Here is a 57,671-nt window from a genome sequence, read left to right as displayed (position 1 = left end):
TCTATTTGCAATTTACGTCGTGTCATAAAGTAAATAGGATAACCCAAGGCGATGACCGCCGTTTCCCAAGAGAAAGCGCCAGTAATGTAGATTTCTAGAATAACCCCAATACCGGCGAGAACAACGGCAATTTTTTGAAAAATACTCAGTCTTTCTTTATAAAAAATTTGCCCAAAGACCACCATACTTAATGGTAATAAAAAATAGCCAAGTGAAGCCGACAATCCATGACCATTTATTGGTGCCCAAATAAAAATAAGCATTTGAATAGTCAGTAGGAAAGAAGAAAACAATAACCCAACTAAAAGAAATGGCTGATGTTTAATTCGAATAAAGAGGGCAGATATAGATGACCATTGCTTTTCAATCAGAATTAAGACAATAATAGCCGGAAAAGATGTTAATAATCGCCAGCAAAAAATATCTACTACAGATAAAGGTTGCAATAATACTGGATAGTAATACAACAAACCAAAAAGACATGATGCTAGGATTGATAATGCAACACCTTTTATCATCTTATTTACCTTAATTAATAAAAAAATAGCGCTAATGAATAGCGCTACAATGAATATATTAAATTATAAAACTAACCAATAACTTCAAGGCCATTCATATATGGCACTAATACTGATGGTACTTTAATTGTTCCGTCTGCTTGTTGATAATTTTCCATTATAGCAACCAACGTACGTCCAACAGCTAAACCTGAACCATTTAGTGTATGTACTAAATAGGTTTTATTATCAGCTTTATTGCGGTAACGAGCTTGCATACGACGTGCTTGGAAATCCCACATATTTGAACATGAAGATATCTCACGATAAGTATTTTGTGCTGGTACCCAAACTTCTAAATCATAAGTTTTGCAAGAACCGAAGCCCATATCTCCAGTACAAAGTACAATTTTACGATATGGCAATTCTAATAATTGTAAAACTTTTTCAGCATGTGCAGTTAATTCTTCTAATGCTTGCATTGATTCTTCTGGTTTAACAATTTGTACAAGTTCGACTTTATCAAATTGGTGCATACGAATTAAGCCACGGGTATCTTTACCATAAGATCCAGCCTCAGAACGGAAACAAGGTGTATGAGCTGTCATTTTTAATGGTAATACGCTTTCATCAAGAATCTCATCACGCACTAAATTAGTAACTGGTACTTCAGCAGTTGGAATTAGTGCATAATTACTGCTTTCTGACTCTTCATCAAGAGGTTTAGTATGGAATAGATCTCCTGCGAATTTAGGTAATTGACCTGTTCCAAAAAGCGTAGCTTGATTCACTAGATATGGTACGTAAATTTCAGCATAGCCATGTTGTTCGGTATGTAGATCTAGCATAAATTGCGTAATTGCACGATGTAAACGTGCTATTTGTGATTTCATTACCACAAAACGTGCGCCAGTTAATTTTACACCAGCAGCAAAATCAAGACCACCAAAACGTTCACCTAATGCAACATGATCTTGAATAGGAAAATCGAAGGTTCGTGGGGTACCAAAACGAGAAACTTCAACATTATCATTCTCATCTTTACCATCTGGCACTGAATCATTAGGAATATTAGGAATGTTGGCAGAAATATCTTTAATTTGATTAAGAAGTTTATCAAGCTCTGTTTTTGCGCTATTAAGCTTCTCGCCAAGTTTGTTTACTTCTTCGCGCAGTGTTGAAATATCTTCGCCACGTGCTTTGGCTTCACCAATTGCTTTCGAGCGTGCATTGCGCTGTGCTTGTAAGTTTTCTGTTTCAACCTGTAGTGTTTTACGTTTTTCTTCAAGTTGTCGAATTGTCTCAACATCTAATTTAAATCCACGACGTGCTAATTTGCTAGCAACGAGATCTAATTCATTTCGAAGTAAATTTGGGTCCAACATAAAAAGAGTCCATTATTGTTTATTAATGTTATTTATTTAATTTCTTATTTTAGTACAGCTAACAAAACATATAAATAAAAAAGTATGATTAATAACACATATGAAATTCGTGAGTTAAGTATACTAGAATTGTTTTGGGATTCAACCGAAGTGGCAGGCCCGAACAACGCTAAATGATATTCATAAATTTATTTAATTGGATAAGAAAATAATCATTCGTTATATGTCAAAATACTATACATATAAAATTTATTATTTTTTGTGTTTGTTACTGTTGTGTATCTTGCTTAATATTTTCAGGTGACTATTATTAATAAAAGCAAATACAAATACAAGTTATTAACAGTCATTTTTTAGTAAAATATATAATATTAAAAACGTTGTTCCGTCTATAAAATTTATTATTCTTTTTTTCAAAAGTAATAAACCAAATTTTAAATCGTTTATTTACTACTGAAACTATATTTTTCTAATATAGATATTATTAGAATTTTTAGTTGTTTCGTTCGGATTACTATTGTTATCGACAATTTTCTATCCATCAAAGTCTTATCTGAAAGTTAAAATAATCAATGAAAAAGGTTTAAACACTTTTTAGCTTTCTTTTTCATCAACTATCCCTTATAAGTTTTTTTGAGGGATTCAGTGAACTATTTGATAATTGGTGATAGTTCGCATTGAATGGATCTTATATTGATTTGCAAAAACGATAATATTATACTTAATTGCTATTTATTTATTTTAACTTTTCAAAATTTTTACAGGATAGAAGGTAAATGGAACAACAACAGAATAAACCAACAAGTGGTTTTGCTATAGCAGGAATGATTTGTGGGATTGTATCATTAATTCCTATGGGACTTTTAAGTATTGCTGTGGCTATTGTTGCTATAGTGTTAAGCGCTATTGCTAAGGGTGATATAAGAAATAATAATAAAAATGGTGCTGGTTTTGCTACAGCCGGGATGGTTTGCGGAATTATTGCTATTGCACTATGGGTTTTATTGATAGTTGTGATTGGTGGCGCATTATTATCATTTGCCTAATTATATAACTAAAATATAAAATTATTATTAATTGAAGCTGACAAAGTCAGCTTTTTTTGATCTAAAAGTAAAATATAATAAATTTGTTATTTTTCTATCTTTGCAAATCTATATTTTCATTTATGTCGTATTCTTTTTAAATATAGAATCATTTCTTTTTAATCCATAAAACGTTTCTTCTAGATTTTTTCTGCATGTTTAACTATTGCCTTTTGAGTTTTTTATTCATCTCGCGATATTCGAATTTTACAGCAATGATTGGATTGGATAAGGTATAACGAGTACAGCCATAGATTATATGCTTTTTAAAAGGCTATAAATGAGCGTTATTAGCCGTTTTTGAGTCAGGTAAGGGGGTAGGTAGGGTAGTTAATCAAGTTTATTATATTTTGTGTTTTATTAGATTTATATTTAAAAGATTATTCTTATATATTTATCATTTCAATCTATAAACAGGGTTGATGATTATTAACAAAGTAATTGTCTTATTCTTGTCCCTTGTTTTTATCAAAATATGTAAAGAGAAATATCTAATGGAGATCAAGGCATGGCTATCAGTTCAGCTGAAGTTTATATAAATTATAATTTTTTTGAGTGTAAGAAATCGAAATGCTTTTGGATGCTTAATGGCGCACCCGAAGGGATTCGAACCCCTGACCGCTCGGTTCGAAGCCGAGTGCTCTATCCAGCTGAGCTACGGATGCGTGTAAGTTCGTAAAAAAATGGTGCATCCGAAGGGATTCGAACCCCTGACCGCCCGGTTCGTAGCCGGGTACTCTATCCAGCTGAGCTACGGATGCGTATTGAATATTTTAAAATGGTGCATCCGAAGGGATTCGAACCCCTGACCGCCCGGTTCGTAGCCGGGTACTCTATCCAGCTGAGCTACGGATGCATATTTTAATTTATAAATGGCGGTGAGAGAGGGATTCGAACCCTCGATGCAGCTTTTGACCGCATACTCCCTTAGCAGGGGAGCGCCTTCAGCCTCTCGGCCATCTCACCAAAACATTATGACTTTGCTTCAACAACAAAATCATAATGTGTGGCGCACATATTACGTTCTAGAAAAAATAAGTCAAACATTTTTTTAAGAACACGTGCTAGTTGTTTATTTCGTACCCAATATTACTCTTTGGGCTGAACTAATTCATCACTTTTATCTTGCGATTGATGAATTCTGTTGTATATTTCTTCTCTATGAATAGAAACTTCTTTAGGTGCATTAATACCGACTCTGACCTGATTACCTTTCACGCCCAAAACGGTAATAACAACATCGTCACCAATTATAAGTGTTTCACCTACTCTCCGAGTTAAAATTAACATTAGATCTCCTAATATCAGTTAAGTATATATCCAAACAATTTAAGATATAGCTTCGTCAGCCCCCCATCAATAAGATAGAAAGACGGAATTTACAGAAATACACTAATGCTTAATTAACAAACAAACACTGGTGCATATCTGGCTAACTTGCTTGTAATTTATTACTGATTTCCTTTTTCACAGAAGATAACGCTTCTGGTAACGCTGAAAGATCCATTCCACCTGCTTGGGCGAAATCAGGCCGCCCACCACCTTTACCACCTACTTTTAATGCTAATTGAGATACTAATTCACCAGCTTTAACAATGCTTAATAAATCATTAGTTACACCGGCAGCTAAATTGATTTTGTCACCATTAACAGCTGCTAAAATAATTACGCCGGTTTTTAATTGATTTTTCAAATCATCAATCATAGTGCGTAACATTTTTGCTTCGACGTTATCAAGTTTAGCAATTAGCAAGTTCTTATTATTTATTTTTTCGCATTGATCAAGCAATTGCCCACTTTGTTGGCTAGCTTGTTGGGCTTTTAGCTGCTCCATTGCTTTCTCTAATGCTTTAGTTTGATCGAGCAATTGCTCAATTCGTGATAACACCGCTGATTTATCACTTTTGACCAATTGTCCAATTTGATTTAATAAATTGGATTCATGGTGTATATATTCCATCGCATTTTGTCCTGATGTGGCTTCGATGCGACGTACTCCTGAGGCAATACTTGATTCAGAAGTGATTTTAAATAGGCCTATATCTCCAGTTCTATCAACATGTGTGCCACCACAAAGTTCAATAGAGAAATCGCCCATGGTTAATACTCTAACAATATCTTCGTACTTCTCTCCAAATAATGCCATAGCACCTTTATTTTTAGCCTGATCAATAGGCATCAGTTCTATGTCGACTGGCAAGTTACGACGTATCTGTTGATTAACTAGATTTTCAATTTCAACAATTTGTTCTTGCGTAATAGCTTGATTATGCGAGAAATCAAATCGAAGGTAACTGTCATTAACTAGTGATCCTTTTTGATGTACATGATTTCCTAAAATACGTTGTAGAGCAGCTTGCAATAAATGTGTTGCTGAATGGTTACGACGGATACGTTCCCGTAGTTCTACATCTATTGCAGCGGTTACAATATCACCAACTTTTAATGTTCCTTCGGTGACTTTACCAATATGACCGATACTTTTGCCATATTTTTGGCTATCAGTCACATCGAATAATAGATTTGCTGAGCTTAATACACCTTTATCACCAACTTGTCCGCCTGATTCACCATAAAATGGTGTTTTGTCTAAGATGACAACTGCGGTATCACCGGCATTGATAGCTTCAACTTTATTTCCATCTTGAAAAATTGCAATGACCTTTCCTGATGATTCGGTAAATTTATAACCTAAAAATTCAGTTTTATCATCAAGTTTAATCATATTGCTATAATCAACACTAAATGAACTGGATTCACGAGCTCGTTTTCGTTGTTCTTCCATGCATTGATTAAAGCCGTCTTCATCAATAGTGATATTTTTTTCACGACATACATCAGCAGTAAGATCTAATGGGAAACCGTAAGTATCATACAGTTTAAACGCAACATCTCCAGGTAGTATTGCATTAGTAATCTTACCTAACTCTTGATCAAGTAAAAATAAGCCTCGTTCTAATGTTTTTAAAAACTGTTCTTCTTCTATTTTTAAAGTTTCTTCAACCAATTTTTGGTTATTTGCTAATTCATTAGCGGCGCTTCCCATTACATCAATTAAAGGCTTAACTAACTTATAAAAGAATATATCTTTAGCGCCTAGCATATGTCCATGACGTACAGCTCGGCGAATAATCCGACGTAATACATAGCCTCTTCCTTCATTGGAAGGTAAAACTCCATCAGAAACTAAAAAAGCACAAGAGCGTATATGGTCAGCAATAACTCGTAATGATTTACTTTCTAAATCTTTAGTTTTGATGATTTGCGCAGCATCTTTTATTAATTTTTTAAACAGATCAATATCATAATTTGAATTGACATGTTGTAATACTGCCGCGATTCGTTCAAGCCCCATCCCTGTATCAACGGAAGGTTTAGGTAATGGTTCCATTGTTCCATCAGCATGGCGATTAAATTGCATGAAAACGATGTTCCAAATTTCAATAAAACGATCACCATCTTCTTCAGGACTTCCTGGAGGACCTCCCCAAATATGATCACCATGATCATAAAAAATTTCAGTACAAGGTCCACAAGGCCCGGTATCGCCCATCTGCCAAAAGTTATCAGATGCATATGGTGCACCTTTATTATCACCTATGCGAATAATACGCTCTTTTGGAATACCAATTTCATTTTCCCAGATTGCATAAGCTTCATCGTCGGTTTCATACACGGTTACTGTCAAACGATCTTTTGGTAGGTTAAACCATTTTTCACTGGTAAGTAATTCCCATGCAAAATGAATCGCGTCATGTTTGAAATAATCGCCAAAACTAAAGTTTCCTAACATTTCAAAAAAAGTATGATGCCGAGCAGTATAACCTACATTGTCAAGGTCATTATGTTTGCCTCCAGCTCGCACACAACGTTGTGATGTCGTTGCTCTGGTATAAGATCGTTTATCAATACCAAGAAAAACATCTTTAAATTGATTCATTCCCGCATTTGTGAATAAAAGTGTTGGGTCATTGTGTGGAACAAGGGAACTACTCGCAACAATTTCGTGTCCTTTGCTATGGAAAAAGTCAAGAAAATTTTGACGAATTTCTGCAGTGCTTTTCATTTATGCTTCCATATTAAACGATAAATTTTTAGACATAGTAATATACCCGTTACAACTTAAGTTGAAAAGTAAATATTCTTAATACAGCGATTGAACTAATTACTATTAGTAAGGAATAAAATTAAAAGATCTTGAGAGCTTTTTTACGCAATGGGCATTCATTCTGTTTAGTATTGTAGGGACTATAATAGTTTAAGTCAACAAACTATACACAGTTTTTATATCACTTGGTGTAAAACCTCTAGAGGTTAAATACTGTGCTACTTTTTGTTTTTGTTGATTATTTTTAGGATCAATAAGTTTGAACTTTTTCAACAATTGTTGATAAGCTATCTCAGACCAATTAATATCAGCTAAATTTAATAGCTTTTTATTAAGATCGGATGATAATCCTCGTTGCTTTAATTCCAAACTAATTTTATATTTTCCATAACCTTTATTCGCACGCATAAATATATATTTTTCAATATATTGCTCATCATCCATCCAATGTTGATGAGTACAATGTTTAATAACATGTTCTATTTGTATCTTTAATTGGCTTAATTCTTCTGGATAATCATCTTCTATACATTTTATTTTTTTACTAAAAAATAAAGTTAATTTTCTGGTAAGTTCATATGAAGAGTGATCACGCTGTGCAAGTAATTGCACAGCTTTAGCTAAAATTAATTTATTAAGATTGTGTGACATTATTCGAAATTTTCATCTTCTGTTGTAGATTCTTCATCTTCAGCAGAGAAAACAGCTGGACTATTTAATAATAAATCACGCAATTTGGTTTCAAGTTCGGTAGCGATTTCAGGATGTTCTTGTAAAAACTTAATTGAATTAGCTTTACCTTGTCCAACTTTTTCACCATTATAGCTATACCATGCACCGGCTTTATCAACTAATTTATGTTTAACACCTAAATCAATCAATTCGCCTTCTTTTGATATACCACATCCATAAAGAATTTGGAACTCAGCTTGTCTAAATGGTGCAGCGACTTTGTTTTTAACCACTTTTACACGAGTATCACTACCGATAACATCTTCGCCTTCTTTTACTGCACCAGTACGACGGATATCTAAACGCACTGAAGCATAGAATTTTAATGCGTTACCGCCAGTAGTTGTTTCAGGATTACCAAACATAACACCAATTTTCATACGAATTTGGTTGATGAAAACGACAAGGCAATTAGCATTTTTGATGTTAGCGGTTAATTTACGTAATGCTTGAGACATTAAACGTGCTTGTAATCCCATATGCGAGTCACCCATTTCACCTTCAATTTCCGCTTTCGGTGTTAATGCTGCGACTGAGTCGACAATAATGACATCTACTGCGCCAGAGCGAACCAATGCATCACAAATCTCAAGCGCTTGTTCACCTGTATCTGGTTGTGAAACTAATAAATCATCAACTTGAACCCCTAATTTTGCAGCATATATTGGATCTAAAGCATGTTCAGCATCAATAAATGCACAGGTTTTACCTTCTTTTTGTGCTTGTGCAATAACTGATAATGTTAACGTTGTTTTACCTGATGACTCAGGTCCAAAGATCTCAACAATTCTGCCCATTGGTAAGCCACCAATACCCAATGCTATATCTAATCCCAAAGAACCAGTTGAAACGGCGTCCACATCTAAGGTTTGTGTGTCGCCTAAACGCATTATTGAACCTTTACCAAATTGTTTTTCGATTTGACTTAATGCTGCTGAAAGTGCTCGTTGTTTGTTTTCATTCATATAATTAAATTCCAATAAGTAAGGATATGAAACACATTATACTGTATTGTTATACAGTATCAAGTTTTTTTTATAAACAGCCTTAAATTGATTAATTATGTGAAATTACTCACAAATTTTCTTAATATTTATTAATAAATCCCGCTATTCAATTAATTAAACGTTATCTTAAGCGTTATTTAGAATAACGATCTTCATATTGTCATTTGGAAAAATGATAATAATCAAATTATGCTAATTTAATTAGGTTATACTTTCATAAAAAAGAAGCATTTGGTATGATTAACCTCAAAAGCTGTTGGCCATTATTGATGTATTAAATTAATTATCCCATAACATAATCGTTTAACAAATATTGGCAATTTTTTATACCTAAACGTTATGCTAATCAAAAACATCTTTACTAATTAATACACTATCAAATAAAGGAAAATGATGACTGTTGATAATCAAGATTATGTATTGTGTTCCCATTGTGATTTGGTTATCGAATTAACAGATGTTGCAATTGGTCATAAAGCAACTTGTCCTCGCTGTGGTACGACATTGTTTAAAAATCAGAACAATATGAAGTTTCGTGCGGCAATGTATGCATTTTGTTCATTAATTATGCTTGTTGTCGCTTGTGGTTTTGTATTTATTGATATTAATTTAGTTGGTAATATTAATGGTGTAAGTGTTTTGGATATACCTAAAACACTTTTTTTTGATAGATATAGCTATATTTCCGCACTATTTGTTCTATTTGTGCTCGTTTTTCCATTACTCAATTTATCTATTATTGTATTGCTTTGTTCCAAAATAAAACTGACTAAATATCGAAAAAGGGATCTCTTGATCGTGTATGAAAAATTTCAGCATTGGTGTATGCCTGAAATATTTTTGACAGGAATTTTAGTTAGTTTTGTTAAATTAATGAGTTATGGCAGCCTTGGTGTTACAGGAACATTTTGGGCTTTTTGTTTGTTTGTTTTCTTTTATATCAAAGCATTAGTTATTTTTACACCAGGAAAAATATGGAATGAAATCCATCGTAATAATTTTACCTTAAAACCGTTACAAGTGGGTAAAACAGGAATTTATCAAAATATAAAATTGTGTAGTTGTTGTCATGCAATGGTTCCTACTGAGTATGCTAAATGCCCAAGATGTAAACAAAAAAGCCAACTTAGAGGAAGGGATAAAATACAGTGGACGATTGCACTATTAGTCACTTCACTGATTATTTATATACCCGCTAATTTATTTGGCATCATGATTACTGAAGTATTTGGGTCACCTTCAAGTTCGACGATTATGGATGGCGTTATTTATATGTGGCAAGCTGGTGATGTACCGGTAGCGTTAATTATTTTTGCTGCTAGCGTGGTTATCCCCATTTTAAAAATTATTTCACTTAGTTTGCTCTGTTATTTTGCTTTGGCAGTTAAGCATAAGAAAAAACGTAATTGTCTAAAAATGAAGAAATTATATAATGCTGTTGAATTTATTGGTAAATGGTCAATGATTGATATCTTTGTGGTTTCGGTCGTGTGTTCTTTAGTAAGAAATCAACAGATGATGGGTGTATATCCTGATATAGGGGTAAGCTTTTTCGCTACAGTTGTTATCATTACAATGATTGCATCCCAAAAATTTGATCCACGTTTGCTATGGGATCGAATACCAACTAGAAAATAAAATAATAGGAATAATATGGCAAGCTCAAGTAAGTTAGCAAAAATAATTAAAATTAGAGCAATTTCAGCAATATGGATTATTCCCATAGTTACCGCAATTGTTGGTTTATGGATTATCTATGCTCATTTTGCTGATCGAGGTACTTCTTTTACCTTATTAGCTAAAGATGCAAGTGGTATTGTGGCCGGTAAAACAGTTATAAAAAATCGTAGTGTTGATGTTGGTATTGTTGATGAAGTGACATTATCTGATGATTACAAACAAGTCGTAATTAAAGGTAGAATTTATAACGATATGAATCCGCTATTGAAAAATGATTCGATATTTTGGGTAGTTAAACCTGAAATTGGTCGTGATGGTGTAACAGGGCTAGGTACTATTTTATCCGGTGTTTATATTGAGCTTGTTTCCGGTAATGATACTCATAGCTTTAAAAACAATCCATTTGTGCTGTCTGATACACCTCCATTATCCGATCCAAGCATAAAAGGAATTCGTTTAAATTTAGATAGCGATCAAAGCGGTGTTGTGCCCCGTGGCGCTAAAGTAATGTTTCGCGGCTATCATGTCGGTAATGTTGAGACGTCCGAGTTTGATGTTGAAGCACGAAAAATGAAGTATCAAATTTTCATTACCAAGCCTTATGATGCATTAGTAACTGAAAATGTACGGTTTTGGAAAGAAGGCGGGATAAATTTAACGCTATCCTCTCGTGGTGCCAGCTTAGATGTGCCTTCTTTAGATGTTCTAATGTCAGGCGGTATCAGCTTTGATTTACCTGATGGCGCTAAATTGGGACAACCTGCTAAACAACATGATGTATATAAGTTATATGAAGATAGAAAATCAATTCAAGATTCCCAATATACCGATTATAAGGAATTTATTATCATGCTTAATGATTCAATCTCTGGCTTAACCGAAGGTGCGCCAGTTGAATATCATGGCATAAGACTCGGTACAGTAAGTAAAGTGCCGTTTTATACCACAGAAATGTTGCAAGAAAGATCAATCCTTAATCAAAGAGTACCGATACTAATCAAAATCGAACCTGACAGATTAGCTGAATTGGTAGAAGATAAGATAGATATTGCTAATTTAATTATAAATGAGCAAAAAAATGGTTTGCGAGCATCATTAAAGACTTCAAATATGTTTACGGGGGCGCTCTATATTGATTTAGATTTTTATCCAGAGTTAAAAGACAAATATGATACTAAATTGGCTAAACAATATGGGTACGATACGATTGAATCTACATCAACTGGATTTGCGCAAATTCAAGCAAAAATACTGCAATTATTAGATAATTTTAATAATTTACCAGTCACCAATACTATGGAACAATTTAATAAATCTTTACAATCCAGTGAACGCTTAATGAATACCATCAATCAAATTATGGCAAGCAAAGAGATGCAAAATATGCCGAAAGATTTACAAAAAGCTATGCGTTCGTTAAATGAAGCGATGAAAGGAATACAACCAGGTTCACAACTTAATACACAAATGAATGAAAGCTTACAAAAAATTCAGCAAATGATGGATGAATTAACACCTTTACTCCATACGCTAAACAATAAAAGTAACTCATTGATCTTTTCTGCACCAAACAAAACAGATCAAGAACCAAAAGCTAGAGGAAACAAATAATGTTAAAATTGATTCGAAGCTTTAAAATTACACTATTGATAGCATTATTAACGGTAATGGTAGGCTGTTCGTCGAATACTCCAGAAAAAAATTATTTTCAATTAACAAGTAATTTAGTTAATGCTGATTCAATGACGACTCGCTCGACCAATAAGTTTATTTGGATTGAATCTATTGAAGTTGCTAGTTTTTTAAATAAATCAGGTATTGTTTTACAAACACAAGATATAAAATATGTCACAGCAACCAATAATTTATGGGCATCGACACTGTCTCAACAATTTGCAGATCGATTATCGCAGGATCTAACCCAACTTTTACCTAATTATTTAGTTTCAACCAAATCTATTACTACACCGACCTTAACAATTAAGCTTTTTATTGATGGTTTCCATGGTAGTTATAATGGTGATGCAGTGATAAAAGGACGCTGGGTAGTGACAGATAATAAAGGACAAATTAGGTCTAAATTTATTGATCGTCATGTGCCATTGGCAAAAAATGGTTATGACGCACTGGTAAAAGCCTTATCGCAAGGTTGGCAAGATGAAGAGTTTGAATTTGCAAATTCAATCAAATATTAGTTATTGTTTAACATTCCGCCGATATAATGGCGGAATGTTATCAGTATTTGATTTCAAATTATCATAACTGTTTTTTCAATTCACTAAATACCTGCTCATCAATCTCAATCCAACCACGAACACTATTAATAAATGCTATTTTATCGGCCAGTAAAATATCTTTTTTGTTAATCGTTTTCTCAATTAATTTATGCTGATTTAAATAATGTTGTCGCATTGTCCCAGCTAGTAATCCTGATGTAATGGCAGGCGTTATCCACTCATCATTAATTAATAAAGCGATATTACCATTAATAAACTCGGTTATTTCATCATGTTGATTATAATTGATAAATTCTTTACCAACTGTCAATTGAGGAAAATGTTGCCGATTGGTTGTTTTATGATAGAGAAAAACATTGTGTTTATCGACACATTTAGGCGCAAAAGCTATATTATCAATCACCATTGAGGTGGTAAGCAAATCTATACTTATTTCTGATTGTCCAGATTTTGATTGCAAAAGTCTGACTTTATATTTTCCTAATGGATAATTTTTTGCTAGCTTGGTTAATGTCTGTTTGATTGTTTTAATATCACATGTAAAATCAAAATATTGCGTTGAGTTGTTCAATCTCTCCAAATGTGCATTAAGTAACAAAAACTCTCCATTTTCTAGCAATAAAGTTTCAATAATATATTCAGGCATAGATAAAGTTCTATGCAAAATAGCTGTTTTCGCTAAGACTTCATTATATTCATCATCGGCGCTTGAATCCCAGGTAATACCTCCGCCAACACCATAATTTAACTGTTGATTATTAATGGTTAAGGTACGTATTGGAATATTAAATATCGCCTTTTTCATAAAAGGTTCAATATAACCAATTGAACCACAATATACGCCACGAGCTGAATTCTCAATATTACTAATAATTTGCATGGTACTTGCTTTAGGCGCTCCAGTGATTGAGCCACATGGGAACAGTGCTTGCAGTAGTTGATACAAGTTAATATTATCTTTTACTACTCCTTGAATAGTTGAGGTGAGTTGCCATACCGTTGGATATTTTTCTGCGGTAAATAAGTGTGGAACGGTGACCGAACCAGGTTCTGAAATTTTGCTTAAATCATTACGCAGTAAATCAACAATCATCATATTCTCTGCAAGATTTTTTTCTGATTTCAACAACTCTACTTGTTGTTTATCTTGTTGTGTCGTCAATCCTCGTGCGGTAGTACCTTTCATTGGTTTTGTTGTAATAGTTTTATCTTCTAATTTAAAAAATAGCTCAGGAGAGATAGATAAGATATGATAATTTTCAAATTCTATATAGGCACAATAATTGGCAAGATTATTTTTTTGTAGAAAGTGATAATAATCTAAAGGATCGTCATTAAATGGTGCACTAAATTGGATGGTATAATTGGTTTGGTAAGTATTACCTAATTCAATTTGTGTGCGAATATAGTCAATTTTTTGCTGATATTCGTTAATATCAGTATCGCAAGATAGCTTTAAAGATAGTGGTGAAAAGTGATCTGAATCTGGAATCGGCTCACTCGTATAATTATCAAAAATACCAAATAAAAGTAATGGTAAATCATGATTTGAACTTTTTATAATTTTGGTTTTATTGCTTTCACTAAATCCCATAGCACTTTCATAAGCAAGATAGCCACAGGCGTAATAACCTTTATTCGTGAAGTTTTCTATCTCATCAATGAGCTGTTTAATAGATCTATAATCGTTTGATTTTATAATTTTGATTGGATCACAAAAACATTTACGTTCACCTTCAAAATCGATATAAATTTTCATTTTAATTACCATTAACAAAGTTGCTAATTATTTTTAAACCAAATTCTGTCTTAATTGCTTCAGGGTGAAATTGTACCGATTCAATTGGCAGTGTTTTATGGCGTAATCCCATAATTAATCCTTGCCTATTTTTAGCGGTGACTATTAAAGGTAATTCATTTGATGGCAAATTAGTTTGGGCAATTAGAGAATGATACCTTACAACAGATAGTGGATTTTTAATCCCGACAAACAAGCCTTGCTCATCATGAGTAATTTCATCAATTTTACCATGCATTGGTACTGGGGCTTTAACAATGCTATAACCAAAATATTGGGCAATCGCTTGATGACCTAAACAAATGCCAAGGATTGGGCAGTGATTAGCAAAACAATTGATCGCCGATAATGATATCCCGGCATTATCGGGTATTCCCGGCCCCGGAGAAATGACCATTTTGGAAAACGATAATTGCTTTAATTCATCAATAGACTTTTCATCATTTTTGATGACCATAACTTCGGCTCCTGCACGGCAAAGGTAATCATAGATATTAAAAGTAAAAGAATCGTAATTATCAATTAGAAGAATCAAAGTAGTACCCAATGCTTAATAATTATAAAAAAGGAGGTTTTAACGAGTGACTGGTGATTCTATTATAAAAAGCGATGCTATATAAAGTAATTAATTACTTATTAAAAAACTATTTAAAACTATATTAGACATTTAAAAACCCTGTTCCTCAAAAATTTTCAAAAAAATTGAGGAGTGGGGTTTTTTATTACTTATTTCTCATAAAGTTAATATTAATGTGATCCATATCACATTAATAATCTAATCTACTTGTATGGTAGTATTATTCGAATTAAAGTTTATTCGTTAACCATTTTTCAGAGGTATTAAATGAAAATCGTAAAAGCGGAAGTTTTTGTGTGTAGTCCAGGAAGGAACTTTGTCACATTAAAAATCACTACAGATTCAGGCGTATATGGAGTTGGTGATGCGACACTCAACGGACGAGAGCTATCTGTCGCATCATATCTTAAAGATCATCTTTGCCCACAGTTAATTGGGCGAGATGCTAGTCAAATTGAAGATATATTTCAATATTTCTATAAAGGTGCTTATTGGCGTCGTGGGCCAGTGACCATGTCAGCAATATCAGCAATTGATATGGCGTTATGGGATATCAAAGGTAAAGTAGCCAATATGCCACTTTATCAGTTATTAGGTGGCGCTTCACGTACTGGTGTTATGGTTTATTGCCATACCACAGGTAAAGATATTGAAGAAGCGCTAGATGATTATGCAAAACATAAAGAGATGGGCTTCAAAGCCATTCGCGTTCAATGTGGTATTCCGGGAATGAAGACCACATACGGTCAAAGTAAAGGTAAAAACTTAGCTTACGAACCGGCTACTCGAGGTAACTATCCAGAAGAGCAATTTTGGGCAACCGATAAATATCTTGATTTCACACCAAAATTATTTGAAGCAGTAAGAAATAAATTTGGTTTTAATGAACATCTATTGCATGACATGCACCACCGTTTAACGCCAATTGAAGCTGCGCGTTTTGGTAAAAGTATCGAAGATTATCGCCTATTTTGGATGGAAGATCCGACACCTGCAGAAAATCAAGAGTGCTTCCGTTTAATTCGTCAACATACCGTAACACCAATTGCTGTCGGTGAAGTATTCAATAGCATTTGGGATTGTAAACAGTTAATTGAAGAACAACTGATTGATTATATTCGAACCACCATAACTCATGCTGGTGGTATTACACATATGCGCCGGATTGCTGATTTTGCGGCACTTTATCAAGTTAGAACTGGTTCGCATGGTCCATCTGATTTATCGCCAATTTGTCATGCAGCTGCTTTGCATTTTGATATGTGGGTGCCTAATTTTGGTGTACAAGAATTTATGGGTTATTCCGAACAGATGTTAGAAGTTTTCTCGCCTAATTGGACCTTTAATGATGGTTATATGCATCCAAGTGACAAACCTGGATTAGGAATCGATTTTGATGAAAAACTTGCTGCAAAATATCCATACAATCCTGCTTATTTGCCAATTGCTCGTCTAGAAGATGGCACATTGTGGAATTGGTAACTAGAAAAAATTAAGGAAATTAATATGTCAACTTTAGAAACAATAGAAGAAAAAGAAAAACGAAATATCATAAGACGTGTAGCTGTTGCATCATCAATTGGAACCGCTGCAGAATATTATGATTTTTTTGCATATGGGACTGCAGCGGTACTCTTTTTTGGTCAACTGTTCTTTCCTAGTAATGATCCTTTTATTAGTACGCTTGCTGCATTTGCTACTTATGCCGTAGGTTTTTTTGCAAGACCTATTGGTGGTATTGTTTTTGGTCATATGGGCGATAAAGTAGGAAGAAAAAAAGCGTTAGTCATTACTATTTTAATTGTTGGATTAGGAACATTCGTTATTGGTTTATTACCTACTTATGCATCAATTGGTTGGTGGGCACCTGTAATTCTAATTTTAATTAGAGTATTACAAGGATTTGGTGTCGGTGGTGAACAAGCTGGTGCTGTGTTGATGACAGCGGAATATTCTCCACCTAAAAAGCGCGGATTTTTCTCTAGTTGGGTACAAATAGGCGCACCACTTGGTTTTTTGTTACCTTCAGCACTTTTTGCTTTATTAACATCATTACTTTCAGAAGAACAAATGCTTGATTTTGGTTGGAGAATACCATTTTTATTAAGTTTACTTTTGGTAATATTGGGATTATTTATCCGATTACGTATTGACGAATCACCAGTTTTTGAAAAAATTAGACAAACTAAAGCTGTTGAATCTTCAATGCCACTGAAAGATGTTATGAAAAATTATCCGGGGATTGTTGCTAAAGGGGTTGGCGCAAAACTAATTGAAGCATGTTCATTTGCTATGTTTACAGTGATTGTTTTGGCCTATGTAAATGTAAATCAATTTAATAAAAGTTATGTATTAGATGCAATAATTGTTGCTGTAGTCATCGAGATTTTTACTATCCCATTAATGGGCGCTTTATCGGATAAATGGGGAAGAAAAAGAGTCTATATACTTGGCGCTCTTCTGCAAGTAATTTTTATTGTTCCATTTTTCTTAATGATTAATACACAGAATTATATTTTAATTCAGTTGGCAATGATAATCGTTTTACCTATTGGGCATGCTATGTGTTATGCGCCACAAGCATCATTCTTCCCTGAATTATTTCCAACCGCAATTCGTTGTAGTGGTATTGCGTTGATATGGCAGGTTGGCTCATTAATTGGCAGTGGAATTTTAGGGCTTTGTGCGGTTAAGATTTTACAAATGTGTAGTGGACATTATTCTGGTTTAGCCTTATATGTTGGTACATTAGGTATTTTATCAGTTATTGGTATTGCGTTATTGCCAGAAACAGCACCTAATAAAATTAATAAAGAATACCAACAATGGGTAGGAAAATAAAACGACAAAATAATGATTATTTCAATTAATTATTAATCAGAGATTTTTATGAGATTATCAAATCAAACTTTATCACAACTACCTAAGGAGGTAGTTGTTCCAACTTATGATAGAAGCAAAATTAAAACCAAAATTGTTCATCTTGGTTTTGGCGCTTTTCATCGTGCTCATCAAGCAGTTTATACGGATATACTAGCTGCACAGCATGATAGCGATTGGGGATACTGTGAAGTTAACTTGATTGGTGGTGAAGCTCAAATTCAAGATTTAAAACAACAAGATTGCTTATTTAGTGTATGTGAAATGTCCTATGATAACTGGAATACTCGTGTTGTAGGCGTTGCAAAAGAAGCATTACATGCAGATATTGATGGAATACAAAAAGTCTTAGATGTGATGACCCGTCCAGAAATTGCGATTGTGTCAATAACGGTAACCGAAAAAGGTTATTGTTATCTGCCATCGACAGCATCAATTGATACCAATAATCCATTAATTAGTCATGATATTGCCAATCCTCATGCACCTAAATCCGTTCCGGGTGTCATTGTTGAAGCGTTACGTTTACGTAAAGAGCAGGGATTAAAACCTTTCACGCTTATGTCTTGTGACAATATGCCTGAAAATGGTCATGTTACACGTAATGTTGTTTTAGCATTGGCTAAACAACGAGATTCTGATTTAGCCCAATGGATTGATGATAATGTTACGTTTCCATCTACCATGGTTGACCGAATCGTACCAGCGGCAACGCCAGAAACTATGGTAAAAATAAACAAACAACTAGGTGGTATTGATGATCCTGCCGGTATTGCCGGTGAACCATTTAGACAATGGGTTATTGAGGATAATTTTGTGGCAGGTCGCCCTCAATGGCAAAAAGCGGGTGCAGAATTAGTTAATGATGTATTGCCATATGAAGAAATGAAGTTACGCATGTTAAATGGTAGCCATTCATTTTTTGCATATTTAGGCTATCTAGCTGGTTATTTACATATTGATGAATGTATGCAGGATGCTAATTATGTTAAAGCTGCTAGGTATTTAATGCTAAATGAACAAGCAACGACGTTGCGAGTTAAAGATGTTGATCTACCTGCTTATGCTGATTCTCTACTTGATCGTTATCGAAATACTGGTTTAAAACATCGGACATGGCAAATTGCAATGGATGGGACATTGAAGTTACCCCAACGAATGCTTGATTCAATTCGTTATCACTTAGCTGATAATACTGCATTTGATTGTCTTGCTTTAGGGGTAGCAGCTTGGATGCGCTACGTTAGTGGGGTTGATGATGCGGGTAAAGCTATTGAAGTGAGTGATCCGTCAATTATGCAAATAACCGATCTTGTCGCAAATAGTGCCGATGATGAAAATAGAGTAAAAGCGTTATTGTCTTTAACTCATGTGTTTGGTAGTGACTTGCCACATAATCAACTTTTTGTCGATAAGGTAACAAATGCCTATCTGTCATTACGAGATTTAGGTGCTAAACAGACAGTTAAAAATTTAACTGAACTTTTTTAGCACTATAAATGAAACTAACAATAATTGATAATAACTAAGGTGTAATAGCTTATTTAAGTCATTACACCTTCTATAATCATCATTCTAGTTATTTAATATATATAGTATTTTTTAAAAAAACTTTTCTTATATTTAAAAATCACCTACTATTTATTGTAATTAATTGATTACATAAAAATGGTATATGTTTAAACTTATTGAATTAAATATTTCTGAACCGGTTAATCAGCAGGTTTATCGCGCATTAAGAAGGGCGATTATTACATGTCAGGTGTTACCGGGAGTTCTACTTTCTGAAAAAGAGATCTCAAGTCAATTCAATGTATCACGCCAACCAGTCCGTGAAGCATTTATCAAATTAGCCGAAGCAGGATTAGTTAAAATTCTGCCACAGCGAGGCACATTTGTAACAAAAATCTCGATTAAAAAAGTGATTGATGGGCAATTTATTCGTGAAGCTGTTGAGTGTGCCATTATCAAACGGGTTGCGCAAGAAATAACCAGTGCTGATCTGGTATTATTGGATAAAAATCTTGCCGAACAGGTAGATGCCAATAACCGTAGAGATATTCGCGCTTTTTTGGAAAAAGATGACGAATTTCACCAAATTATAATGAATGTTATCGATTGTCCAATGGCTTGGGAAACTGTCGAAAATATCAAGGCAATGATGGACAGAGTTCGATATCTCACCTTAGAAGATATATCTCCACCAGAGGATTTAGTCAAGCAGCATGAAAAAATCGTTATTGCACTAAAAAAACATGATCCGGAAATGGCGGCATTGGCGCTGCATGAACATCTATCTACTATTTTACACACAATAAAAATAGTGTCACAACAACGGAATGATTGGTTTGTTGATTAGCTTATTAGTAAATAATAAGATTAAGTTATAAAAAATATTTTTATAATGAGATTAATCACTATAAATAATAATTGAGACTTTCTATTATGATACGACAAGTTAAAATTCGAGTGTGTGGTCGTGTACAGGGCGTTGGTTTTCGTTTCTTTACCTATCAACAAGCGACCAAACTAGGTTTAGTTGGTTATGTTAAAAATTTAGATAATGGTGATGTAGAAATAGTCATACAAGGGGATAACATATCAATCGCTAAATTAATACAATGGCTTGAACAGGGCGGGCCAGTTTCAGCCCGTATAACTGCAGTGAATGTTATGGAATTAATTCCTGAAAGCCAGTTAGTCGGTTTTCATATCAAATATTAACTTTATAAATTATATGTTTTATTGCAATAATAATTAGTTGGCTAATCAACGCTATGATATATATGGCTAATATTTATAAAGCATTATTTAATTAATATTTAACGTTTACGCAAATAGCCGAAAACACGATAACCTTCGATTTTCCATAATCCATCTTTATAAATTAACGGGAAAGTTACTCTGCTACTTGCGTTAGGGCCAGGATTTTGCTGAACAATTTCAATTTCATTGTCGCTAACTTTACTGATAATAGCAACATGACCATATTGAGACCATCCCAGTACGATAATATCTTCTACTTTGGGTTTGGTCGTTGATCCATTATGGAACTGAAGTAAATTACGTCTGGTATTTATTTTACCGTCAGGAATGGAATCATCGAAAAAATCTTTTGCATGGCCATAACTATCTGGCATTTTATGATTGAAACGTTCGTAATAGTAGCGTTTAATGAATTCAACACATTGATATTTAAGACCTAAATTATAACCATCTTTAGCTACATTGCGACTACTAACATGATTGATATTGCCATTATAGTAGACTTTAATACCATTAAACTCGTCGATGACCGTGCCAATTTTACTCTCATTAACATTTAAATCAGCATAAGCATAATGATAAAAACTACCTACTTCCAGCATGAATAAAACAATTAATAAATAGAGACTGTTTTTTAATCTAAATAACATATTGATTTCCTATTGATATTTTTTTTATCCTTATTAGGTGATTATGTCTAAATTTTAGCCTTAAAAATTAATTATAATAGTTATTTATTACTAAAAAATGTATATATTAATTGCTATATCTGAGCAATTAATTTTTCAATTAAAAAATAATATTTTATTTAAATTAAAAGAAAAGCTCATTGTTATGTATTCATTATTAAACACTGTAAAACGTATCTATTAAGATGCTTTGAGACCGTTATCTTATTAATACTAATGTTTATCAATCATTATCAGAATGTCATTTAACTTCTTGCAATGTCAGATATTAATTTAATAAAAAATAAAGTAAAATGAGCTAATATTTAGATGATTTGTCATAATAGTGTGCCTGCGTTATTGATTAATCTTATAAAGGTAATTAACGTAAAGTATGAATAAAAAAAATTTAATCTGTTTCTTACTTCTTATTTTGATAATTGGTGTTTATTATAGTTATCAAAAAGATGATGAGGTGTCGAGCACGCCATCAAACGCAAGTCTGCCCGAAACACCAATTTATCAAAGTGATGATATGATAACCAATATCTATGATTTATCAGGTAATATGGTATATAAAATTGAATCTGGCAAAGTAAAGCATTTTGATAATAATGAAAATACTGATTTTGATTTACCTAATGTGACACTTTACGATCAGGATCATGCGGCTACTTGGCATATTAAAGCAAAACGCGCAACTTTGACTAATGATAAATTGATCTACCTTTATCAAGATGTCGTGTTAACAAATTTAACCCCAGAATCGCAATTACAACAAGTGTTAACTGATAATGCTGTAGTTGATTTAAAAACACAACTGGTAACGTCTGATGATCCAGTAAAAATTAAGGGAGTTGGTTTTTTCTCAACTGGTTTGGGTTTAATCGGTAATTTACGAGAAAAAACGGCAAATATACTTGAGAATATAAAAACCTTTTATAATAGTGAGGCTCAATAAAAAATGAGATCCAAAAAACAGAAATTTTTTCCGTTATTTTTTATGCTATGTGCATCATTTGCTTGTTTTGCTGATGAGCCTAATGAAGCCGCTTCATCTGCCTCAAAAGATCAAAAGATGTTTGTCGATAATAAACCTATTACAGTTGATGCAGATAATCAGCAAATAGATATTGAAAAAAATATTATTACTTTTAATGGGAATGTCCAGATTATCCAAGAAGGTTTGACCATATGGGCAGATAAAGTGGTAATTACTGATATGCAAGACACCAGTAAACAAAAAATAACTGCATATGGTAAACCGGTAAAATATAAACAAATTCTTCCACAAAATAATAAAATTGTGACCGGTCATTCACAACAGGTTATCTATAATGTTAAGGAAAATAACATAGTATTACAAGGTAATGCAGAACTATTTCAACAAGATAATCATATCAGTAGCTCAATCATTACTTATGATGTGAAAAAACAGCAAATTGTTGCACAACCAGGCAAAAAAGGTCGGGTAAAAAGCACTATTATTCCAAGTCAAGTAAAAGAGATGAATAAATAAATGGCAATTTTAAAAGCGGAAAATCTTGCTAAAGTTTATAAAAAACGACGAGTTGTTGAAGATGTTAGTTTAACAGTAAACTCAGGTGAAATTGTTGGTTTACTTGGCCCTAACGGTGCAGGTAAAACTACCACTTTTTATATGGTGGTTGGCATTGTGACTTTAAATGCTGGTAAAATCTACCTTGATGAGCATGATATCAGTATTTTGCCATTACATGAGCGAGCGCAAAAAGGAATAGGTTATTTGCCTCAAGAAGCGTCAATATTTAGAAAACTTTCAGTTATTGATAATATTATGGCAATTTTAGAAACTCGTGATGATATTGATAAAAATGAAAAGATAAATCGAGCCGAAGAGCTACTTGAAGAGTTTCATATTACCCATATCCGAGACAATGTTGGTCAATCATTATCTGGTGGCGAACGACGACGAGTTGAGATCGCTAGAGCATTGGCAGCAAACCCTAAATTTATCTTACTTGATGAACCATTTGCTGGTGTAGATCCCATTTCGGTTATTGATATTAAAAATATTATTAAACATCTACGTGATCGTGGTTTAGGGGTACTGATTACTGATCATAATGTTCGTGAAACACTTGATGTTTGTGAACGTGCCTATATAGTGAATAAAGGACATTTAATTGCTGAAGGTACACCAGACAGTATATTAAATAATGACTATGTTAAACGTGTTTATTTAGGACATGAATTTAGATTATAGATTATGATAAAACAAGGCTTACAACTGAAGGTTTCACAACAGTTGTCAATGACGCCACAATTACAATTAGCTATTCGATTGTTGCAATTGTCGACTTTAGAATTACGTCAAGAAATTCAAACTGTACTTGAAAACAATCCATTATTAGAGATTGCCGATCAGTATGATGAGGTTAATGTTGAACAAGATGAACTAAACGAAAATATTGATACCCGTGAAGCATTGGATAGCCAAGAAATCCCCGAGGATATTCCGTTAGATGCCTCATTAGATGATATTTATACTGCAGGTACACCCTCTGGAACTCACTCTGATTATCGTAATGATGAATTACCAATCTATCAAGGGGAAACACATGAAACCTTGCATGATTATTTAAAATGGCAATTAGATTTAACACCATTTAGTGACATTGATCGTGCAATTGCTGTTTCGATTATTGAAGCTATTGATGACAGAGGTTATCTAACCGTTTCAACTGAAGAAATTCTAGAAGAACAAGGTAATAGTCAAATTGAACTTGATGAGGTTGAGGCTGTTTTAAAGCGAATTTGGCATTTTGATCCAATCGGAGTTGGAGCCAGATCGTTACAAGAATGTTTATCTATTCAAACTCAGCATTTATCTCCGCCGGTATTAGTTAAACAGATTATTGATAACTATTTAGATTTATTAGCAAATCATGATTATCGAACATTGAAAAAACGCTTAAATGCTACGGATGAACAGTTAAAAGAAGCCATTAATTTTATCCAGCATTTACAACCTTATCCTGGTGATTCGGTCAATACTTTACCTCCGGATTATGTTATTCCTGATCTTGTGGTAAAAAAGATTGATGGCAAATGGATTGCTGAATTAAATAACGATACTGTTCCGACTCTGCGTATTAATCAACAATATGCGGCAATGGAAAAAATTAGTAATGAAAGCGATAGCCAATATATTCGCGCACATTTGCAAGATGCAAATTGGTTTATTAAAAGCGTCGAAAATCGTAATGAGACACTATTAAAAGTGAGTCAATTCATTGTTGAGCATCAACAAGCTTTTTTTGAAAATGGCGCTGAATATATGAAACCAATGATTTTGTCTGATGTTGCCGAGGCAATTGATATGCATGAATCGACAATATCACGAGTAACAACACAAAAGTATTTACAATGCCCAACTGGCATCTTTGAGTTAAAATTCTTTTTCTCAAGCCATGTTAATACTGAATCTGGTGGCGAAGCATCATCGACAGCCATTCGGGCATTAATTAAAAAATATATTTCCGAGGAAGATGCAAAAAAACCTTTGAGTGATAGCAAATTAGTTTCAATCCTTGAAAATCAAGGGATTATTATTGCTCGGCGAACGGTAGCAAAATATCGTGAGGCATTGTCAATACCACCTTCAAATCAACGCAAACAGCTTTAATATTAATAAGCTATTTTATTAATTAGATTAAATATTTCTATTACCTTTGAATGCGATTGTGTTAATAACTGATTGATTTTGACGATTTAAATATATTATCAATAATTGAATTAAAGGCGCTTGCGCGCCTTAATAAATTAATTTAAGAATGTAGGAATTTTATGCTCAAAAGAGCTGATAGCATCTTCATGTTGCAGGGTTAAACCTATATTGTCTAAACCATTTAATAAACAGTGGCGTTTGAAGGCATCAATTTTAAATGAATATTGTTTATCACCCGCGATGACGACTTCATTTACTAAGTCGATAGTGAATTCAATTCCCTCATTGGCTTCAACCAATTTAAACAACTCATCAACTTCTTCTTCAGACAAGTTAACTAATAATAGTTGATTATTGAATGAGTTATTATAAAAGATATCAGCGAAGCTCGAGCCAATAATAGTTTTAAATCCATAGTCGGTTAATGCCCATGGTGCATGTTCACGCGATGATCCACAACCAAAGTTTTCACGAGCTAATAAAATACTCGCGCCTGCATATCGAGGTTTATTTAATACAAATTCTGGATTAGGTTGTTTGCCAGCATCATCTAAAAATCGCCATTCATGAAATGCATGTTGCCCAAATCCGGTACGAGTAACTTTCTGTAAAAATTGTTTAGGAATAATCGCATCGGTATCGACGTTCGCGGCATCTAAAGGCACGACTAATCCAGTATGTGTAGTAAATTTTGCCATGACAAGTCTCCTTAAAATGGTTTGCGAATATCAGTAAAATGACCAGTAATGGCCGCCGCAGCTGCCATTGCCGGGCTAACTAAATGTGTTCTTGCATCACGACCTTGGCGTCCTTCAAAATTACGATTACTGGTAGATGCACAGCGATCACCCGGTGCTAATTTATCATCATTCATCGCTAAACACATTGAGCATCCTGGTAAACGCCACTCAAAACCGGCATCGATAAAAATCTTATCTAATCCTTCCGCTTCAGCTTGTTCTCGTACAGGACCTGAGCCCGGTACGACAAGGGCTTGAACGCCATCGGCAACTTTACGACCTTTGGCAACTTCAGCAGCGGCACGCAGATCTTCAATACGGGAATTAGTACAAGATCCAATAAACACTTTGTTGATCTTAATATCAGACATTTTAGTTCCCGCGGTTAACCCCATATAGGCTAATGCGCGTTCAGCTGAATGTTTTTCAATTGGATCGGAAAAATCTTGAGGATTCGGTACTTGAGAATCAATAGCGGTTACTTGGCCTGGGTTAGTACCCCAAGTTACTTGTGGCGCAATATCTTTACCTTCCAAAGTAACAATGGTATCAAAGTGTGCACCTTCATCGGTTTTTAAGGTTTTCCAGTAAGCAACAGCTTGCTCAAAATCTTCACCTTTAGGTGAAAATTGACGACCTTTTAAATATTCAAATGTGGTTTCATCTGGTGCAACTAATCCAGCTTTGGCACCCATTTCAATGGCCATATTACATAATGTCATTCGGCCTTCCATTGACAAAGAAGTAATTGCTTCGCCACAAAATTCTACGACATGACCTGTACCACCAGCACTGGTTGTTTTACCAATGATCGCTAGAATAATATCTTTGGCGGTAATGCCATCAGCGACTTTACCTTTGACCTCGATTTTCATCGTTTTAGCGCGACCTTGTTTCAATGTTTGGGTAGCTAAAACGTGTTCAACTTCCGATGTCCCAATCCCAAAAGCTAATGCACCAAAAGCGCCATGTGTTGCGGTGTGTGAGTCACCACAAACTATCGTCATACCGGGTAATGTCATCCCTTGTTCAGGACCAACAACATGCACAATTCCTCGTAATGGACTTTGTAAACCGTATAAAGAGACGCCAAACTCTTCTGCATTTTTAGCTAATTCGGTTAGCTGAATTCGTGCCATCTCACTACAAGCGCTTAAATCATTACTTTTCGTTGAGGTGTTGTGATCCATTGTGGCGAAGGTTTTATGCGGTTGTCGGACTTTACGATTCATTGCTCGTAAACCATCAAAGGCTTGAGGAGAGGTGACTTCATGAACCAAATGGCGGTCGATATACAAAATAGGGGTTTCATTAGGTGCTTCATAGACAACATGTGCATCATATAATTTTTGATACAATGTTTTTGGTTTTGTAGACATTGCTTATATTCCTTTAATATTCTTGCAAAAGGGTTAATATGATCGATTAACCCTTACTTTAAAAATTAAATTAAACGACAAATGGTATCGCCCATTTCATCGGTAGAAACATAACTACCACCACGAGCAAGATCAATAGTGCGAGTACCTTGTTCTAAAGCTTTGTTAACTGCATTTTCAATAGCTTTAGCAATATCATCACGTTTTAAACTATAACGAACTAACAGTGCTAATGATAAAATTTGTGCAGCAGGATTAGCAATATTTTTACCTGCAATGTCAGGCGCACTACCACCTGCAGGTTCGTATAAACCAAAGCCATCTTCATTTAAACTGGCAGAAGGTAACATTCCCATTGATCCAGTAATCATGGCACATTCATCAGATAGGATATCACCAAATAAGTTAGAACAAAGTAATACATCAAATTGCGCAGGATCTTTCACTAATTGCATAGTGGCATTATCAATATACATATGCTCTAATGTGACATCTGGGTATTGTTTAGCTACTTCACTGACAACTTCACGCCACAAAATGGAGGTTTGTAATACATTGGCTTTATCTACTGACGTTACTTTTTTACGACGGATTTTCGCTGCTTCAAATGCCATACGGGCAATTCGTTCAATTTCAAAGCGGTGATAAACCTCAGTATCAAAAGCACGCTCTTGAGGGCCAGTTCCTTCACGCCCCTTAGGTAAACCGAAATAGATACCACCAGTTAACTCACGCATACATAAAATATCAAAGCCACGTTTAGCGATATCTTCACGTAACGGACATAACTCTTCTAAACCTTGGTATAAACTAGCAGGGCGCATGTTGGCAAATAATTTAAAATGTTTGCGTAATGGTAATAGAGCACCGCGTTCAGGTTGTTGGTCAGGTGGTAAATTGGTCCATTTTGGACCGCCAACCGAGCCAAATAAGATAGCATCAGCTTTTTCACATCCTTCTAACGTCTCTTTTGGTAATGGGCAACCGTGAATATCAATTGCTGCACCACCCACATCATATTCACTAGTTGTAATGGCTAGGTTATATTTTTGACGAATAACCTCTAACACTTTATAGGCTTGTTTCATCACTTCTGGGCCTATACCGTCACCAGGTAGTACTGCAATATGGTAATTTTGTGACATATCTATTCCTTAACAATCTAATTATATTTTAAATATTTCGTCATTAAGTAACGAAACAATATTTACTTTTTAGTATTGGTGCAATTTTTGTTTTTGTTCTGCAACCTGATTTGCTCTATAAACATTATTTAACACATTAATTAATGCTAATGCTGATGAATGAACAATGTCGGTAGCAAGCCCAACTCCATGGAATTTACGTCCTTTATATTCGGCAACGATATCGACTTGACCCAAGGCATTTTCACCCTGTCCTTTAGATGCTAATTGATATTTCACAATTGAAATAGGTTCGCCAGTAATACGATTTATCGCTTGATAAACAGCATCAACAGGGCCATTACCTGTTGCTGCATCTGAATATTTTTGATCGCCAATAATTAAACTAACTGAAGCGGTTGAAACGACAGTAGAGCCAGATTGTACATTAAAATAATCCAATACATAATGCTCTTCATCATCTTTAATTTGATTAATAAAAATTAATGCTTCTAAATCATAATCAAAAACCTGGCCTTTTTTATCGGCAAGTTCTAAAAAGGCTTGGTAAACTTGATCTAAATTATAATCATTATCCTGATAACCTAATTCAGCTAAACGATGTTTTACTGCAGCTCGGCCTGAACGGGAAGTTAAATTTAATTGGATTTGATTTAAACCGATCGACTCAGGGGTCATGATTTCGTAAGTTTCGCGATTTTTTAACACGCCATCTTGATGGATGCCGGATGAGTGCGCAAAGGCATTACTACCAATAACCGCCTTGTTAGACGGTATCGGTGTATTGGTAATTTGGCTGACGATTTGACTGGTACGATAGATCTCTTGATGATTAATATTGGTGTGAACGTTTAAGATATTTTGGCGGACTTTAATCGCCATAATAACCTCTTCTAAAGCTGTATTACCAGCGCGCTCACCTAAACCATTCATCGCCCCTTCAATCTGCCTAGCACCTTCTTGAATCGCGCTAATCGAGTTAGCCACCGACATGCCCAAGTCATCATGACAATGAACAGAGATAATCGCTTTATCAATGTTCGGGACACGTTCAAATAAGGTATGAATAATGCCACCAAATTGATAAGGGACAGTATAACCGACAGTATCCGGTATATTGATCGTGGTTGCCCCTGCTTGAATTGCTGCTTCAACAATCCGACATAAGTTATCAATTGGGGTACGGCCTGCATCTTCACAAGAAAACTCCACATCATCTGTATAATTACGTGCACGTTTAACACAGTGCACAGCCTGTTCAACGACATCTTCAAATGTCATTTTTAATTTATCTTTAACATGTAAGGTCGATGTCGCCATAAAAGTGTGGATACGAAATTGATCGGCTACTTTTAGCGCTTCGGCGGCAACATCAATATCCTTATCTATACAACGAGACAACGCACATACACGACTATTTTTAATGGTTTTAGCAATAGTTTGTACTGATTCAAAATCACCTGGAGATGAGATAGGAAAACCAACTTCCATCACATCCACTCGCATTCTTTCTAATGCTAAAGCTATTTGTAATTTTTCTTTAACACTTAAACTTGCTTGTAACGCTTGTTCACCATCACGTAATGTTGTGTCAAAAATAATAATTTGATCGCTCATTGTTATTTCCTTTATATTTTAGCGCTATCTCGGTATTTCAAGTTAAGAAAACAAAAAACCCGCACTTTAGCGCGGGTTCTTGTTAATTTGTCGAGTTAATTATTAAATCACTTTTACTCCACACACAAGCTATCCGCGCACACTGATGCGAGGAGGAGGCTGAGTAGGAGGTTTGTAAATTTAATCATTAACTTCTCAATATTATTTATTGAAATATTTGTACAATTTTTATCAAAAATTTTTACCTATGTCAAGGAAGATATTCTAATTATGAATTTTTGCATGGCTAAATTTAGTTAAGATCTGATTAGATATGATGCATTTAGCATATTTTATTAATAATCAATGAAAAGAATGCTAAGAAATAAATTGAAAAATAGTCCAATAGTATGCAGAATGGTTGGAGTTTAGGGTATAAGCGCCTGATAAGTAGTTTTCAATAGATTCAAAATAATCATTTCAATAACAAGAATGCTCATTATTTATGTATCCATTTCTGCTCTAAAAATAGATTTACCCAAGTAACGCTATTTCAACATTAATTATCATTTATTGGAGCCATTATGAATATCGTCGAAATTTCTCAAAAACGTTATACCACCAAACATTATGATAAAAGTAAAAAAATTCCCAAAGAAAAAATAGAACAATTACTTACAGTTTTAAGAAACAGTCCATCTTCAGTTAATTCACAACCTTGGCATTTTTATATTATTGATAATGATGCAGCTAAAGATAAAATTTTACCTGCTATAGCTGAATTTAATCAGCCACGAGTAACCGATTCATCTCATACTATTTTATTTTGTATTAAATCACCTTTAGAAGATGCCCATTTAGTTAATTTGCTTAACCAAGAAGAGAAAGATGGCAGATTACCATCATCCGAACTAAAACAAACTCAGGATGAGTCAAGACGTTTCTTTGTCACTAAAAATAGTAAGACAATTGAGTCACAACAGAGTTGGGAAGGTAAACAAACTTATTTAGCATTAGGACAATTACTTTTTGCCGCTGCTGCTATTGGTGTTGATTCTACCGCCGTGGAAGGCTTTGATTGTGAAAAAGTGGATGAAATTTTAAACTTAAAACAAAAGGGGCTAAAAAGCCTAGTTATTGCAACATTAGGTTATCGTTCTGAAAATGATGGTAATGCCCATCGTCCAAAATCACGTTTACCAGAAGAACAAATTTTCACTTTTTTATAACAAAATACCGCTATAACTTATCCCACCAGATGAACAAGTGGGGTAAGTTTACGAGTGTTATTTTAAATAAAAATTATTATATTGCATTAGTTTATCTTCAAGAACTTGTCGTTGTTGGGATGTAAAATCATCATTATAAAAGAGATAACCACTATTACAATTTATAATAAACAGATAACCTTTTTTTATTTTTCTTATTTTGTGTAATTGATCATACTTTATAACTGTGGTGCTTAATTGGGTTTTACTTGTCATTGTAAATCTATCTTCATAAAAAATGACCTTTGAATAAATAAAAATTTTATTACTTGTCTTACACCAATTTTCAGCTGAACATTTTAAACCAGGTTTGATACTGAAGTAGATTGCAATTGAATATATAATTGTAATACAAACGAAAAATAATGCATGGCTAGAATCTTTTATTAAAAGATAGCATGGTAAAAACATTATGAGTATATAAATAGGGGTCATTATAGATTTTTTAAATAGTAAATAATAAAAACAATAATAGATTCTATTAATATCCATTTTATAAGTGTCTATCTCTGCTATTTGTGTTTCTAAATTTTTTCCTAAATAATCACATAAAAAATCATGAATAATTTCTAGTTCATCTGATTTGAAAGACTGTTGACTAACAAAATAAAAATCTTGATTATTGATAAAAAATAAATAGCCGTCTTTAGTTTTATTAATGCAATATAAATCTTGATAGTAGAAAGTGTTGATTTCATTTTTATCTTTATTAAAAATGACCAATTTTTCATTATTAAACGACATAGTAAAGTATCGCATATTATCTGGTGTTGAATCATTCAATTTTTGCGCGAACTCATGATCTAATACGCCATATTTTGCATAATAAGCATCTAACCAATACTGGGTATTAACATAATATTCAATAACTACAGTTTGTTTTTCCATTTTATTCCTTATAAATTATTTAGTATGCTTATACAGATTATTCAGTAAACAATCATAAATTAATTGAATATTGAATTATATGTTAGTTGATAGTTTTTCTACATTTATAACATAATTCATAAATAACCCTAGACCATACAGCTAGAATCATTACAATATAGGCCATCAATCACATAGCATTACTTTTTGCTAGTTTTAATTAATTAAACGGATAATGTTTTATGGCGCAATATGTCTATACCATGAACCGCGTGGGGAAGATTGTTCCTCCTAAACGCTATATTTTAAAAGATATTTCTTTAAGTTTTTTTCCGGGAGCTAAAATTGGTGTTCTTGGTTTAAATGGAGCAGGGAAGTCTACATTACTACGAATTATGGCTGGAGTAGATACCGAGATTGAAGGTGAAGCTCGTCCTCAACCAGGCATTAAAATCGGTTATTTACCTCAAGAACCTAAACTTGACCCTAAACAAACTGTACGTGAAGCAATTGAACAGGCTGTTGGTGATGCTAAAAACGCATTAGCTCGCTTAGATGAAGTCTATGCCGCTTATGCCGATCCTGATGCCGATTTTGATAAATTAGCGAAAGAACAAGCCGAGCTTGAAGCAATAATTCAATCGCAAGATGCCCACAATCTTGATAACCAATTAGAGCGTGCAGCTGATGCCTTACGCCTACCAGATTGGGATGCTAAGATTGAGAACTTATCCGGTGGAGAACGACGTCGTGTTGCAATTTGTCAATTATTACTTGAGAAACCTGACATGTTATTAATTGATGAACCAACCAACCATTTGGATGCTGAATCTGTTGCTTGGTTAGAACGCTTTTTACATGATTATGAAGGAACTGTAGTTGCAGTTACCCATGACCGTTATTTCTTAGACAATGTTGCCGGTTGGATTTTAGAGTTAGACCGTGGTGAAGGCATTCCATGGGAAGGTAACTACTCATCTTGGCTTGAACAAAAAGATCAGCGATTAGCTCAAGAAGCGGCAACGGAATCGGCTCGTCGTAAATCAATTGAAAAAGAATTGGAGTGGGTACGCCAAAATCCAAAAGGTCGTCAAGCAAAAAGTAAAGCTCGTTTGGCACGTTTTGAAGAATTAAATAGCAATGATTACCAAAAACGTAATGAAACTAATGAACTCTTTATCCCACCTGGGCAACGTTTAGGTGATAAAGTCATTGAGGTGGCTAATTTAACTAAATCATATGGCGATCGCGTATTAATTGATAATCTTTCTTTTAGCATACCGAAAGGAGCCATTGTGGGTATTATTGGGCCTAATGGTGCTGGTAAATCGACGCTATTTAGAATGTTATCAGGTAAAGAGCAACCGGACTCCGGTACGATCACTTTAGGTGACACAGTACAACTAGCCTCTGTTGATCAGTTCCGTGACAGCATGGATGATAAAAAAACCGTTTGGGATGAAATTTCCAATGGCCAAGATATTATGCGTATTGGTAATTTTGAGATCCCAAGTCGTGCCTATGTTGGACGCTTTAATTTCAAAGGCGTTGATCAGCAAAAACGTGTTGGTGAGCTGTCTGGTGGTGAACGCGGGCGTGTACATTTAGCTAAATTATTACAAGTTGGTGGTAATGTACTATTACTTGATGAACCGACTAATGATCTTGATGTCGAAACCTTGCGTGCGCTTGAAAATGCGTTATTAGAGTTTCCGGGCTGTGCATTAGTCATCTCGCATGACCGCTGGTTCCTTGACCGTATTGCTACTCATATTTTAGATTATCAAGACGAAGGGCATGTTGAGTTCTTCGAAGGTAACTTTACTGAATATGAAGAGTGGAAAAAACGTACCTTAGGGGCAGAGGCGCTTGAACCTAAACGAGCTAAATATAAACGAATTAGCAAGTAGCTTTTAAGTTCTATTTTATCTACCGCCGATGTTATCGGCGGATTGTCTTATCATAGCCATATAATCAACTTTTAAAGCAATGATTTTGATGTTTTAACTAACTTAGCGAAGGTATCGGTTAATAATCTAGGAATGGCTGTAATACCACGAGCTTTTGCATCATCACAAACGGCAATCGCTAAATCTGGTTTAGAACTTTTGTGGATCGCTTTTTGAATAATTTTTGGTACCGACATATCAATATGAGCAACGGTATTATAAGCAGCTAATTTATATACGTGACTAAAACCATGTTTAAATAGAAAATTTTCAATGTCACGGGCTGGTAATACGGTGATATAGTCATTTAAATTTTCGCCGGTTGCACATTGTGATTGTACCGTCTCAGCATATTTTTTCCCTGCCATATCACCATCAGTAATGACATACCAGCGGATCCCCATTTTGTTGGCATAGTGAATTAATGGTTTTAAACCGCATTGTGCAAATTCTAACAATTGGATCCCCTCTGAACTTAGATGATAGCCACTTTGTTCGGCAAGCTCTCTGAGTAACCATACTTCAGTCTCACCTTCAACCAGCAACCAACAACGGGCAAATAGCGCAGTAGGGCGTCGATAAAGAACATGGAACAAAATACGTCGGCTATCGCCAACACTTAATGAATGAGGAGCAATGTACTTACTCACAATTTGATCGGGTTGGCGGATCAATCGGTTAATACTCTCTAATGGAAACAGAGAAACTAAATCACTTGAGTTAGAGGTAATGATTTTTTGGGTAGGTAAATTTTTTAACAGTCGGAAGCCAACCGATAAAATAATTGGATGTAACTGACTTTCTGGTTCTTCTAAAACTAAAATTGGCACTGAACTATGAGAGAGAGGATTATCCCCTTTAGCATTAACAATCGAACCAAATATACCTAAAAGTGCGGTACGAAGATAATCATTATCTAAATCATCTAATACATTATTGATTCGTTCGAGCGAATTCCAATCTTCGGTTTTGGGATTACTTTTTTGTACTAATTGTTTATAGTTAAATCGTTTTTGAGAATCAACAAAATAGTATTCTAATAACGAACGAGCAGCTTGTAAGCCACGATTAAGCTCATCTTGACTTAATTGTGCCGAGTGTGCTTTTAATTGATCAGATAGTTGTTCAATAAAGTATTGTGATAAAGGTTCATTTGTGACAGGTAAATCCTTAGCATTCACTGAATTTTTTAGCGGCATGACCGGATTTAAGTTAATCAAAATAGCGATTAATAATTTTGGATTATCCAGATTTAACGTTTCGCCATGTTCATTCAGCAAATTATGTTCAGTTATAATAGTATCACCATTTTTTTGGGCATTAATCTGGTACGTAATTCGATATAGATTATCTGCTGGTGAGCGATAACTAACTGCTGTCAAAGGTTGATAAGCTTGTTCAGTTAATTGAGTTGCATAAGATTCACAATAAACAACATTTATTGAGATGTGATTACCATCATCTTTATCATAATAGAAATCTGAATTAACAAATTGATAAAATTTATTATCAAGAGTTAGCAATTTTAATGCACTGATTAAACTCGATTTACCCCATTGGTTTTCACCAATAAGTACACTAGATTTAGCATTAAGCCTTAATGAAAGTTGCTTAATCCCCCTAAACCCTTTGATATCAATTTGTTCAATAAACATGTCATTTCCTTATGATTAAAGATGATATTTTTCAGTTCTTTTAGCGATGTGCTCAGCTTTTCGCTTAGCACTATCAATTAATTTATGTTCATCGCGCAAAATGGTTTTAATTGGTTTATTAAAATAGTTTCTTAAAAAACGCCAAATATCACGTTGGTTAAGTCCAATATTGGTTGATGAAAAATAGAGCCCAATTAAATCTTTATCACGCCAACGAGTTGGAACTTTTTTACGTGTTTGTGCACGATGAAGATCAATCACAGAAAGTTTTATTTGCTGATTATTTTCAAACAAAGGTAAATCCAATAAAAAATGACATAAATAACAATCACGATGATTTACGCCAGCACCATGCATTTTAGCGGTCATATTTGCTAAATAAATAGTTAATGAACGTTTTAAATGATAGCTAGGTGGGTTGGTTAGCCATGGTTTTGTGAAATCTTCTAAACTAATAGTCGGATTAAGGTCTTTGGTAATAATAAATGAATGCCGAGTAAGTGGATTTAATCCTTTCCGTCCAAAAGCTCGCCCATCCATGGTGTTGACACCAACTTGTTCTAAACGATGAATTGCATCCCACTCTTGTTTAGCATCTAAAACCGGTAAACGTAGCGAAATAAGGTTTTTTACAATCTCTTTTACCGTTGTACCACGATGAATTTTAATGAAATATGATTGATCTTCTAATTGGAAATTAAGGGTTTTACGTTGTTTGACTGCACGGTAAACTTTACCTGAAATTAATTCCACTTCATTAAATGGATCTTTACCTTGCCATAATTGTTGAAAGGGGGATTTAAGTTTAATCTCATTCATAATGACATCCTAAAATAATGTCTGCTGCTCGTTGGGCTAAATGATATAAATCTTCATTATTACTATAAGTAATGGCATTGTTATGCCAATTAAGCCATTGCTCTTTATCTCTAATTGATTGTTCTAGCGCTTGATCTAAAATGTTTTGCTTATAAGGTTCTGATAATACAATACCAGCATTAGCTTGGCTAATGTGATAAGCATATCCGGAAATACCTGATACGATCACTGGAACCCCTGCCGCTAATGCTTCAATCAAAACCATACCGGCTGCTTCTTGCCTTGCAGGATGTAGTAATAAATCAGCTGAAAATAAGAAATCAGGGATATCATTGCGACCAGAGAAGAATCTCACCTGTTTAGCAATACCTAATTCATCTGCTAACTTTTGATATACCTCTGATTTATCTTGTCCAACCACCAAATAAGTAACTTTTTGTTTTAGTTCATTAGGTAAGGTTGCGATTGCTTTCAAAGAGCGATCAACGCCTTTACGTTTAAAATCAGAGCCAATTTGCAAAATCACAAAACTATCTTGGTCAATTTGATTCGATTGTCGGAATTGTTCACGTTTTTGAGGGGCATCAACGTTATATTTACGATCTAAAGCAATGCCGGGTGGTAATAAAAAGAATCGTTCATCTTGAGTATGATAGTGGTTTTTAAAATCTTGAATTTGTTGTTTGGTTAACACCATAATCTTAGTTTGTGAGCTAGGGGAAAATACCGCCTGCTCAAAAGCTAAATAATGTTTGCAACGTTTCGACAATTTATAGAAAAAGCCTTTGTGTGCGGCTTTTTCAGCAAAACATGTATCGCCAGCAAAATAGACATCCAATCCAGGCATTTTGTTAAAGCCTACCACACAATCTACAGGATTGCTTTGTAAGTGAGCCTTTACCCAATGGTAATAAGCTTGATTACGGCTATGGTTAGATAATCCTTTTTTAGGAACGATGATGATATCAAAACCAGCTGGTTTAGCGCCTTGCCAATCCAATACATACACACGGATTTGATGACCTCGAGCTTGGCAAGCAGTAGCAATTTGCAAAAAATCGCGTTGCAAACCGCCAAAAGGGAAAAATTTATAAATACAAAAAGCTAGTTGCATGCAGATTATCTCAAATGATAAAACATCATTATATACTTGTTGTTAACAAAGGTACAAAAATACGCGCATGTTAATAATTATTTCAAACATATTTCTATGTAGCAATATACAATAAACCTATTGTTTTAACAGCAACGAAACGAAAAAACACTAGATTAAATAGCCGATTATTCCTAATATATAGTTATATTTTAAATTATTATTTTTGATTAGCATCTTTGCTATCTAATAGTAATCGATAAAAATTAAAGCTTTTATTTTGAACGGATGTTATTAGTAGTAGGTAGGTTAAAGTTAGCCATAATAGTAAAAGTAAATTGACTATAGTATTTTGCTGATTTTATTTTCAAAACGTATTCTGATGAATTTATAAGTTCAATATTTAACGAGTAAATATGTCGGCTAAAAAATTTGAGGAAAGGGGTTTTTGAAGCGGAAATTTATATAATTTAGTTAACAAATGTAATTGTTATCGCAATTATAAGGACTAAAAATAGGCTTTCCTCAAAATTTTTGTCATGTTGATGGTATTTTATTGTTTGAAAGAGTAAATATCACCAATAGCACTACCTTGTGCACCAAACTGTCGTAAATTATGATCAACTGCATTCATTGATTGCCAATGGTTTTCACACCAATCAGGGGCCAGTAAGGTTGGTTTTCTGGCATTGGCTGAAATCCGATGATATAAAATATTGGCTGGTGTTTGTCGAATAATATCACCGGCAATATCGACATAATCTTCAAGAGATAACACATTGATCCGCCCAGCTCGCCATGCTTTGGCCATAATACTGCCTTCAACAATATGTAAAGGATGAATTTTTAAACCATCCACTCCACTGTCTAATACTTTGTTTAAAGTGATGAGATTGTCGGGTTTATTCTCTTTGGGTAAACCAATAATAAGGTGAGTACACACTTTTATGCCTAATTGTCGTGCTTTTTGTACCGTTTGGTGATAATCCGCAAAGGTATGACCACGATTAATATGATGTAATGTATTGTCATGTGCGGTCTGTAATCCGAGTTCTAACCAAACTTCATAACCGCTGGATTGGTAATGTGCCAGCAAATCAAGAGCTTCATCGGGGACACAATCTGGTCGTGTGCCGACGCAAAGCCCGACAATATCAGCACTATTCAGCGCTTCTTCATACATATTTTTAAGAATTTCAACTTCAGCATAGGTACTAGTATAAGCCTGAAAATAAGCAAGGTACCGTTTAGATTTTTTCATCTGTTGCGCTTGCGACATAAGCTGCTGCGAAATTGATTTAACCTGTATAGACTCATCAATGATTGACGCTACATTGCAAAAAGTACACCCACCCTGACCAATGGTACCATCACGATTGGGACAGCTAAAACCACCGTGTAAAGTGAGCTTATAGATTTTTTCGCCATAGCGACGTTGTAGATCGGAACCAAATGTATTAACGACTAAATGAAGTTGCATGTTATACCAAATAAAATTTTTGCTTATTCTACCAAGATATTCCAGATACTCAATTGCAATTGAGCTAGAGATAATGATTAATAAGATTATTATTCTCTAATAGATTGTTTGCATTATCAAACTAGATAATTTATCAATGATAATGGTTTTAAAAATTTTGAGGAAAGGGGTTTTTAGTAGGCTAAATGATATTGTGCTGTAAAGCATTTTAATTATTATTCTAACTATCTATAAATATTATTTATAACTTCAAAAAAAGATTGAAATTAAAGGTCGATTAAGTAAGGATAGTAACCCATGATGTTTTTTTGTGCTAATTAAATACAGTAACAAATCGTTACGTTGATGTAATTGCCTACAAGGAGCCAATATGTTTACTAAACAAATGACAATTGCCGATTATGATCAAGAGCTATGGGATGCCATTAAAGGCGAAGAACAACGCCAAGAAGATCACTTAGAACTTATTGCATCGGAAAACTATACAAGTCCAAGAGTGATGCAGGCACAAGGTACTCAACTAACCAATAAATATGCTGAAGGCTATCCTGGTAGGCGCTACTATGGCGGTTGTGAATATGTTGATATTGTTGAGCAGTTAGCTATTGATCGTGCTAAAGAACTATTTGGTGCTGATTATGCTAACGTTCAACCGCATTCTGGCTCACAAGCCAATTTTGCTGTTTATATGGCATTGTTAAAACCGGGTGATACGGTGCTAGGCATGAACTTGTCACAAGGAGGGCATTTAACGCATGGTTCACCAGTCAGTTTTTCAGGTAAGTTGTATAACGTGGTTGCTTATGGCGTAGACGAAACGGGACATATTGATTATGAGCAATTAGCGAAAATTGCTTTAGAGTCAAAACCAAAAATGATTATAGGTGGTTTTTCTGCTTATTCTGGTGTAGTTGATTGGCAGCGCATGCGTGAGATTGCTGATAGTGTAGGAGCCTTCTTATTTGTTGATATGGCTCATGTGGCTGGTTTGGTGGCTGCTGGTGTCTATCCAAATCCAGTGCCTTTTGCTCATGTTGTGACGACAACGACGCACAAAACCCTCGGCGGACCGCGTGGTGGACTTATTTTAGCTAAAGGTGGTAGTGAAGAACTTTACAAAAAATTGAATTCTTCTGTATTTCCAGGTGCACAAGGTGGCCCATTAATGCATGTGATAGCGGCAAAAGCAGTTGCTTTAAAAGAGGCGATGGAGCCAGCTTATAAAGAATATCAACAACAAGTTGTGAAAAATGCCCAAGCGATGGTTGATGTGATCATCAAACGTGGTTATAAAGTCGTATCTGGTGAAACAAAAAATCACTTATTTTTAATAGATTTAGTTGATAAAAATATCACCGGTAAAGAAGCTGATGCTGCTTTAGGTAGTGCTAATATTACCGTGAATAAAAATAGTGTGCCAAATGATCCGCAAAGTCCATTTGTAACATCTGGTGTGCGGATTGGTACACCTGCAGTGACTCGTCGTGGTTTCAACGAAGAAGAGTCTCGTGAATTAGCTAATTGGATTTGTGACGTATTAGATAACATTGATGACGAACAAGCTATTCAAGCGGTTAAACAAAAAGTGTTGGCGATTTGCCGACGATTACCTGTTTATCAACATTAATCATAAAATATTCGCCGACTTAATGTCGGCGAAAAATTATTAAGTATAATTCAATAGTTGCTATTGCTTTTCAGTAGTATTATTTTGTTGCTGACTTAACAGCTGTTGCTGCTGTTTAAAATAATTGGCAATATCATTTTTAAACCAAAAAGCCGTACCGACGATTACTACGCCTAGTAAAATTGCTGACCAAAATAGTATTCGCGCTTTTTTATTACGTTTTTTTAAAGGGTCAGTTAAATTACGTCTTGCGTTGGTAGGTAATTCGGCTTTACTGGTCAGCAGACCACCAAGCAGTAAATTGATTTTAACTTGTCCATTTATCGCCCAACCCGAAGCTTCAAGTAGTGGCCCAAGTGTTCTTCTTCTTAATTTTAACCAAGCCAATATTACTGATGGTCCAGATATAATCAAGAACAAACCTAAAATTACTAATGGGAATTGCCACCATGTAAGCGAAAAGATAGCTTGAAAAATAGTCGCTAAAGCGGTACCAATGGCGCCAATAGCTAAACCGATAGCTGCAAAGATACCAACACTTTTACCAATATCAAATTTGCTTTCTGGATTTTGTACCGCTTGTGTACTGGTTTTCTCTATGTCAGTATCTTTATTGCTTGCCCATTTATTAATTTGTTCAGTGATTAAACGGCCTATACGTTGATAAGGTGCCCAAATAGCTTGTTGGATACTAATTGGTTTAGTAATCATCTTAACAACACTTGCATCCCAATCATTACCTTCATTATCAATAAAAACGCCATTGCGGCCTTCCATTAATAAATCACCTTGTCCAGCGGTAATTGCTGCAGCAATTGTCTGCTTTTTACCATGCCTTGTACATTCACAATATAATAAACATAGTTCAGAATAATTAGCCATAGTTGAATGTTTAGCTATATTATCTACGGCAACACAGAGGGTAGCACAACGACCGTCAATATAAAGTTTACCTAATTGAAATGCCGCATAATGGTCAAGTGAAAAGAATTCAGCAAACGAAGCAAAGTTAATCAATAAACGATAGAGATGTTTTTGAAATAAGACTAGCTTTTCTAATACAAAAACATCTGAGGCTGAAATTGGTGTTTGGTTATCCTGTTCAACCATGCTTTCAAATTTGTTTAGTAAATTATCATCAACTAAATTAGCAATTTGATTGCCAGTAAGATCCTCAATGCTAGCGGTTGGTTTAGTTGTTACACTTAATTGTTGCATCTCAGGTTTAGAACTGATTAGTGTTGTGTAAGCATTAAGATCTGCCTGAATATCTTGCCATTCTTGTGCAGTTAGTTGTTTGGGATCGGCTAAGTGTGAAGCGATTAAATCTCTAAATCGAATGATTTTAGTTTTCCACAGTGGATTAAGGCCATTAACCAGATCTAATGTGTTATTGGTATCTATTTTAGATAGAGGTAGCTCAGATAAAGCTTCATCAGAAAGTAATCCGTTTTGGGATGGGACAATATATTTCTCGTCAACATTTAACGCCGTTTGTGCTTGAGGTGCATATTGTGCTAATTCAACACGCAAAAAGTAGTCATCAATTTTTGGCTTTAATTCTTGAACTAATTTCCATATTTCTGAGCGGTTTTCGCCAAAAGGTGTTTGGGTATTACTGATATCGTTTTGCCATTTTTGCCAACTTTTTAAGTTTTTAACAAAAGTTTGCGCAATCTCTAGATTAATTCCATCCTGACCACTCATATCTTTTTCCGCACCAGTTGTTTTTATTGCTGCTTGAATAAAATTTTGCAGCTCTGGCGATAATTCGGCTGAAGGAGGAAAAATTAAATCACCATTGTAGAGTTTGCTGGCATTAATTTTAAGTGATTGTTGCACATCATCTTGCGTTAAATAATCAGCTTGGTTTTTATTTAAGTTCGCTAAAATGCTATGGGCGGTAATTAATAATTTTTTACCTTGTTCGTTTGAATCATCAATTTGCGATAATGATAAAGTTTGTGATGATTGAACAATATTATCAAAAGAAACTATTTTATCTTTAAGCCAATTAATTGCCTCTAAAATATCGGGAATACGAATGCGACCATCGTTATCTGAATCTAATAATTGTAATGTTCTTTGATCAAAATCTAGCCCTGTGGTTGGGCAACTGAGTGCAACCCATAATTTAGGATCTAAATTGGGTAAATTGATAATGTCATCGGCATTTTTTAATACGACTTGATCTAATCCACCAACACGTTGAAATGTCCAAGTATGACTCATAATCACCTCCATACCGAAATATTATTAATATATTCAATTATTAATAATTATAACAGTATTCATTTTTTTAGAAGAGAATTGGAATGCTCACGTTTTAAGAGCTGTTAATTGTATCTTTGATAATTGATTTTGGTTGCCTACCGCAACTTTATGATAGAATACCGCCTTATTATTTAATATCCAAATAAAAACCACAAATATGTCATTAATTAATCTTACCAATGCCTATTTATCATTTAGTGATGCTCCACTTCTTGATCATATTGATATGTCGATAGAAACTAACGAGCGTGTCTGTCTTGTTGGTCGTAACGGTGCCGGTAAATCAACTTTGCTAAAAGTGCTGAATAAAGAAGTACCGCTCGATGAAGGACAAATTGTTTATGAAAACAACGTTATTGTCTCTCGATTGCAGCAAGATCCCCCTCGAGATATTCAAGGAAATGTTTTTGATTTTGTTGCGGAAGGTTTAAAAGAACAAGCGCAATTATTAAAAGATTACTATGCATTGTCACACTTGGTTGAAACTGATCCAAGTGAGGGTAATCTATCTAAATTAGCTAAAATGCAAGAACAGCTTGATCACCAAAATGGTTGGCAATTGGATAATCGTATTCGTAATGTCATTTCCTCATTATCGTTAGATGGTGAGGCATTATTGTCTTCGTTATCGGGTGGTTGGTTGCGTAAAGCGGCATTAGCAAAGGCGCTAGTTTGCCAACCATCAGTATTATTATTGGATGAACCAACTAACCATTTAGATATCGATACCATTAGATGGCTGGAAGAGTTTTTAAAAAGCTTTAATGGCAGTATTGTTTTTATATCGCATGACCGATCCTTTATTCGGCAAATGGCGACTCGGATTATTGATTTAGACCGTGGTAAGGTTGCTTCTTGGGGCGGTGATTATGACAGTTATTTGCTAGGTAAAGAAGAAGCGCTGCGTGTTGAAGAGTTACAAAATGCCGAATTTGATAAGAAGTTAGCACAAGAAGAAGTCTGGATCCGTCAAGGTATTAAAGCTCGTCGAACTCGTAATGAGGGTAGAGTGAGAGCATTAAAAGCGATGAGACAAGAATATTCACAGCGTCGTCAAGTCATGGGCAATGCGAAAATGCAGATCGAGGAAGCACTGCGTTCAGGTAAAATTGTCTTTGAGCTAGATAATGTCAGTTATCAAATCGATGATAAAGTGTTAGTTAAGGACTTCACGGTACAAGTGTTACGTGGTGATAAAATTGCTCTAATAGGCCCCAATGGTATTGGTAAAACCACATTATTAAAACTGATGCTAGGTAGTTTAGCACCGACCTCAGGAAGTGTTCATTGCGGAACCAAACTTGAAGTGGCTTATTTTGATCAGTATCGATTAGAGCTTGATCCAGAAAAAACCGTTATGGATAACCTTGCAGAAGGTAAGCAAGAGGTGATGGTAAATGGTCGCTCAAGACATGTGCTTGGCTATTTACAAGATTTCCTATTTCCACCAAAACGAGCTCGAACACCGGTTAGAGCACTCTCGGGTGGTGAACGAAATCGTTTACTATTAGCAAAATTATTTTTAAAACCAAGTAATTTATTGGTGCTTGATGAACCAACTAATGACCTTGATATTGAAACTTTAGAACTATTAGAAGAACTTGTCAATGATTATCAAGGAACGGTTTTATTAGTTAGCCATGATAGACAATTTGTCGATAACGTGGTTACTCAGTGTTGGTTTTTTGAAGAACAAGGACGAATTGGTATTTATGCTGGTGGTTATACAGATGCATTACAGCAACAACAGCAAGCTAAACCAGTGAGTGCTCAAGTCACCAGTAGTAAGAGCAATGAATCAGCTAAAAGTGACACCAACAAAACCAATAGCTCAGACCTAACGCCAGAGCAAGCGACTAAAAAGAAGGTTAAATTAAGCTATAACGAACAACGAGAACTCGCCCAGTTACCTAATAAAATCGAGGAATTAGAAACAGCTATTGCGGATCTTCAAGCACAAATTGGTCATAGTGACTTTTTCAATCAACCTCATGAAGTAACGAGCCCAATATTGCAATCTTTAGCCGATAAAGAAGCCGAGCTTGAAGTAGTCTTTGAACGTTGGGAACAGTTAGAAGCATTAACTCAATAAGCGCTCAATGTGAGCGCTTATGCATGACTACCAAGTTTTTTTGGATAAAAAGTAAAAGAGTATTAGCGCTATAATCACAAAAATAGCGCCAACAAAGCCAATATAATGGGTGGATAAGTAAACCAATACTTGGCTGCCGACAAAGGCGCCACCACCGATACCGATATTATAAATACCCGAATAAACCGAGGTCGCAATATCAGCTGCATCAGGTGCAGCATCAATAACTTTACTCTGCATCACCATACCAATAATGGTAATCGCAAGTCCCCAAACCATACCTTGTACTATTGCGGTTATGAGACTAAAAGAACAAACATAAAGCGATAATAAACAAATAATTAATAATATCACCGGCATAACTAAGATGGCGGTTGGATGTGGTTCGGCATATTTGGCAAAAATTAAACTACCAATCATGCCTGAAAAACCGACAGCTAATAATAAGCTCACGACAATTTGTTCACTAAAGCCACCAACATTAAGCATAAATGGCGTTATATAAGTATAAGCGGTAAAATGGCCGGTAATAATAATAGCAGTTAATAAATAAATATTTAGTAATACAGGTCGTTTAAGTACTTCAGGAATGGCTTTTAGTGAAATTGTGTTCATACTAGGAACAGCCGGTAACAAATAAATTAATGAAGCCATTACACAAAATGCGATAACCCCGATACATAAAAATGTGACTCGCCAGCCAACTAATTGGCCGATCATTGTTCCAATAGGAATCCCTAATACTGTTGCCATTGAGGTGCCAACCACAATAAAGCCCATCGCTTTAGCTTTTTTACCATTGGGTGCTAATCGAACCGCTAAAGGCGTGGTAATGGCCCAAAATACCGCATGGGCGCAAGCAATACCGATTCTAGCAACCATTAAACTATAAAAACTCCAAGCAAAGCCAGCCAAGATGTGACTAGCAATAAATAAACAAAATAGAAATATAAGTAGTTTACGGCGTTCCATTTTTGCGGTTAATACCGTTAAAGGTAAAGATAATAACGATACCGCCCAAGCATAAATAGTTAATAATAGCCCGGCATGCGCAACATCCATCGAAAAACTTTCAGCAATATTCGGCAGTAATCCAACTGGTACAAACTCTGTGGTATTGAATATAAACGCAGCAAGGGCAAGGCAGAGAATCGACGACCAGATTCGAGACCGTTTATTAGCATTATTCATGATTAATGATATAGAAGGGATTGAGATTCAATAAGCTGATTATAGCTGAATATTAGCGACTATTAAACAATCATCGCCATAAATTATGCGGTTATCAAAAATCTTCAGCAATCAATAGTAATGTGCTGTTCTTCATAAAAAAATTTTGCTAACTAGTGTTTACTGTTTTATTATCAAACTGTACTGTATTTATAATAATTATTGCTAATCCCATTATATATAAAACTTGTTGTTTCTTTATTGGTTCTATTAAGTTACGTTGTTATCATTAATTAAAATAGTACTTAGGAGATATCTATGCGTAAAAAGTTTTTATATTCATTAGTAGTATCTATTTTATTTTGTTTTAGTGTCCATGCCATTGAGGTTAAAGATGTAACCACAAATCCGAATGATTTTTATCTTACCCAAGAACAAGCACCAGATAGTTTACATTTATTACCGCCACCACCAGCCTTTAATAGCGTTGATTTTTTAAGAGATAAAGCCATGTATGATTGGGGAAAATCCATGCGAAATACTGAGCGAGGTAAACAAGCTTATCTTGATGCTGATTCGAGTAAAGATAATGTTACTAAACAGTTTTCAACCGCTTTTGGATATGATATTTCAATTGATAGCTCGCCTGAAATTTATAAACTTATTACCACAATGAAAGAAGATGCTGGCGATCTAGCAACTCGATCTGCAAAGCAGCATTATAATCGAATCAGACCGTTTTCATTTTTTAATGAACCGACATGTCGCCCTGAAGACGAAAAAACGTTATCGACCAATGGTTCATATCCCTCTGGTCATACCACAATGGGATTTGCTATAGCATTGGTCTTAGCTGAAATTAATCCTGCACGGCAAAATGAAATTTTAAAACGAGGTTACGAAGTTGGTGAAAGCCGAGTTATTTGTGGTTATCATTGGCAAAGTGACATTGATGCAGCAAGAGTCATGGCGGCGGCAGTAGTTGCACAGTTACATACTAATTCTGCATTTATTGAACAATTAGCTAAAGCAAAAGCTGAACTGAATCAATTTCAATAGCTATAGGGTGTTTGTAGGTAACTAAATCATTTTCTTATATTGGTTGTTATCCTTTAACAACCAATATTAATTTCCGTTATAGCGCCTTAAATGATATATCCGGCAAAATTGTTTCTCCTTGCCAATACAGTTGACTAGCAACTTGTGCGGCAATATTACAATATAATTGCGTAAATTCACTATCAGGATGACTGACTACCGTTGGTTGTCCAGAATCAAGATCTTGGCGTAATAAACGGTGCAGCGGCATTTGACCAAGTAATTTTGTTTGGTATTTTTCAGCTAGACGCTTAGCACCATCCTCACCAAAAATTGCTTCATGATGACCACAATTTTCACAGATGTGATAACTCATATTTTCAATAATACCAAGAGTTGGTATATTCACTTTATTAAACATCGTGATGCCTTTTTGCGCATCAATTAATGCAATATCTTGTGGTGTGGTAACAATAACCGCTGCTGTAACAGGAATGTTTTGTGCTAATGTTAATTGGATATCACCAGTGCCTGGTGGCATATCAATAACCAAATAATCAAGTTCAGGCCACAGTGTATCTTGTAAAATTTGCAAAAGCGCTTTACTTGCCATTGGTCCGCGCCAGACCATCGCACCATCGGCAGCAACTAAATAGCCAATTGAATTACTAGCAAGGCCATAAGCCATAATCGCTGACATATGTTTATTGTCAGGCGTTAATGGTTGTTCTTTTTCAGTGCCAAGCATGGTTGGGATTGACGGGCCATAAATATCAGCATCTAAAATACCCACTTTAGCCCCTTGTTTTTGTAAGGCTAAAGCTAAATTAACTGCAGTTGAGGATTTGCCAACTCCTCCTTTACCTGAACTTATCGCAATAATATTTTTGATATTCTTAATAGCATGGTGACTATTGGCTCGCTTTAATGTGGCAATATTATAGTTAATATTCCAATTCACATTTTCAACACCATCTAATTCAAGTAATAATGGCGTCACTGTTGTTTTCAGATCTTCAAAACCAGTTTGCCAAGCAAAAGGCATGGTCAAGCTAATCATTAGTTCTTGATTAACCCGTTCACATTGGGAAATAGCCCCAAGTTCAATCAGATTTTTCTGTAAAGTAGGGTGACGAAAATTCTCAAGAATTTTTTTTGCTTCCATGTTAATAAACCTTGTATCTAGCTCGTTGGTATATATTCAGTTATTTTACTTCAATTTGTTATCGATATTATCAATAACTTTAATGGACAATAAATTACAAAATTATCTTTTTTTACATTCCAATAAAAATACAACCAGTCCAAAATTGATTGGCTTTATAAAGAAATTTAGGCAAATTATGGCATAAATCTAGCGATAATCACACGATTGTTGTACTATTTCTGCCATTATGAAATTAAAGGTAATAATTTAACATGACAACTCAACGCAAAATATTGGTGACTTGTGCGCTTCCATACGCAAACGGTTCAATTCACTTAGGCCATATGCTTGAACATATTCAAGCTGATGTATGGGTTCGCTACCAGCGTATGCGTGGCAATGAAATCTATTTTATTTGTGCCGATGATGCGCATGGAACGCCGATTATGTTGAAAGCTCAGCAATTAGGCATCACTCCTGAGCAGATGATCGCGGAAGTAAAAGTCGAACACCAACGTGATTTTGCCGGATTTAACATTAGTTTTGATAATTATCATTCAACTCATAGTCCTGAAAATCGTGAAATATCAGAACAAATATATAAACGTTTAAAAGCGAATGGTTATATTAAAACGAAGGTTATTTCACAACTGTTCGACCCTGAAAAACAGATGTTTTTACCTGATCGTTTTGTAAAAGGTACATGTCCTCGTTGTAAAGCACCAGACCAATATGGTGACAATTGTGAAGTATGTAGCGCGACTTATAATCCTACTGATCTTATTGATCCTAAATCAGTCGTTTCAGGCGCAACCCCGATTTTAAAACAATCTGAGCATTTCTTCTTTGATTTACCTGAGTTTGCCACAATGTTACAAACGTGGATACGTTCAGGTACATTACAAGAACAAGTTGCTAATAAGATGCAAGAATGGTTTGAAGCTGGTTTACAACCGTGGGATATCAGTCGTGATGCACCATATTTTGGTTTTGAAATTCCAGACGCACCGGGTAAATATTTTTATGTTTGGTTAGATGCGCCAATTGGCTATATGGGATCTTTCCTTAACTATTGTAATAAAAATAATAAAGCGATTTTTGATGAGTTCTGGAATAAAGATTCAACCACCGAGCTTTATCATTTTATTGGTAAAGATATTGTTTATTTCCATAGTTTATTTTGGCCAGCAATGCTAGATGGTAGTGAACATCGCAAACCATCAAATATTTTTGTACACGGTTATGTAACCGTTGATGGCGCTAAAATGTCAAAATCACGTGGTACTTTTATTCAAGCAAGTACCTATCTAAAACATCTGGATCCAGATTGCTTACGTTACTATTATGCCGCTAAATTGTCGCCACATATTGATGATATTGATCTTAATCTTGAAGATTTTGTTCAACGAGTTAATAGTGATTTGGTTAATAAAGTGGTTAATATTGCATCGCGTTCGGCTGGATTTATTAGTAAAAGATTCGACGGCAAATTATCTGATAATATTGCTGCACCAGAACTTTACGCCTTATTTGTCGAAAAATCGCAAGTTATTGCTGATGCTTTTGAAAAACGAGAGTCAGGTAAAGCGGTACGTGAAATTATGGCTTTAGCTGACGAAGCTAACCGCTACATTGATGAAAAAGCGCCATGGGTGGTTGCTAAACAGGAAGGGCAAGATCAGCAATTACAAGATATTTGTTCAATGGGGATCCATTTATTCCGTATTTTAATGACCTATTTAAAACCTATCGTACCTTCATTAGCTGAACGTAGTGAAGCATTTTTAAATAGTCAATTAGAATGGCATACAATTGATAAAGCCTTAACCGGTCATAAAATTAACAGTTTTAAAGCGTTATTCAACCGAATTGATATGGATAAAATAACAACCATGATTGAAGAAACTAAACAGCAAGCTGCAGCAACTACACCAGCAAAAGAAAAGGTAGCCGAACCAATTGCGGAAACTATAAATTTTGACGATTTTGCTAAAGTAGATATGCGCGTTGCCTTAATCAAAAACGCCAGTTTTGTTGAAGGTTCAGATAAATTATTGCAATTAACGTTAGATATTGGTGATGAAACCCGTAATGTTTTTTCCGGTATCAAACAATACTATCCTGAACCAGAAGTATTAATTGGTCGTTTAACTATTATGATTGCTAACTTGGCACCTCGTAAGATGCGTTTTGGTGTTTCAGAGGGGATGGTTCTTTGTGCTAGTGGTAAAGATGACAATGAAGGTGTTTATCTATTATCACCAGATAGTGGTGCTAAACCGGGGATGCGAATCTCGTAAAGATATGTAATCAATTCTTTAATCTGCATCTTAACAAGCTATTAGGCTTGTTAAGATGCTTAAGTAAAATAATATTACAAATAGAAGTTAGTTCTGTTGCTCAATTGATCGTTTGCTAAACCTAATAATTGCAACTATTTTAGTTTTTCATTCTGCTCGAATAAAATCTCATTTAATTGCTACAGTTAATCAGAATCACGATAATATCTAATAAAACCAACAACCAACTAGTCACTATAGTTTTCATCACATATGGTTAAAATATTGCAGGATTTAAATAAAAAATTTGAGGAACGGGGTTTTTGAACTCAAAATAGGACTAAAAATAGAAGGTAAGGTTTTGGTGTGTTGATACTTTTATTATTAATGTCTTGTTTTTGAAGTATAATTTTTCATTAAACTTTACAAAAATTAACAATTAAACAGTTAAAATAAGTTGCATGGTTTTTTCCAATCACTATACTTTTATAGCATATTTATACGAATGGATAAATTTTATGTCGGTAGGCATAAAATTGTAAATAAATCATTAATTTAATTGACAGGAATGTCGGATATGTGTTATAATTTACAACACCAAACACCAAACACCAAACCTGCCCAACCTATAATTTAACGTTAGTAAAGTTAAGCACGTACAGTCTATTATCTCACTACAATTTATTTTTCCAACAAATTTGGCAAGCGTTTTCAAAATTTATTATTTTAGCCTTTTTATCTCGGCAAATGGTTTTCGCATTAACTGTGGTTGTTTTACTCTCTATCTCTTTTTCTAATTATGCATTAACCACTAAAACGGCCAATATTATTCAAGGTTCAGCACCTTATTTTACCTTCGACGGAGGTCGCACACAAACAACAAATACCGACGGTCTGCTTCGGATATCTCTTTCGAATGGCGATATATATACTCCCACAACCACTAATTCAAGAGACAATCCTATCATTTTACCTGTTGCTGGTCAGAGTTTTGCAGATATTGGTATGTTAGTACCAACGAATACTGATTCTATTGAATTAAGTTCAGTTATTGGTCCGCCCAATAATTATTGGGGTGATGATGATGGCGATGGTCAGGATGCTGATGGTATTATCGCTACGGGTAGTTTAATGTTATCCATTGTTGATAAAAATAATCAGGCTGTATCACGTAATACAGTACTGTCTGTTTGTAATGCACCTTATAAATTAACCTTATCTAATAGTGAAGGTACATTAAAAACACGTTATGGTGTGCCTAATGAAAGTCGTTTTATTACAAATAGTGTGACCTATTATGTTTCTCCTAAGATAATACCAGTGATTTGTTTTGCTAGACCTGACATGAATTACGCTTCAGGTAATTTTGCTGGCCCATCTGCCATATGGGACCCTAAAAAAGGATTTCTTCCTCAGTCAGTTATGTCATCATCTTACGATTTAAATTTTCCTACTACTGGAGCTCATAATTTATATTTTGATTTAGAGATAGGTGGTAGTAATCAGGCCTTATCTTGGGAGCCAGTTACTCATGATGGTATTACTGCTACTATGACCAATTCAACAAAGACCAGCGTTCGCGTCACGCTAACTGGTCCAGTTACTACTGAATCACAATGGAAGTTAATTAATCCGGGTAATATCGATAAGCCATCTTTGCCTCAGGTATTTGAGTTAGTCGGTCGTGATAGCAGTGGTAATGCGGTGGTCAAATATGGATTTGTGTTAAAGCAGTGGTTTGTTAATCGTGGTCCTGGTTTCTATAACTATTCTAGGGTATTCTCTTGGTGTATTAGGATTGGAGTATACGGTGTTCCAAAAGTCAAGAATTTAACTAATGCGAATTGTCATAGAACACTTAGCTGTCAAAGTGCAGCGCCTACGTCACCTGATAAGTATATGCGTCGTCATATTGGTGCCGGATTTTTCACGGAATGGGGGAATATGGCCGATTACGCTGGAGCCAACTTCACCAAGGGGTTGTATTGGACGAGTGATGGTGAGAATAATTCCCACATTTTTGTTCTCGGTAACAATGGTTATCTGAATAACACTATGAGGGATAGTAGGCAACTATCAGGACTCTGTGTCTATCCTTAGCTATTATTTCTTAGTTCTTAGGTATTGAAGCTGAGGATAACAAAAATAACTTTAGAACGTTAAACAATCATTGCCTGCCAAGGCAATGGCGTTGACGTTAACGAAGTGGCGATAAAAACGATTTTGTAGCGCGACATTCGCAATGTGCTGACAACTGAGAGAGGTTAGCATGGCAAACAGGGATGTTTGCCAAGGAGCGTTAAGAGCGAACGAAGGCGGAAGGCAGTCACATCGTGACCACTTGCGTAGTCGCCGCGGGAGATTGTAAAGAGGGTTGGCGCCAACCCTCTTAACTCGGACGTAATTGCCGTATAGAAATAACTACAAAACCGAAAACGTCCGAAACTCAAACAACCAAAAAATTTTGAGGAACGGGGTTTTTAAAGCCTAAAATCCATCCAATAAATCGCTAACGTTAGTTATAAAATCAGCTAGTTCCAATAATAAAAGTTTATTTTGGCAAATAAGTTTGGTGTATTTAATTTAGCGACATTCGCAATGTGCTGACAACTGCGTGAGGTTAGCATGGCAAACAGGGATGTTTGGCAAGGAGCGTTAAAAGCGAACGAAGGCGGAAGGCAGTCACATCGTGACCACTTGCGTGGTCGCCGCGGGAGATTGTAAAGAGGGTTGGCGCCAACCCTCTTAACTCGGACGTAATCACCGTATAGAAACAACCACAAAACAACAAACGTCCGAAACTCAAACAACCAAAAAATTTGAGGAAAGGGGTTTTTAAAGCCAAAATCCCGCCAATAAATCGCTAACGCTAGTTATAACATCAGCTAGTTCCAATAATAAACGTTTATTTTGGCAAATAAGTATGGTGTATTTAATTTAGCGACATCCGCAATGTGCTGACAACTGAGAGAGGTTAGCATGGCAAACAGGGATGTTTGCCAAGGCTGTGTTTTGTCAGGAACAAATCACAGCCGGTGCGTTAAGAGCGAACGAAGGCGGAAGGTAGTCACATCGTGACCACTTGCGTGGTCGCCGCGGGAGATTGTAAAGAGGGTTCGCGCCAACCCTCTTAACTCGGACGTAATCACCGTATAGAAACAACCGCAAAACAACAAACGTCCGAAACTCAAACAACCAAAAAAATTGAGGAACGGGGTTTTTGAAACGCAAAATACCTTCTAAAAACGACTATAAAATTGTCAAAATCAAAAGCCTAATCTGCAAATTATTAATGTTAAAAATGGTGATTTTTTAAGAGGGTATAAAAGGTCTATTATTTCTAATAAACAGCAAATAACCGATGCTGTTTTCGGGCTAGCAGTATTCATCTTTACAAAAGTTAACAATAAAACCATCAAAAAAAGTTGCATGGTTTTTTCCAATCACTATACTTTTATAGCATATTTATACGAATGGATAAATTTTATGCCATTAGGCTTAAAATTTTAAATAAATAATTAAATTAGATTGACAAGGATATCTGATATGTATTATAATTTTCAACATCCAACATCCAACATCCAACCTGCCCAACCTATAATTTCACCTTTCTAAAGTTAAGCTCATACCGTTTATTATTTCAGCAATTTCCGAAAGTTCCGCAAAATTTTTCAAAATTTCTTGGTTTAGTCTTTTTATCTCGGCCGATGGTTTTGGTTTTAACCGTAGTTATTTTACAATCTATCTCTTTTTCTAATTATGCATTAACCACTAAAACGACCAATATTATTTATGGCTCAGCACCTTATTTAACCTTTGATGGTGGTCGTACCCGGGTCACAAATACCGAAGCGCTACTCAGGATATCCCTTTCTGATGGTAGAACATTTACTCCCACAACCAATAATTCGAGTTCAACTAATCCTATCGAGTTACCTGTTACTGGTCAGAGTTTTGCGGATATTGGTATGTTAGTACCAACGAATACTAATTCTATTGCATTAAGTTCACTTATTGGCACACCTTATAATTATTGGGGGGATGATGATGGCGATGGTCAAGGAATTAATGGTATCACCGCTACTGGTAGTTTAAATTTATCTATTGTTGATAAAGGCAATAACCGTGTTGCCCGTAATGAAGTGCTGACTATTTGTAAAGCGCCATATAAATTAACCTTATCTAATGATGGAGGTACATTAAAAACACGCTATGGTGTACCTAATGAAAGTCGTTTTAGTGCAGGTTATGCCACTTATTATATTAATCCTAAGGTAGCGCCAGTGATTTGTTATGCAAGACCTTACTTAGGAGGGGATGTTTATGATTTTCCTCCTGCTACCGTTATGGAATATGGTAAGGGATTTCTACCACAGTCAGTTACACCATCGTCTTATGGTTCAAACTTTCCGACTACTGGTGCTAATAATTTGTATTTTGATTTAGATATTGGGGGTAATAATCAGGCCTTATCTTGGGCTCCGGTTTCTCATGGTGGTATTACGGCAACGATGACCAATTCAACAAGTACCAGCGTTCGAGTCACCCTAAGGGGTCCTGTTGCTACATCGTACTCAAATAATCCAGGTCAAATCGCCAGACCATCTTTACCGCAGACATTTGAGTTAGTCGGTCGTGATAGCAGTGGTAATGCGGTGGTCAAATATGGATTTGTGTTAAAGCAGTGGTTTGTTAGTCGTGGTAATATTGTGATTCGTCGTAACCCATCTAGTATATCATCTTGGTGTAATAGTCTTGGAGGATACCGTATGCCTAAGGTCAAGGATTTAACTAATGCGACTTGTAGAGGAGGCTGGGGTGGTTCTTGGTGTCAAGGTGCAGAAGCTGCAACGCCTTCGGCAGATGGTAATTATGTCTGTCGTCACATTGGTGCAGGATTGTTATCGGAATGGGGGATTTTGGTAAAATACCCTGATGCCAACTTTGGTTTTGTTTATCAGTATATGGATCCTGAGTATTGGACGCAAGATAGGAATAGGGATCAAGTTTACAGGGGTTCTTTTCGTGTTAGATCTGGGGGTGCTGTGACTAGCGACCGGGATGATAACGGCGATCTCAGCAACTCATTCGGAATCTGTGTCTATCCTTAGCTATTATTTCTTAGTTCTTAGGTATTGAAGCTGAGATAAGAAAAATAACGTTAGGGCGATAAAAAACGATTTTGTGGTGCGACATTCACAAAGTGCTGACAACTGAGAGAGGTTAGCATGGCAAACAGGGATGTTTGCCAAGGAGCGTTAACAGCGAACGAAGGCGGAAGGCAGTCACGTAGTGACCACTTGCGTGGTCGCCGCGGGAGATTGTAAAGAGGGTTGGCGCCAACCCTCTTAACTCGGACGTAATCACCGTATAGAAACAACCACAAAACAACAAAACGTCCGAAACTCAAAGAATAAAAAAATTTTGAGGAAAGGGGTTTTTAAAGCCTAAAAATCCCCCTAAAGTTTCTCCGAAATTGGTTTTAAAACTAAAATTAGCTCGCTATAAACATAAGAGTTTATTTTGGCAAATAAGTTTGGTGTATTTAATTTAGCGACATTCGCAATGTGCTGACAACTGCGTGAGACTAGCATGGCAAACAGGAATGTTTGGCAAGGAGCGTTAAGAACGAACGAAGGCGGAAGGCAGTCACGCAGTGACCACTTGCGTAGTCGCCGCGGGAGATTGTAAAGAGGGTTCGCGCCAACCCTCTTAACTCGGACGTAATCACCGTATAGAAACAACCACAAAACAACAAAACGTCCGAAACTAAAACAACTAAAAAATAAAGAACTAAAAAAATTTGAGGAAAAGGGTTTTTAAAGCCTAAAATCCCGCCAATAAATCGCTAACGTTAGTTATAAAATCAACTAGTAACCAAAAAAATTTGCGGAACGGGGTTTTTAAAGCCTAAAATCCCCCTAAAGTTTCTTCGAAATTGGTTTTAAGGGCGTAATTAAGACGTAATATTACATTCACCTTTACAAAAGTTAACAATAAAACCATCAAAAAAAGTTGCATGGTTTTTTGCAATCACTATACTTTTATAGCATATTTATACGAATGGATAAATTTCATGCCATCAGGCTTAAAATTTTAAATAAATCATAAAATTGGATTGACAAGGATATCTGATATGGATTATAATTTTCAACACGCAACACGCAACACGCAACCTGCCCAACCTATAATTTCATCTTTCTAAAGTTAAGCTCACATCGTTTATTATTTCACTGCAGTTTATTATTTCGACAATTTCCAAAATTATGGCAAAATTTTTCAAAATTTCTTGGTTTAGTCTTTTTATCTCGGCCGATGGTTTTGGTATTAACCGTGGTTGTTTTACAGTCTATCTCTTTTGCTAATTATGCATTAACCACTACAACGACCAATATTATTTATGGCTCAGCACCTTATTTAACCTTTGATGGTGGTCGTACCCGGGTCACAAATACCGCAGCGCTACTCGGGATAACCCTTTCTGATGGTAGAAGATTTACTCCCACAACCAATAATTCAAGTTCAACTAATCCTATCGAGTTACCTGTTGAGGGTCAGAGTTTTGCTGATATTGGTATGTTAGTACCAACGGATACTAATTCTATTGCATTAAGTTCACTTATTGGCACACCGTATAATTATTGGGGTGATGATGATGGTGATGGTCAGGGGATTGATGGTGTCACCGCTACCGGTAGTTTAAATTTATCGATTATTGATAAATACGGTTTTCGTGTTGCCCGTAATGAAGTACTGACTATTTGTAATTCACCATATAGATTAACCTTATCTAATGATGAAGGTACATTAAAAACACGTTATGGTGTGCCTAATGAAAGTCGTTTTACGGCAGGTTATGCCACTTATTATATTAAACCTAATCAAACGCAAGCGGTTTGTTATGCAAGACCTAACTTATTTGAT

Annotated in this window: 43 protein-coding genes and 4 tRNA genes (1 of these 47 running past the window's edge); 22 read left to right on the top strand and 25 right to left on the bottom strand. The window is 35.1% G+C overall.

Going from position 1 to position 57,671, the window contains the following annotated elements; translation table 11 throughout:
• Both rarD and serS read right to left on the bottom strand, forming a co-directional pair.
• Nucleotides 1-518 carry the 5' portion of an EamA family transporter RarD gene (gene rarD, locus B6C84_RS07450; RefSeq protein WP_086320941.1) on the bottom strand. Its footprint begins 379 nt before the window's first position, so only the first 518 of its 897 coding nucleotides appear in the window; the start codon lies at nt 516-518; the stop codon falls past the left edge of the window.
• A gap of 71 nt (nt 519-589) precedes the next feature.
• Nucleotides 590-1,882 (bottom strand): serine--tRNA ligase, encoded by a 1,293-nt coding sequence (gene serS / locus B6C84_RS07445; RefSeq protein WP_086353897.1) that lies wholly within the window; start codon nt 1,880-1,882, stop codon nt 590-592.
• Nucleotides 1,883-2,658: 776 nt separating this feature from the next.
• Between serS and B6C84_RS07440 the strand changes: the two genes are divergently transcribed.
• Nucleotides 2,659-2,928, top strand: coding sequence for a DUF4190 domain-containing protein (locus B6C84_RS07440; RefSeq protein WP_034903477.1), 270 nt, complete (start codon nt 2,659-2,661; stop codon nt 2,926-2,928).
• A 627-nt stretch (nt 2,929-3,555) separates the two neighbouring features.
• Here B6C84_RS07440 and B6C84_RS07435 read toward each other — a convergent pair.
• The 8 genes from B6C84_RS07435 to recA all read right to left on the bottom strand — a co-directional run bounded on the left by B6C84_RS07435 (nt 3,556) and on the right by recA (nt 8,772).
• Nucleotides 3,556-3,632 (bottom strand) — tRNA-Arg (locus tag B6C84_RS07435).
• A gap of 19 nt (nt 3,633-3,651) precedes the next feature.
• A tRNA-Arg gene (locus B6C84_RS07430) sits at nt 3,652-3,728 on the bottom strand.
• An 18-nt stretch (nt 3,729-3,746) separates the two neighbouring features.
• Nucleotides 3,747-3,823 (bottom strand) — tRNA-Arg (locus tag B6C84_RS07425).
• A 17-nt stretch (nt 3,824-3,840) separates the two neighbouring features.
• Nucleotides 3,841-3,933: transfer RNA gene (locus tag B6C84_RS07420), tRNA-Ser, on the bottom strand.
• A gap of 123 nt (nt 3,934-4,056) precedes the next feature.
• The gene (gene csrA / locus B6C84_RS07415) at nt 4,057-4,257 is read right to left on the bottom strand and encodes a carbon storage regulator CsrA (RefSeq protein ID WP_065578109.1); all 201 of its coding nucleotides are present in this window, start codon (nt 4,255-4,257) and stop codon (nt 4,057-4,059) included.
• A 142-nt stretch (nt 4,258-4,399) separates the two neighbouring features.
• A complete protein-coding gene (gene alaS / locus B6C84_RS07410; RefSeq protein ID WP_086353896.1) occupies nt 4,400-7,033 on the bottom strand; it encodes an alanine--tRNA ligase in 2,634 nt (877 codons plus the stop codon).
• Nucleotides 7,034-7,225: 192 nt separating this feature from the next.
• Nucleotides 7,226-7,726, bottom strand: coding sequence for a regulatory protein RecX (locus B6C84_RS07405; RefSeq protein ID WP_086353895.1), 501 nt, complete (start codon nt 7,724-7,726; stop codon nt 7,226-7,228).
• On the bottom strand, nt 7,726-8,772 hold the full coding sequence (gene recA / locus B6C84_RS07400; RefSeq protein ID WP_034903468.1) for a recombinase RecA: 1,047 nt from the start codon (nt 8,770-8,772) through the stop codon (nt 7,726-7,728). Before recA ends, B6C84_RS07405 begins: the two co-directional genes overlap by 1 nt.
• Before the next feature lie 432 nt (nt 8,773-9,204).
• Here recA and B6C84_RS07395 point away from each other — a divergent pair, with 432 nt between their 5' ends.
• From B6C84_RS07395 to B6C84_RS07385, 3 genes are read left to right on the top strand one after another with little or no spacing between them, the layout of a single operon-like run.
• On the top strand, nt 9,205-10,452 hold the full coding sequence (locus B6C84_RS07395) for a PqiA/YebS family transporter subunit (RefSeq protein WP_081300032.1): 1,248 nt from the start codon (nt 9,205-9,207) through the stop codon (nt 10,450-10,452).
• Between the two features lie 15 nt (nt 10,453-10,467).
• A complete protein-coding gene (pqiB, locus tag B6C84_RS07390) occupies nt 10,468-12,105 on the top strand; it encodes an intermembrane transport protein PqiB (RefSeq protein WP_065614448.1) in 1,638 nt (545 codons plus the stop codon).
• A complete protein-coding gene (locus B6C84_RS07385) occupies nt 12,105-12,689 on the top strand; it encodes an ABC-type transport auxiliary lipoprotein family protein (RefSeq protein ID WP_086353894.1) in 585 nt (194 codons plus the stop codon). The genes pqiB and B6C84_RS07385 overlap by 1 nt, the downstream gene beginning before the upstream one ends.
• Before the next feature lie 61 nt (nt 12,690-12,750).
• On the opposite strand, the gene pabB is transcribed toward B6C84_RS07385, so the two are convergent.
• Both pabB and B6C84_RS07375 read right to left on the bottom strand, forming a co-directional pair.
• Nucleotides 12,751-14,490, bottom strand: coding sequence for an aminodeoxychorismate synthase component I (gene pabB / locus B6C84_RS07380; RefSeq protein ID WP_165755137.1), 1,740 nt, complete (start codon nt 14,488-14,490; stop codon nt 12,751-12,753).
• Nucleotide 14,491: 1 nt separating this feature from the next.
• Nucleotides 14,492-15,064, bottom strand: coding sequence for an anthranilate synthase component II (locus tag B6C84_RS07375; RefSeq protein ID WP_065651581.1), 573 nt, complete (start codon nt 15,062-15,064; stop codon nt 14,492-14,494).
• Nucleotides 15,065-15,373: 309 nt separating this feature from the next.
• On the opposite strand from B6C84_RS07375, the gene manD reads away from it, so the two are divergent.
• From manD to yccX, 5 genes are all read left to right on the top strand, one after another.
• A complete protein-coding gene (gene manD, locus B6C84_RS07370) occupies nt 15,374-16,588 on the top strand; it encodes a D-mannonate dehydratase ManD (protein ID WP_034902860.1) in 1,215 nt (404 codons plus the stop codon).
• A gap of 24 nt (nt 16,589-16,612) precedes the next feature.
• Entirely contained in the window at nt 16,613-17,947 is a 1,335-nt protein-coding gene (locus tag B6C84_RS07365; RefSeq protein ID WP_081300034.1) for an MFS transporter, read from the top strand.
• A gap of 48 nt (nt 17,948-17,995) precedes the next feature.
• The gene (locus B6C84_RS07360; protein WP_086353892.1) at nt 17,996-19,477 is read left to right on the top strand and encodes a mannitol dehydrogenase family protein; all 1,482 of its coding nucleotides are present in this window, start codon (nt 17,996-17,998) and stop codon (nt 19,475-19,477) included.
• 184 nt (nt 19,478-19,661) lie between these two features.
• Nucleotides 19,662-20,345 carry a GntR family transcriptional regulator gene (locus B6C84_RS07355; RefSeq protein WP_086320933.1) on the top strand — a complete coding sequence of 228 codons (684 nt, stop codon included), beginning with the start codon at nt 19,662-19,664 and terminating at the stop codon, nt 20,343-20,345.
• An 86-nt stretch (nt 20,346-20,431) separates the two neighbouring features.
• Entirely contained in the window at nt 20,432-20,710 is a 279-nt protein-coding gene (yccX, locus tag B6C84_RS07350) for an acylphosphatase (RefSeq protein WP_065578099.1), read from the top strand.
• Nucleotides 20,711-20,808: 98 nt separating this feature from the next.
• On the opposite strand, the gene B6C84_RS07345 is transcribed toward yccX, so the two are convergent.
• Nucleotides 20,809-21,402: a CHAP domain-containing protein gene (locus B6C84_RS07345; protein ID WP_086320932.1), complete on the bottom strand. Its 594-nt coding sequence runs from the start codon at nt 21,400-21,402 to the stop codon at nt 20,809-20,811.
• Between the two features lie 412 nt (nt 21,403-21,814).
• Between B6C84_RS07345 and lptC the strand changes: the two genes are divergently transcribed.
• Genes lptC through B6C84_RS07325 form a run of 4 tightly spaced genes read left to right on the top strand, consistent with a single transcriptional unit; the run spans nt 21,815 to nt 25,087 of the window.
• Nucleotides 21,815-22,381: an LPS export ABC transporter periplasmic protein LptC gene (lptC, locus tag B6C84_RS07340; RefSeq protein ID WP_086320931.1), complete on the top strand. Its 567-nt coding sequence runs from the start codon at nt 21,815-21,817 to the stop codon at nt 22,379-22,381.
• 3 nt (nt 22,382-22,384) lie between these two features.
• The gene (lptA, locus tag B6C84_RS07335) at nt 22,385-22,939 is read left to right on the top strand and encodes a lipopolysaccharide transport periplasmic protein LptA (RefSeq protein WP_081300035.1); all 555 of its coding nucleotides are present in this window, start codon (nt 22,385-22,387) and stop codon (nt 22,937-22,939) included.
• Nucleotides 22,940-23,665: an LPS export ABC transporter ATP-binding protein gene (lptB, locus tag B6C84_RS07330; protein ID WP_086320930.1), complete on the top strand. Its 726-nt coding sequence runs from the start codon at nt 22,940-22,942 to the stop codon at nt 23,663-23,665. It abuts the gene before it with no gap.
• Nucleotides 23,666-23,671: 6 nt separating this feature from the next.
• Nucleotides 23,672-25,087: an RNA polymerase factor sigma-54 gene (locus tag B6C84_RS07325; RefSeq protein ID WP_086320971.1), complete on the top strand. Its 1,416-nt coding sequence runs from the start codon at nt 23,672-23,674 to the stop codon at nt 25,085-25,087.
• 137 nt (nt 25,088-25,224) lie between these two features.
• Here the strand turns inward: B6C84_RS07325 and leuD are convergent, their stop codons facing one another.
• The 4 genes from leuD to leuA all read right to left on the bottom strand — a co-directional run bounded on the left by leuD (nt 25,225) and on the right by leuA (nt 30,010).
• Nucleotides 25,225-25,827: a 3-isopropylmalate dehydratase small subunit gene (gene leuD, locus B6C84_RS07320; protein ID WP_065578096.1), complete on the bottom strand. Its 603-nt coding sequence runs from the start codon at nt 25,825-25,827 to the stop codon at nt 25,225-25,227.
• A gap of 11 nt (nt 25,828-25,838) precedes the next feature.
• Nucleotides 25,839-27,248: a 3-isopropylmalate dehydratase large subunit gene (leuC, locus tag B6C84_RS07315; RefSeq protein ID WP_065651573.1), complete on the bottom strand. Its 1,410-nt coding sequence runs from the start codon at nt 27,246-27,248 to the stop codon at nt 25,839-25,841.
• A gap of 65 nt (nt 27,249-27,313) precedes the next feature.
• The gene (gene leuB, locus B6C84_RS07310; RefSeq protein ID WP_086320929.1) at nt 27,314-28,393 is read right to left on the bottom strand and encodes a 3-isopropylmalate dehydrogenase; all 1,080 of its coding nucleotides are present in this window, start codon (nt 28,391-28,393) and stop codon (nt 27,314-27,316) included.
• A 69-nt stretch (nt 28,394-28,462) separates the two neighbouring features.
• The gene (gene leuA, locus B6C84_RS07305; RefSeq protein WP_086320928.1) at nt 28,463-30,010 is read right to left on the bottom strand and encodes a 2-isopropylmalate synthase; all 1,548 of its coding nucleotides are present in this window, start codon (nt 30,008-30,010) and stop codon (nt 28,463-28,465) included.
• 563 nt (nt 30,011-30,573) lie between these two features.
• Between leuA and nfsB the strand changes: the two genes are divergently transcribed.
• Nucleotides 30,574-31,218, top strand: a complete 645-nt coding sequence (nfsB, locus tag B6C84_RS07300; protein ID WP_086353891.1) for an oxygen-insensitive NAD(P)H nitroreductase — start codon at nt 30,574-30,576, stop codon at nt 31,216-31,218.
• A gap of 57 nt (nt 31,219-31,275) precedes the next feature.
• Here nfsB and B6C84_RS07295 read toward each other — a convergent pair whose 3' ends face one another.
• Nucleotides 31,276-32,145: a YcxB family protein gene (locus tag B6C84_RS07295; protein WP_086353890.1), complete on the bottom strand. Its 870-nt coding sequence runs from the start codon at nt 32,143-32,145 to the stop codon at nt 31,276-31,278.
• 221 nt (nt 32,146-32,366) lie between these two features.
• Between B6C84_RS07295 and ettA the strand changes: the two genes are divergently transcribed.
• A complete protein-coding gene (gene ettA / locus B6C84_RS07290) occupies nt 32,367-34,034 on the top strand; it encodes an energy-dependent translational throttle protein EttA (protein WP_086320926.1) in 1,668 nt (555 codons plus the stop codon).
• Between the two features lie 71 nt (nt 34,035-34,105).
• On the opposite strand, the gene B6C84_RS07285 is transcribed toward ettA, so the two are convergent.
• The 4 genes from B6C84_RS07285 to mnmL form a co-directional block, all read right to left on the bottom strand.
• A complete protein-coding gene (locus B6C84_RS07285; RefSeq protein WP_086353889.1) occupies nt 34,106-35,728 on the bottom strand; it encodes a DUF2813 domain-containing protein in 1,623 nt (540 codons plus the stop codon).
• Nucleotides 35,729-35,743: 15 nt separating this feature from the next.
• Nucleotides 35,744-36,547 (bottom strand): lipopolysaccharide core heptose(I) kinase RfaP, encoded by an 804-nt coding sequence (gene rfaP / locus B6C84_RS07280; RefSeq protein ID WP_086353888.1) that lies wholly within the window; start codon nt 36,545-36,547, stop codon nt 35,744-35,746.
• Complete coding sequence (locus B6C84_RS07275; protein ID WP_086353887.1) at nt 36,540-37,661, bottom strand: glycosyltransferase family 4 protein; 1,122 nt, start codon at nt 37,659-37,661, stop codon at nt 36,540-36,542. Before B6C84_RS07275 ends, rfaP begins: the two co-directional genes overlap by 8 nt.
• Nucleotides 37,662-38,193: 532 nt before the next feature.
• Nucleotides 38,194-39,120: a tRNA modification radical SAM protein MnmL/YtqA gene (mnmL, locus tag B6C84_RS07270; protein WP_086353886.1), complete on the bottom strand. Its 927-nt coding sequence runs from the start codon at nt 39,118-39,120 to the stop codon at nt 38,194-38,196.
• A gap of 370 nt (nt 39,121-39,490) precedes the next feature.
• On the opposite strand from mnmL, the gene glyA reads away from it, so the two are divergent.
• Entirely contained in the window at nt 39,491-40,747 is a 1,257-nt protein-coding gene (gene glyA, locus B6C84_RS07265) for a serine hydroxymethyltransferase (protein ID WP_086353885.1), read from the top strand.
• Nucleotides 40,748-40,807: 60 nt separating this feature from the next.
• On the opposite strand, the gene B6C84_RS07260 is transcribed toward glyA, so the two are convergent.
• A complete protein-coding gene (locus tag B6C84_RS07260) occupies nt 40,808-42,979 on the bottom strand; it encodes a phage holin family protein (protein WP_086353884.1) in 2,172 nt (723 codons plus the stop codon).
• Nucleotides 42,980-43,178: 199 nt separating this feature from the next.
• Here B6C84_RS07260 and B6C84_RS07255 point away from each other — a divergent pair, with 199 nt between their 5' ends.
• Complete coding sequence (locus tag B6C84_RS07255; RefSeq protein ID WP_086353883.1) at nt 43,179-45,113, top strand: ABC transporter ATP-binding protein; 1,935 nt, start codon at nt 43,179-43,181, stop codon at nt 45,111-45,113.
• Between the two features lie 27 nt (nt 45,114-45,140).
• Here the strand turns inward: B6C84_RS07255 and B6C84_RS07250 are convergent, their stop codons facing one another.
• The gene (locus tag B6C84_RS07250) at nt 45,141-46,304 is read right to left on the bottom strand and encodes a sugar transporter (RefSeq protein ID WP_086353882.1); all 1,164 of its coding nucleotides are present in this window, start codon (nt 46,302-46,304) and stop codon (nt 45,141-45,143) included.
• A gap of 297 nt (nt 46,305-46,601) precedes the next feature.
• Between B6C84_RS07250 and B6C84_RS07245 the strand changes: the two genes are divergently transcribed.
• Entirely contained in the window at nt 46,602-47,342 is a 741-nt protein-coding gene (locus tag B6C84_RS07245; RefSeq protein ID WP_086353881.1) for an acid phosphatase, read from the top strand.
• Between the two features lie 76 nt (nt 47,343-47,418).
• Here B6C84_RS07245 and apbC read toward each other — a convergent pair whose 3' ends face one another.
• The gene (apbC, locus tag B6C84_RS07240; protein WP_086353880.1) at nt 47,419-48,486 is read right to left on the bottom strand and encodes an iron-sulfur cluster carrier protein ApbC; all 1,068 of its coding nucleotides are present in this window, start codon (nt 48,484-48,486) and stop codon (nt 47,419-47,421) included.
• A gap of 254 nt (nt 48,487-48,740) precedes the next feature.
• On the opposite strand from apbC, the gene metG reads away from it, so the two are divergent.
• The 4 genes from metG to B6C84_RS07220 all read left to right on the top strand — a co-directional run.
• Nucleotides 48,741-50,768: a methionine--tRNA ligase gene (metG, locus tag B6C84_RS07235; protein WP_086353879.1), complete on the top strand. Its 2,028-nt coding sequence runs from the start codon at nt 48,741-48,743 to the stop codon at nt 50,766-50,768.
• 726 nt (nt 50,769-51,494) lie between these two features.
• Entirely contained in the window at nt 51,495-52,847 is a 1,353-nt protein-coding gene (locus tag B6C84_RS07230) for a hypothetical protein (RefSeq protein WP_086356629.1), read from the top strand.
• 1,607 nt (nt 52,848-54,454) lie between these two features.
• Nucleotides 54,455-55,858 (top strand): hypothetical protein, encoded by a 1,404-nt coding sequence (locus B6C84_RS07225; protein ID WP_086361337.1) that lies wholly within the window; start codon nt 54,455-54,457, stop codon nt 55,856-55,858.
• A gap of 1,204 nt (nt 55,859-57,062) precedes the next feature.
• A partial coding sequence (locus B6C84_RS07220; RefSeq protein ID WP_133053377.1) for a hypothetical protein occupies nt 57,063-57,671 on the top strand: 609 nt, incomplete at its 3' end.

The sequence above is a fragment of the Gilliamella apis genome (genome assembly GCF_002142155.1).
Lineage (GTDB): Bacteria > Pseudomonadota > Gammaproteobacteria > Enterobacterales > Orbaceae > Gilliamella > Gilliamella apis.
Note: the sequence above shows the minus strand (reverse complement) of the source record. Positions and strands in the feature narration are given on the sequence as shown.

Coding starts and splice junctions, on each gene's coding strand:
- mnmL (WP_086353886.1), bottom strand. CDS start 39,120: ATGCAACTTCATTTAGTCGTTAATACATTTGGTTCCGATCTACAACGT.
- csrA (WP_065578109.1), bottom strand. CDS start 4,257: ATGTTAATTTTAACTCGGAGAGTAGGTGAAACACTTATAATTGGTGAC.
- alaS (WP_086353896.1), bottom strand. CDS start 7,033: ATGAAAAGCACTGCAGAAATTCGTCAAAATTTTCTTGACTTTTTCCAT.
- B6C84_RS07275 (WP_086353887.1), bottom strand. CDS start 37,661: ATGCAACTAGCTTTTTGTATTTATAAATTTTTCCCTTTTGGCGGTTTG.
- B6C84_RS07225 (WP_086361337.1), top strand. CDS start 54,455: ATGGTTTTGGTTTTAACCGTAGTTATTTTACAATCTATCTCTTTTTCT.
- glyA (WP_086353885.1), top strand. CDS start 39,491: ATGTTTACTAAACAAATGACAATTGCCGATTATGATCAAGAGCTATGG.
- ettA (WP_086320926.1), top strand. CDS start 32,367: ATGGCGCAATATGTCTATACCATGAACCGCGTGGGGAAGATTGTTCCT.
- serS (WP_086353897.1), bottom strand. CDS start 1,882: ATGTTGGACCCAAATTTACTTCGAAATGAATTAGATCTCGTTGCTAGC.
- metG (WP_086353879.1), top strand. CDS start 48,741: ATGACAACTCAACGCAAAATATTGGTGACTTGTGCGCTTCCATACGCA.
- B6C84_RS07405 (WP_086353895.1), bottom strand. CDS start 7,726: ATGTCACACAATCTTAATAAATTAATTTTAGCTAAAGCTGTGCAATTA.
- apbC (WP_086353880.1), bottom strand. CDS start 48,486: ATGGAAGCAAAAAAAATTCTTGAGAATTTTCGTCACCCTACTTTACAG.
- leuC (WP_065651573.1), bottom strand. CDS start 27,248: ATGTCTACAAAACCAAAAACATTGTATCAAAAATTATATGATGCACAT.
- B6C84_RS07360 (WP_086353892.1), top strand. CDS start 17,996: ATGAGATTATCAAATCAAACTTTATCACAACTACCTAAGGAGGTAGTT.
- B6C84_RS07245 (WP_086353881.1), top strand. CDS start 46,602: ATGCGTAAAAAGTTTTTATATTCATTAGTAGTATCTATTTTATTTTGT.
- B6C84_RS07355 (WP_086320933.1), top strand. CDS start 19,662: ATGTTTAAACTTATTGAATTAAATATTTCTGAACCGGTTAATCAGCAG.
- leuB (WP_086320929.1), bottom strand. CDS start 28,393: ATGTCACAAAATTACCATATTGCAGTACTACCTGGTGACGGTATAGGC.
- B6C84_RS07395 (WP_081300032.1), top strand. CDS start 9,205: ATGATGACTGTTGATAATCAAGATTATGTATTGTGTTCCCATTGTGAT.
- B6C84_RS07250 (WP_086353882.1), bottom strand. CDS start 46,304: ATGAATAATGCTAATAAACGGTCTCGAATCTGGTCGTCGATTCTCTGC.
- lptC (WP_086320931.1), top strand. CDS start 21,815: ATGAATAAAAAAAATTTAATCTGTTTCTTACTTCTTATTTTGATAATT.
- manD (WP_034902860.1), top strand. CDS start 15,374: ATGAAAATCGTAAAAGCGGAAGTTTTTGTGTGTAGTCCAGGAAGGAAC.
- B6C84_RS07365 (WP_081300034.1), top strand. CDS start 16,613: ATGTCAACTTTAGAAACAATAGAAGAAAAAGAAAAACGAAATATCATA.
- B6C84_RS07260 (WP_086353884.1), bottom strand. CDS start 42,979: ATGAGTCATACTTGGACATTTCAACGTGTTGGTGGATTAGATCAAGTC.
- B6C84_RS07230 (WP_086356629.1), top strand. CDS start 51,495: ATGGTTTTCGCATTAACTGTGGTTGTTTTACTCTCTATCTCTTTTTCT.
- nfsB (WP_086353891.1), top strand. CDS start 30,574: ATGAATATCGTCGAAATTTCTCAAAAACGTTATACCACCAAACATTAT.
- leuD (WP_065578096.1), bottom strand. CDS start 25,827: ATGGCAAAATTTACTACACATACTGGATTAGTCGTGCCTTTAGATGCC.
- recA (WP_034903468.1), bottom strand. CDS start 8,772: ATGAATGAAAACAAACAACGAGCACTTTCAGCAGCATTAAGTCAAATC.
- B6C84_RS07255 (WP_086353883.1), top strand. CDS start 43,179: ATGTCATTAATTAATCTTACCAATGCCTATTTATCATTTAGTGATGCT.
- B6C84_RS07345 (WP_086320932.1), bottom strand. CDS start 21,402: ATGTTATTTAGATTAAAAAACAGTCTCTATTTATTAATTGTTTTATTC.
- B6C84_RS07295 (WP_086353890.1), bottom strand. CDS start 32,145: ATGGAAAAACAAACTGTAGTTATTGAATATTATGTTAATACCCAGTAT.
- pabB (WP_165755137.1), bottom strand. CDS start 14,490: ATGAAAATTTATATCGATTTTGAAGGTGAACGTAAATGTTTTTGTGAT.
- yccX (WP_065578099.1), top strand. CDS start 20,432: ATGATACGACAAGTTAAAATTCGAGTGTGTGGTCGTGTACAGGGCGTT.
- rfaP (WP_086353888.1), bottom strand. CDS start 36,547: ATGAATGAGATTAAACTTAAATCCCCCTTTCAACAATTATGGCAAGGT.
- lptB (WP_086320930.1), top strand. CDS start 22,940: ATGGCAATTTTAAAAGCGGAAAATCTTGCTAAAGTTTATAAAAAACGA.
- B6C84_RS07285 (WP_086353889.1), bottom strand. CDS start 35,728: ATGTTTATTGAACAAATTGATATCAAAGGGTTTAGGGGGATTAAGCAA.
- lptA (WP_081300035.1), top strand. CDS start 22,385: ATGAGATCCAAAAAACAGAAATTTTTTCCGTTATTTTTTATGCTATGT.
- B6C84_RS07440 (WP_034903477.1), top strand. CDS start 2,659: ATGGAACAACAACAGAATAAACCAACAAGTGGTTTTGCTATAGCAGGA.
- pqiB (WP_065614448.1), top strand. CDS start 10,468: ATGGCAAGCTCAAGTAAGTTAGCAAAAATAATTAAAATTAGAGCAATT.
- B6C84_RS07385 (WP_086353894.1), top strand. CDS start 12,105: ATGTTAAAATTGATTCGAAGCTTTAAAATTACACTATTGATAGCATTA.
- leuA (WP_086320928.1), bottom strand. CDS start 30,010: ATGAGCGATCAAATTATTATTTTTGACACAACATTACGTGATGGTGAA.